Here is a 55,209-nt window from a genome sequence, read left to right as displayed (position 1 = left end):
CTTGCGCTGCGTTGCGGAAATTGGCCCCGGCTACCCCGGTTTGACCACCAGGGAAAACGCTACTAGAAGGCTGGCCATGCCGGGATCTGGCCCGCGCGAGGGCTGCTACCGATGTCGCATAATACCTTCGGCCATCTTTTCCGGGTAACCACCTGGGGCGAAAGCCATGGGACCGCGCTGGGCTGCGTCGTTGACGGCTGTCCGCCCGGCATCCGCTTCACCCGCGAGGACATCCAGGCCGAGCTGGACCGGCGCCGCCCGGGCCAGTCGCGCTTCGTCACCCAGCGCCGCGAGCCGGATGAGGTCAAGGTGCTGTCCGGCTTCGTCATCGACGAGGACGAGGTCACCATGATCACCACCGGCACACCGGTGTCGATGCTGATCGAGAATGTCGACCAGCGTTCGAAGGACTATGGCGAGATCGCCCGTCAGTATCGGCCGGGTCACGCCGATTATGCCTATGAGGTCAAATACGGCATTCGCGATCATCGTGGTGGCGGCCGTTCCTCGGCGCGGGAGACGGCAGCACGCGTCGCGGCCGGCGCACTCGCCCGCAAGGTCGTTCCCGGCCTCGTCGTGCGCGGAGCGCTGATCGCCATGGGCGAGAAGGCAATCGATCGCGCCAACTGGAACTGGAATTTCGTCGACGATGGCGAAAACCCGTTCTTCACGCCGGATCCGCAGTCGGTACCCGTCTTCACGACCTATCTCGACGGCATCCGCAAGGCGGGCTCGTCGGTGGGTGCGGTGATAGAGATCGTTGCCGACGGCGTACCGGCCGGGCTTGGCGCGCCGATCTATGCCAAGCTCGACCAGGATATTGCGTCGAACCTCATGTCGATCAATGCGGTCAAGGGTGTCGAGATCGGCAACGGTTTCGAAGCCGCCAGGATCACCGGCGAACAGAACGCCGACGAGATGCGCATGGGCAATGACGGCAAGCCGGTGTTCCTCTCCAACAATGCCGGCGGTATTCTCGGTGGCATTTCGACAGGCCAGCCGATCATCGCCCGTTTCGCCGTGAAGCCGACCTCGTCGATCCTCAATCCGCGCAAGTCCATCGACCGGGATGGCAAGGACGTCGATGTCGTCACCAAGGGGCGCCACGACCCTTGCGTGGGTATCCGTGCAGTGCCGATCGGCGAGGCAATGGTCGCCTGCGCCATTGCTGACCACTACCTGCGTCATCGGGGGCAGACGGGAAGATAGGGCAGTCGGCAATAGGCAGTCGGCAGTCCGTTTTGGTTCAATTTGCCGTAGACGCTATTTTGTTACTGCCTTATGTCCGACTGCCGACTGCCGACTGCCGACTGCCGACTGCCCAGCGAGCGAAGCGAGTACCATGCCCTACGATCAGAAGAAAATTGTCGAAGCCCTGCGTGCTTTCGAGCGCGGCGAGATCGTCGTCGTCATGGACGATGACGGGCGTGAGAACGAGGGCGATCTGATCGTCGCGGCCGTGCATTGCACGCCGGAGAAGATGGCTTTCATCGTGCGCCACACCTCCGGCATCGTCTGCACGCCGATGCCGCGCGAAGAGGCGAAGCGGCTGAATCTGGCGCCGATGGTGGCGGACAATGATTCCGCCCACACCACTGCCTTCACGGTCAGTGTCGACTTCAAGCACGGCACCACCACCGGCATCTCCGCCGAGGACCGTACGCTTACCGTGCGCAACCTTGCCAACGGCAACGTCGCTGGCAGCGATTTCGTGCGTCCCGGTCACATCTTTCCGTTGATCGCACGCGAAGGTGGCGTGCTGATGCGCTCCGGCCATACGGAGGCCGCCGTCGATCTCTGCAAGCTGGCCGGACTGCCGCCGGTCGGCGTCATTTCCGAGTTGGTCAACGACGACGGCACCGTCAAGCGCGGCCCCCAAGTGGCGGCCTTCGCCGAGGAGCACGGGCTGAAGCAGGTTTCGGTGGCGGACCTCATCGCCTACCGTCAGCGCAAGGAAACGCTGGTCGAGCGTGTCGCCTGTTCCGATATCGACACGCCCGGCGGCAAGGCGACGGCGATCGCCTATTCCTTGCCCTGGGAAGCGATGCACCACCTGGCGATCGTCTATGGTGACATCCGCGACGGCGAGGAAGTGCCGGTGCGGTTGCATCTGGAGGATGTCACGACGGACGTATTCGGTACCCGTACCGTGCTCGATGACATCATGAAGACGCTCGGAGAGCGCAAGCGTGGTGTCATCGTTTATCTGCGCGAAGGGTCCACCGGTGTCGGTAGCCATGGCGGCCGCAACCGGCAGGGCGGTAGTGACCGCGAGGATCACGAGGAAGCACGCCGCCGCGAGAACGAATGGCGCGAGATCGGCCTCGGTGCACAGATTCTCAAGGATCTCGGCATCTCCTCGATCAATCTGATCGCCTCGCGCGAGCGGCACTATGTCGGCCTTGAGGGTTTCGGCATCCGTATCGCCAAAACCGAAATCCTCTAGGCCAATTCCAGGAAAACTGCGTAGCGGTTTTCCGTCTGGAATTGCGTAAAACGGAAACGCTCTACGATGTCGCGCGCCCTCTGGACGCAAAGCTTGTCTGTGAAACGAAATGGGCGCCGCTTGGCGCCCATTTCGTTTCGTACCGGAGCCGTTCAAGCCATCGCCGGTGCTCTGGTGTCGCGCACGGATCGCTGCAGATTGCCTTGCCCGGCCAACGCGACAATCAAGGCGAGAACACCAGCCGCGATCGAAACCAGGAAGCCACTGGTCGGCCCATAAGTGTCTATCACCCAGCCGGCGGCCGCTGAACCTGCGGCCATGCCGATGCCAATGCCGGTAATCGCCCAGGTCATGCCTTCCGTGAGCTTGGAGGAAGGCACGAGTTTTTCCACGAGTGCCATCGAGGTGATGATGGTTGGCGAAACGGCAACGCCAGCGACGAAAAACACCAGAGAAAGCATGGTGATTGTGCCTACCATGAGGAGCGGCAGTGTGGTCAGCGCGGCCAGCACTATCGTGATCAGCAATTGGCGGGCAAGTGGCATCCTGAGTTTCAGCATGCCGAAGGCAAGGCCGGCGACGAGCGAGCCTGCCGCATAGGCCGACAGAGCGAGACTGGCAGCTGCCTTGTGGCCTTGCGCTTCCGCGAAAGCAACGGCGGCTACTTCGGCCGTGCCGAAGATCGCGCCGATGGATGCCAGGGTCACGACGATGATCTGCAGCGAACCGAGGCGGATGACGGAGCGACCGCCGCTGCGTTCCGGCTCATGGATTGGGGGTTCGGTAGATCTCTGGGCGGCAAACAGGAGGCTGCCGACGAGAAGGAATAAGGTGGCGGCCAACGGCCCGGCTTCCGGGAAGACCGTGACGCTGAGTCCGATCGCCAGGATCGGACCGATCATGAACAGGACTTCGTCGACGACGGATTCAAAGGCAAATGCCGTATGCAATTTCGAGGTGCCGCGATAGAGCTCGGTCCAGCGCGCCCTGACGAAGGAACTGAAGCTCGGTATCGCGCCGCTGAGGATCGCGAAAACGAACAGCGTCCAGTTTGGTGCCTTCAGATGGGTTGCCACCATCAGGCCGATCAGCGCCGAAACAGCGATCAGTGTCGCTGGTACAAGAACACGGCGCTGGCCGTGCCGGTCGACAAGTCGCGACACCTGCGGCGCGATCAGGCCGCTTGCCAGCGCGAAAGTGGCGGAGACCGCACCGGCAAGCCAGTATTCGCCGTGTGTCTCGGACAGCATCGTCACGATGCCCAGCGTGACCATGGAAAGCGGGAAGCGGGCAACGAAGCCGGCCGCGGAAAACGCCTTGGCGCCGGGCGCCTGGAAAATTTCACTGTATGGATTACGCATCAAAGTCCCCGGGGCTCGCAGATAGTTGAGATTTCAAAGACAGTCGAGCCGCCTGGGAAGGCGGCTCGTTGGTCCTGTCCGGGCTTTTCTGGAAGCGCGACCATCATTTCGCTGTTTGCGGGGCAACCTGCGACAATTCGCTGTCTGTCTCGCCGGCGAGTGTCTTCTGGCCAAGGAGGACGATCACGAAAGAGATCGTCCCGGCGGCCACGGAAACCCAGAAGCCGTTCTGCGCTCCGTAATTGTCGACCACCCAGCCTGCCACGAACGCCCCCAGTGCCATGCCGATGCCGATGCCGGTCATCACCCAGGTGATGCCCTCGGTCAGCATGGCCTCGGGCACGCGCCGTTCGATCAGGCCGAAGGCCATGATGAAGGTGGGCGAGATCGCCACGCCGCTGGCGAAGACTGCGAGTGCCAGCAGGGGGACGGTGTCGGCGACGAGCAGTGGCAAGGTGGTCAAGGCGACGATGGCAATCGAAAGAGCGAGCAGCCGCTGTTTCGGGGCCTGGAGGTTCAGCGCACCGATGATGAGGCCGACGACAAAGGAGCCGGCGGCATAGACACCGATGACCAGGCTGGCGGCGGTCGGCTGGCCGAGCTCCTTGGTGATGGCCACCGAGCTCACCTCTGCGGTGGCGAAGATCGCACCGACGAAGATGAGGGCCAGCGTGATGATCTGGACGGGACGCAGCATGATCGCGGAACCATTGCTGCCATGCTCCGGCTGCCGGACCTTGGGCTCACTGGATCGTTGCAGGATGAAGGCGGCCATGCCGAAAGCCAGCAGAAGCGTGCTCACCAGCATGCCGGCTTCCGGGAACAGCGCCACACTGAGGCCTACCGAAAGCGAGGCGCCGGCAATATAGACCAGTTCGTCGGCGACCGACTCGAAGGCAAAGGCCGTGTTGAGCTCGGGACGATCGCGGAATTTTTCCGTCCAGCGCGCACGCACCATGGCCGGCACGCTGGGCATCGCCGCGGCCAGGAACGCCGAAACGAACAGGGTCCAGCTCGGCCAGTCATAATGGGTGGCCGCGAGCAGTGTGAGGAAGGCGATGACGGAGATGACCGTGGTCGGGGCGGCCACGGCAGTCTGGCCGAGCCGGTCGATCCATCGCGAGATCTGTGGGGCGGCAAAAGCGTTGGTCAAGGCGAAGGTGGCCGATACAGCACCGGCCAGCCAATACTCGCCGCGCGCCTGGGACAGCATCGCGACAATACCGATGGGAGCCATGGCGATAGGCAGCCGCGCAAAAAAGGCGGCGGCTGCGAAGCCCTTGGCCCCGGGGACTCTGAAGATTTCACCATAAGGATTGCGCATGGGAGCACTCCTGGAATTTTGAGGGTGCGCCACTTACATACGTGGCGTATGCGAATGAGATAATTGCATACGTCACGTATGTCAATTAATATACGTCGTGTATGTAAAAAAATATACGCGACGTATGTGAAAAGCAGAAGCGGCAAAGGAAACACCAATGAGGACAGCTCATAAACCCCGCAGCGAAATGATCGCCGAGACGCGTGCGAAACTGATTGCCTCTGCGCGGCGGGCCTTTGCGACAGTCGGTTACGCGAACGCATCGATGGATGATTTCACCGCCGAAGCGGGGCTGACGCGTGGCGCGCTTTATCATCATTTCGGCGACAAGAAGGGGCTTTTCGAAGCCGTGATCGCCCAGATCGACTGCGAAATGGCGGCGCGTCTCAATGCTGTCTCCGCCAAGGCCGAGACGCGCTGGCAGGGTTTCATGGACGAAAACATCGGCTATGTCGAAATGGCGCTCGATCCGGAAGTCCAGCGCATCGTGCTGTGTGATGGCCCCGCTGTCCTTGGTGATCCGGCGCAATGGCCCAATGCCAACGCCTGTATCCTGTCGGTAACCAAGAACCTTGCAGCGCTGAAGGAAGATGGGGTTATTCGCCGCGACATCGATCCTGAAGCGATGGCACGGCTGATCAGCGGCGCCTCGCTCTATGCTGCGCAGTGGATTGCAAACTCCGATGATCCTGCCGCCATATCGACAAAGGCGGTTAATGCGTTTCGCGCGCTCATGGAAGGTTTGCTGGTGGACGGCAAGACTGCTGCCTGACTTCTCATCCTCTGCCCGCGATCGCGTTGGCCGCGGCTTTCAGCACATCCTCGCCGGCACCGGCATAGGTCTCGCTCATGACGAGGTCGCAGAGCGGCAGGCGCGAGCCCCAGCCATTGCGTTCAAGGTCGGGTCGGGTGGCAAATTCCGAGACGTGCCCGACGCAAAGATAGGCGACAGGCACGATATGATCCGGGATGTCGAGCAAATCTCTGAGCGCTTCGGCGTTCAGGATGCTCACCCAGCCGACGCCAATCCCTTCGGCCCGTGCCGCCAGCCAGAAATTCTGTACCGCGCATACCGTGCTGAAGAGATCCATTTGCGGATTGTGCCAGCGCCCGAGCGGCGAGTTCTCGCTGCGCGAGCGATCGCAGGTGATGCAGAGATTGAGCGCGCTTTCGCAGATGCCTTCCAGCTTGAGCTTGCGGTAAAGCGCCTGCCGATCCTCCGCGATATGCGGCAGTTCCTCGGCTCGAGCTGTCAGGAACAGATCGCGCACCGCCGCGCGCCGTTTCTGGTCGCGGATGACGATGAAGTTCCAGGGTTGCATGAAGCCTACGGACGGTGCGTGGTGCGCAGCCGTGAGCAGGCGGGCAAGCACAGCGTCGTCGATCGGGTCGGGCCGGAAATGGCTGCGCACGTCGCGACGCGTGAAGATGGCGCGATAGATGGCCTCACGCTCAAAATCCTCGAAGGCAGGATCTCCGGAGGTATGACATGTATGGTTGCGGACGGTGTTCATCGCGTTTCCCTTGCGATCGAAACAGCGTCATCCACCCGTCCATGCGGATGACCATTTCTGCCTGGCCGGTCTTCTGGCTCGGGTTCGTCCCGCTTGCCGGCGCCTTCCCGTCCTTGCGCGGACAGTGGCTCTTGCCGAGTGGTCCCCCTCACAGCGTTGGGCACGCCACGGATTTTCACCGTGTTCCCGATTCTCCCACCTTGCGGCAGGCACCTGACAGTGCGGCTAACCTAGCCGAGTTCGCGGGCAAGGAAAGCCCTGATGTCGACGTCGGATGATGCCTTTTCCCCAACAGGCTGAGCAATTCCAGCAAACGCGCAACGGTTTTGCGTCCGGAATCGCGTTAAAATAAAAGTTGGAGCGTTTCCGCGTTTCCGTTGAAAACGGAAACGCTCTCATGCTTGTCGCGTGGCCATCATCTCCATTGCTGATAAGGTGGCGCCATGACGACCCGTCTCTACACCCATCCGATTTTTCTGGAACACATCACGCCCGCCGGCCATCCGGAGCGACCGGACAGGCTGCGCGCTATCGAGCGGATTCTGGACGACGAGGCCTTTGCCGCCCTCGACAGGCACGAGGCGCCGATGGGCGACGAGACCACTGTTCTCTATTGCCATCCAAAGGATTTCGTCGAGCGCGTCCGCAGGGCGATTCCGCAGGAAGGTATTGCCGTCATCGATTCCGATACGGTGGCGAGTCCCAAAACCTGGCAGGCGGCGCTGACCGCCATCGGCGCCGCCAATGCCGCCGTGGACGACGTTTTCACCGGCAAGGCCGACAATGTCTTCGTGGCCGCGCGTCCGCCCGGCCATCATGCCGAGAAAACCACCGCCATGGGTTTCTGCCTGTTCAATACGGCTGCGATTGCCGCTCGCTACGCACAGGAAAAGCACGGCGTCGAGCGTGTCGCCATCGTCGACTGGGACGTTCATCACGGCAACGGCACGCAGGACATCTTCTGGGACGACCCATCGGTGCTCTATTGCTCGACGCACCAGATGCCTCTTTATCCTGGCACCGGCGCCAGAAACGAGACTGGCGCCGGCAACATCGTCAATGCGCCGCTGGCGCCGGCGACGGGTAGCGATATCTTTCGTGAGGCGTTCAACACGCGTGTCCTGCCGGCGATCGATTCTTTCGCGCCGGACCTTGTGATCATCTCGGCCGGTTTCGACGCGCACCATCGTGACCCGTTGGCCGAGATCAACCTTGTCGAGGATGATTTCGACTGGGCGACCGGGCAGTTGATGGATCGCGCCCGCCGTCATAGTTCAAACAGGCTGGTCAGTTTGCTGGAAGGCGGCTACGACCTGCACGGATTGGCATTTTCGGTCGCAGCGCATGTCGGCCGCCTGATGAAAGGATGAGCCATGGCTGAGGAAGCGAACCAGGACGTCAAGGCGATGAGCTTCGAGCAGGCGCTGGATGCGTTAGAGAAGATCGTCGACGATCTCGAACGCGGCGACGTGCCGCTCGACCAGTCGATTCGCATATATGAACGGGGCGAGGCGCTGAAGGCGCATTGCGATCGCCTGCTCAAGGCCGCCGAGGACAAGGTGGAGAAGATCAGGCTCGCCCGTGACGGCAAGCCGGTCGGTACCGAGCCGCTGGACGGGGACTAGGAGCCTGAGAGGCCACTAACGGGAACGAGGGGCAACGCCGGATATATCAAACGGGAGAGATATCCATGTGTCGCAACATCAAGCCGCTGTTTAACTTCGAACCGCCGGCGACCGATACCGAAATTCACGAGGCGGCGCTGCAGTTCGTGCGCAAGATCAGTGGCTCCAACAAGCCCTCCATGCGCAACAAGGAAGCCTTCGACAACGCCGTGCGCACCATCGCCAATGCCGCGCATGAGCTGCTTGTCGTCCTTGAGACGACCCAGCCGCCGCGCAACCGCGAGGAGGTGGCGGCAAAAGCCCGCGCCAAGTCGGCTGAGCGCTTTGGGCCCAAGCCGGTGCCCGCCTAGGGCAGTTTAAGGAAAAGTGCGTAGCGGTTTTCCGTCTGAAATTGAGAAAAAATTAGAGCGTTCCCGCATTCCGAAAACCGGAAACGCTCTGGTCGTGCCGTGATCGCTCCGGTCGCACAGGCCGCTATGTTGCCGATCAGGACGCCGAGGGGGCCACCGACGGCTTGTCGAAATCTACGGGTCGGGCGGCATAGAACCGTTCCGGCGGCGTCCAGCGCTCGGGCAACTCTTCTTCACCCCACCGTGCGAGCGCCTGCAGGGCGGGAATAAGCGCCGCGCCTTTGGCCGTCAGAGCGTACGCGCCGCGGGTTGCACCTTGCCGCGCCTGTGTCTGTCGGATCAGGCCGGCACCCTCCAGTCGATGCAGTCGCTCGGCCAGGATGTTCGTCGCGATCTTTTCGGCCATCGCCAGGAAGTCGGAATAGCTGGTCGCTCCCACAACCATCGAGCGGATGATCACGAGCGACCACTTGTCACCGATGATGTCGAGTGCCGAGGCAATTGGGCAGCCGGTGCGGAACTTCGTCATGGGTTCAATATGATTTTCTAACTTGCAATTTGCAAGTAAAAAATGGTTAGCTCGCGAAAACGTTCGTTGGAGGGGGAAATGCTTCCGGTTACGTCCATCGTCGCTGCGTTGGCAGCTCTTTCGCTGGTAGCCTTGAGTATTGCGGTCAGTCTGCGCCGCAAGAAGGTGGGTGTGCGTCTCGGCTTCAGCGAAGACCCGACGCTGATGCGCCGCATTCGGGCGCAGGGCAATTTCACCGAATATGTGCCTCTGGCTTTGATCGTGCTCGCCATCGCCGAATACCGGCAGGCGCCGCCGGTCGTTTTGTGGACGATCGGTGGACTGCTGATCGCCGGTCGGTTCTTGCACTTTGCTGGCATCATGACGGCCAGGACACCGTTGAGCGCACCGGGAATGGCTGGCACCTATGGCGCCCTGATCGTCGGCGCGATCACGCTCCTCTCCATCTGAGTGCACAAGCATCCGAGACTGACCGATCGGTGAACGCATCGTCGCCGCATCGCCGGTTTGCCCCGGGGAGACGGGGGTATAAGTTCCATCTGCAAGTCATCAGCAGATGGAGCCGGCCCGATGAGCTTCTTTCCCGGAAACGACCCCGAACCCGGTGATGCCTTTTCCTGCGACGCCATCGAGTTGATGGTGGTGCCCAACGCAAAGGACATAGGCGGTTTCGAGGTGCGCCGTGCCCTGCCTACCGCAAGGCGACGGTTGGTCGGTCCTTTTATCTTCTTCGACCGCATGGGACCGGCCATCCTGCGCGCCGGCAAGGCGCTGGACGTACGCCCGCATCCGCATATCGGTCTCTCGACAGTCACCTATCTGTTCGACGGCAAGATCAGGCACCGCGATTCGCTCGGCACCGAGATGGTCATCTCGCCCGGTGACGTGAATCTGATGACGGCAGGGCGTGGCATCGTCCATTCCGAGCGCACGCCGGAGGAAATGCGCGGCGCGCCGATGTCGATGTCCGGCCTGCAGACATGGATCGCGCTGCCTGACAGGCAGGAGGAAATGGCGCCTGTCTTCGAAAACACCGCCAGCGCCGAGTTGCCGGAGTTCGGTGCCGAGGGCGTGTCGGGCCGCCTCATCATCGGCGAGCTGGAGGGCCGCCGCGCACCGGTGACCACCTATCACGACACGCTGTATGCCGATATTCGGCTCGAACCTGGTGCAAGGTACCGCATTGCCGCCGACGCCGAGGAGCGTGCCATCTATGTGCTCGACGGGTTCGTCTCCATTTCCGGCGACAGTTTCCCCGAAAACCGTCTTCTGGTGTTTCGTCCTGGCGACGAGATCATCGTTTCGTCGGAATTGGGTGCGCATTTCATGCTGTTCGGTGGCGCTTCGCTGGGGTCTCCACGCTACATCTGGTGGAATTTCGTTTCCTCATCGAAAGAACGCATCGAACAGGCCAAGCAGGAATGGAAGACTGGCCGGTTCGATATCGTTCCGGGCGATGAAAAGGAGTTCATTCCGCTGCCTGACAAGTGAGCGTGTCATTGCGGCACATTTACTTTCGTTGGTCGGAGGCCTATTCGATTTTTTGAATATTCTTGAACGTGAGCTCGAGCGGGCCAGCCATTGATCGCCAGACCCCAAACGCCGCTTCTCGACAAGGTCCGCATTCCTGCGGATATGAAGAAGCTTTCCGAAAGTGACCTGCCGCAGCTCGCGGAAGAGCTGCGCACGGAACTGATCGATGCCGTTTCGCAGACCGGCGGACATCTCGGGGCAGGTCTCGGCGTCGTCGAACTCACCGTGGCACTGCACTACGTTTTCGACACGCCGGAAGACAGGATTATCTGGGACGTCGGCCACCAGGCCTATCCGCACAAGATCCTGACCGGCAGGCGCGACCGTATTCGTACGCTCCGCCAGGAGAACGGGCTTTCCGGTTTTACACGGCGTACCGAAAGCGAATACGATCCGTTCGGTGCCGCCCATTCCTCCACATCGATTTCGGCCGGTCTCGGCATGGCCGTGGCGCGCGATCTCTCTGGCGGCAAGAACAACGTCATCGCTGTCATTGGCGATGGGGCGATGTCGGCCGGAATGGCCTTCGAGGCGCTGAACAACGCCGGCGCTCTCGATGCCCGCCTCATCGTCATCCTGAATGACAACGACATGTCGATCGCCCCGCCGACTGGGGCCATGAGCGCCTATCTGGCGCGTCTCGGCTCGGGCAAGACCTATCTTGGCCTGCGCGATTTCGGCAAGAAACTGACATCCTATCTCGGCAAGCGCGCCGATCGCGCCATCACCCGCGCGGTCGAGCATGCGCGCGGCTACGTCACCGGCGGAACCTTGTTCGAGGAGCTTGGCTTCTTTCACATCGGCCCGATCGACGGTCACAATCTCGAGCATCTCATTCCGGTGCTGAAGAATGTACGCGACAACGGCAAGGGCCCCGTGCTGATCCATGTCGTGACGCAGAAGGGCAAGGGTTACGCCCCCGCCGAAGCGGCAGCCGACAAATATCACGGGGTCAACCGGTTCGACGTTATCACGGGTGCGCAGGCGAAGGCTCCGGCCAATGCGCCGACCTACACCAATGTCTTTGCCGAGAGCCTGATCCGGGAAGCCTGCGAGGATGACAGGATCGTTGCCGTCACCGCGGCCATGCCGACAGGCACCGGGCTCGATCTGTTCGGCGAAGTCTTCCCGAACCGCACTTTCGATGTCGGTATCGCCGAGCAGCACGCAGTGACCTTTGCTGCCGGCCTTGCCACCGAAGGCTACAAGCCGTTCGCCGCGATCTACTCGACCTTCCTGCAGCGCGCCTACGATCAGGTCGTGCACGACGTCGCGATCCAGAAGCTGCCCGTGCGTTTTCCGATCGACCGCGCCGGTTATGTCGGCGCCGATGGCGCAACCCATTGCGGTGCGTTCGACACCACCTTCCTTGCCTCGCTGCCCGATTTCGTTGTCATGGCGGCAAGCGACGAGGTGGAGCTGCGCCACATGGTGCGCACTGCAGCCGAGTATGACGAGGGCCCGATCTCCTTCCGTTATCCGCGCGGCAACGGCATCGGTATCGATATGCCCGAGCGTGGCTCGCCGCTCGAGATCGGCAAAGGCCGTGTCGTGCGCGAAGGCACAAAGGTGGCGTTGCTCTCCTTCGGTACCCGCCTGCAGGACTGTCTCGCGGCGGCTGACGAACTCAGCGCGGCCGGCTTGTCGACGACCGTGGCGGACGCGCGTTTCGCCAAGCCGCTCGACCATGACCTGATCCGTCGCCTTGCTCGTTCGCACGAAATCCTGGTGACGGTTGAAGAAGGCGCCATCGGCGGCTTTGCGGCACAGGTGCTGCATTTCCTGGCCCATGAGGGCCTGCTCGAGAGCGGTCTGAAGGTGCGTCCTCTGGTCTTGCCGGATGCTTTCACCGACCACGCCAAGCCCGAGAAGATGTACGCAGATGCCGGGCTCGATGCGACCGGCATCGTACGTACGGTGTTCGCGGCACTTGGCCATGTCACCAGCGCGCAGCGCGCCTGAACATCTACAAGTTGAATCTGTTTGTGAACGGCTTGAATCACCGTCTCAACGCGTGGAATCACTTTCTCGGCAATCCTGATTAACCTGTTGTTCAGGTTGCTTTTTGGTGCTTCGCTTACCTTCTCTCTTGCCCCTTTTTCAATGGCACCCTGCTAGGAAAACCCCAGGCTGGGAGATACGTGATGAGAGCGTTTACGGCTGGTGCGACCGGCATGCTTTTGCTGGTCGGGCCGGTATTGGCCGAGCCGCAATATGACCGCGTTCTCGAACAGGCGGCCATCGACATCGTGGCGGCCAACATCGGGACGTTGCGCGGCGGCTTTGCTTACAATCAGGTGCCGCAGATGATCGTCGTGCAGGAAGCGCCGCCGCCCCGGCGGGCACCTGCTGATGGCCTCGTGCCCGCCGTCGAGCGTCCTTCTGCCAGCCAGATTTTCTAGACCAGTCCCGGCTTGCCTTCGCGCGCGGCTTTCGTCAATGAAGGCAAATGTGTTCCCATCAGCCAGCCAGCCAGCGCCAGCGGCTCGACGACCTGCTCGTCGCCCGCGGCCTGTTCGCCAGCCGCTCGCGTGCCCGCGATGCGATCGAGCGCGGCACCGTTTCGGTCGACGGAGCGGTGGTCACGAAACCCGGCCAGAACGTATCTCCCGGCGTCGATCTGGCGGTGGATGATCCTGCACGCAATTACGTCTCCCGTGCAGCGCTGAAGCTGGTCGCCGGGCTTGATCGTTTCGGGTTCGACCCCTCGGGTGCGGAAGCGCTCGACATAGGCGCCTCGACAGGGGGCTTCACGCAGGTGCTGCTTCAGCGAGGCGCTGGCCATGTTACGGCCATCGATGTCGGCCACGGCCAGATGCATGCTACGGTCGCAACCGATCCTCGGGTGACGTCCATAGAGGGGCTCAATGCGCGCGCGCTTTCGATCGCGAACCTCAACGGCCGCGCACCGGATTTCATCGTCTCCGACGTTTCCTTCATCTCGCTGAAACTGGCACTGCCGCCAGCTCTCGAGCTGGCAAAAGCCGGCGCTCGTGCCTTGCTGCTGGTCAAGCCGCAATTCGAGGCCGGGCGCGAAGCGATCGGCAAGGGTGGCTTGCTCAAGAACCCAGCCGAAGCTGAAGCCGTCGCCGCTGATCTGCATCGCTGGCTGGATGGGCTCGCCGGCTGGCGCGCGCTTGGCCTCCACCCATCGCCGATCGAGGGCGGCGATGGCAATCGCGAATTCCTGCTTGCCGGAGTGAAGGATCGATGAGCACCCGTTTTCAGATCGCGCGGCTCGGCGCACAGGGCGATGGTGTCGTTGACGCCGACGGTGGCCATATCTTCATCCCGTTCGTGCTGCCAGGCGAAGTGGTGACGGCCGCGCGCGAAAAGGATCGTGCCCAGCTGCTTGCCGTGCTTGAGCCGTCGCCGGAGCGGATCAGGCCGGTCTGTCGGCATTTCACCGAGTGCGGCGGTTGTGCCATCCAGCATCTCGAAGACGGGGCTTATCGTGCATGGAAGCGCGGCCTTGTGGTCCATGCGCTGAAGGCGAGGGGCGTGGAAACCGAAGTGGCGGACCTCGTCGCCTGCACGCCGCATAGTCGCCGCCGCGCAGCATTCACCGCGCGCAGCACCGACACCGGATTGCATCTGGGCTACAATCAGGCTTTCTCCAACATCCTTGTCGATATCGAGGAATGCCCGGTGCTCTTGCCGACCATCGTCGGGTCGGCAAGCATCTTGCGCCACCTCGCCAGCATCGTCGCCAACACGTCCAAGCCTTTCCGCTTCCTGGTCACCGCAACGGCGTCGGGACTGGACGTCGCAGCTGCCGATTGCGGCAAGCCCACAGAGGCGATCCGCCGCGCTGCCACGGATTTCGTCATCAAGTCCGGGATCGCCAGGCTCTCCATCGATGGTGAGATCATCGTCGAGGCCGTCAAGCCGACGCTCGTCTTCGGCTCAGCAACAGTCACGCCCCCGCCGGGCGCTTTCGTGCAGGCTGTGGCTGAGGCCGAGAATGCGATGGCGGCTCTTGTGACCGCACATGTGCGCAAGGCGAAAAGGGTCGCCGATCTTTATTCGGGATGCGGAACCTTTGCGCTGAGGCTCGCCGCCAATTCCGAGGTTCTTGCGGTGGAAAGTGACGGGCCTGCGCTCGCCGCGCTCGACCGCGGCTCCCGTTTTGCCAGCGGCTTGAAACGCGTGACGGTCGAACGCCGCGATCTTGATCGCCGGCCGCTGACGTTCAAGGAGCTTGCCGCCTTCGACGCGGTCGTGTTCGACCCGCCGCGCGCCGGTGCCGAGGATCAGTCCAAACAGATCGCCCGCTCGGACGTGCCGTTCGTCGCCGCCGTCTCCTGCAATCCAGTCACGCTGGCGCGTGACCTGCGTATTCTCATCGACGGTGGCTATCAGTTGAAGAGCGTGACGCCGATCGACCAGTTCCTGTGGTCGCCGCATGTCGAGGCGGTGGCGCTGCTGGAGAAGCCGCGAAAACGGCGCTGAAAGCATCCGTCAACGAGCAGCGAGCATTCTATCGACAAAGGCGGGAACGATATCGGTAGCCTTGCCGAGAATGGCCTCATTGAAGCTGCTGTGCCCGTCCGATGGTTCGAGGTTCAACTCGATTGTGTGCGCGCCGTTGAGCCGTGCTTCCTCGACAAAGCCGGCCGCCGGATAGACATTGCCGCTGGTTCCGATCGAGACAAACAGGTCGCAGTCTGCCAGCGCGGCATAGATGCGGTCCATCTGGTAGGGCATCTCGCCGAACCAGACGACATCGGGGCGAAGGTAACCGACGGCACCGCAGGCGGGACACTGCGACAGCGCGGACATGTCCTTCGACCAGGGTGAGCGCTGCTCGCAGGCCTGGCACAGCGCCTTGCCGAGTTCGCCGTGCATGTGGATCAGATTGGTCGAACCTGCTCGTTCGTGCAGGTCGTCGATGTTCTGCGTGATCAGCAGGACGGAACCTGAAAACGCGCGTTCCAGCCGTGCCAGCGCGGCATGGGCGGCATTCGGTTCCACGTTGGCCATGCCGCGCCGGCGCTGATTGTAGAACTCATGCACCCTGGCGGCATCGCGAATGAAGCCTTCCGGAGTTGCCACGTCGCGATGGTCGACCTTCGACCAGATGCCGTCCTTGTCGCGAAAGGTATCGACACCCGATTCCGCCGAGACCCCGGCGCCGGTGAGGATGACGATGGATTTGTATGCGGGCATGATCGGCTGATTGGGAATTGGGATTTCTCAGATATCTGCACTCGAGAGGCTGTGCACAACTTCGTACTGACCGGGTGCGACGCTGCCGAGTTGCGTGTTGCGTTGGATATAGCCCCCAGCGAGCAGATGGCGTGTCACCTTCTGGGCTGCGTCGTGGCTTTCGAACTGTACATAGTTCACCACTTGCCGGCCATCGAAGCTGCGATGGATGCTCGCCGAGATCCAACCCGGCACGTCGCTGGCTGCAATCACCGTCTCAGTGAGTGAATCGACCAGCGCCTGTTGCTGTTCCGGCGTTGTCGTGAACACGTTGATGTGGGTGACGATGCCGTTGCCGGCTTCAATGATCGCCATGGCTCCCTCCCTTTGTCGATAGAGTGGAGAGGTTAGAGCCTGCCGAGACGCCCGGGCAAGCTGCCTGCCCGGATGTTGTGGCAGCTGTCTGCGACCCGCTCAGATCTGCGTGCCGCCGACCGTCATCTGGTTCATGCGCAGATGCGGCTGGCCGACTCCGACCGGCACGCCCTGGCCGGCCTTGCCGCACATGCCGATACCGGTGTCGAGCTTCATGTCGTTGCCGATCATGGTGACACGATGCATCGCATCCGGACCGTTGCCGATCAGCATCGCTCCCTTGATCGGCTGCGTGACCTTGCCGTTCTCGATCATGTAGGCCTCGGTGCAGCCGAACACGAACTTGCCTGAGGTGATGTCGACCTGGCCGCCGCCGAAGGAAACGGCATAGATGCCTTTCTTCACCGAAGCGATGATCTCTTCCGGCGTGTGGTCGCCGGCGGTCATGTAGGTGTTGGTCATGCGCGGCATCGGCTGGTGCGCATAGGATTCGCGTCTGCCGTTGCCGGTGGCGGCCATGCCCATCAGTCGTGCGTTCTGGCGATCCTGCATGTAGCCCACCAGCTTGCCGTCTTCGATCAGCACCGTGCGGTTGGTGGGAGTGCCTTCGTCGTCCACGGTCAGCGAGCCGCGTCGCTCGGCGATGGTGCCGTCATCGACGACCGTCACGCCTTTGGCCGCGACCTGCTGGCCGAGAAGACCTGCAAAAGCCGACGTCTTCTTGCGGTTGAAGTCGCCTTCCAGCCCATGCCCGACCGCTTCGTGCAGCATCACGCCCGGCCAGCCGCTGGACAGGACGATGTCGAACGTGCCTGCCGGTGCCGGAATTGCCTCAAGATTGACCAATGCCTGGCGCAGCGCTTCCTTGGCGGCATGTTTCCAGCTGTGCTCGACCAGGAACTCGCCGAAGCCGGTGCGGCCGCCCATGCCGTAGGACCCAGTCTCCTGCCGTTCGCCGTCGCCGACCATGACCGAGATGTTGAGGCGGACGAGCGGCCGGATGTCCCGCACCAGCTGCCCGTCGGCGCGCAGGATCTCGACCTGTTGCCAGGAAGCCGCGAGCGCCGCGGTTACCTGCCGCACACGCGGGTCTTCCGCGCGCGTCCAGGCATCGATCTCCTGCAGCAGCTTGGCCTTGGCTTCGAAGCCGGGCGAGGGGATCGGGTTCTCGTCGCCGTAGAGACGGCGGTTGGTGCGCGGTGGTGCATCGGCCAGTGTGCCTGAATAACCGGCCTTCACCGTGGCAACCGCGCCGGCGGCGCGTTGCAGCGCAGCTTCCGAAAGGTCGCCGGCGTGTGCATAGCCGCTGGCTTCGCCGGCCACGACACGCAGCCCGAAACCCTGGTCGGTGTTGAAATTGGCCGTCTTCAGCCGGCCATTGTCGAACATCAGCGCTTCGCTTTCGCTGTATTCGAGAAAGAGTTCGCCGTCATCGGCACCCTTGATGGTGTCCGCGACGATCTTCTTGATCCGCTCTTCGGAAATGTCGAATCGGCTGATGAGGCTGCTCATGGCGCGCATCCTTGAAAGAATTGTTGGTCCCGATGTAGGCGCCGGAGCGCCGTTCGGCAATGCGCGGCCGTGATGATGACGATCAGGGCAGGGCGTTGAAGCCGTCGGCGAAGCCCTTGAGGTCGACCGGGATGCCGATGCCTTCTTCCGGCGTCTGGAAGACGATGAAGGTGGCGGCCTTGCCGCTCTTCAGCGTCTCAAGCAACGGCTTCTCCAGGATCACCTCGGCATAGCAGCCGTCCTGGAAGCAACGCACGAAATAGGCGCGGCCGATATCCTTGCCGTCGACGTTGAGACCAAGGCCGTTGGGGAGCAGGACGCCGAGCGGAGCCAGCACGCGCAGGATCTCGGCCTTGTTGTCGGCCGTGCGCAGCACGACGACCGAAAGGCCCATCTCCGGACGGTCCTCGGCCACCACATTCTGCATCATCACGCATTGTTCGGACGTCGCGCCGGCAGGCGTGTCGCAGATGATCGACCAGGCGCCGTGCGTGGACTTCACATTGCCGCTCGGCTGCTGTGCGGCAGCCACCGCCTGTCCGGCTCCGGCAAGGGCGGCGAGAAAGATGACCTTCGCCAAGGTTCTCGAAACCCAAGAGTTCATGTCGGCTCCATTCCGAATCACGCCACTTTAAGCCCCGGCACCGTTAAGGAAAAGCGTGGGGGCGACGCGCAATCCCTTTCAACTGCGGCAACAATACGATTTTCCAGCGCAAATAGCTCAATTTGCCGCGATTGTCTCTGCCATGGTCATGCGACAGCAGCTTGATTGTCGTGGCGCGTATGCATGCAACCGCGATCAATCAAGGCGCGCGCAAAAATGCCGCATGGTTTTACCCGCTCCTTTCTTGCGGCGGGAAAGAGAGTATGGTTTGAACCAATCTGGACCGTCCGGGATTCCCTGTCCCGGCGTTATATCGTATTCCTGCCACCTGATCGCAGGACGGGGACTGGGAGATGAAGAGGGCGATGAAGAAGTTTCTTGCTGGCTTTGGTGCCGCATCAATTGTTTTCGCCGGGTCTGCCGCCCAGGCCGCGCAACCGCAGCCTTGGGAGATGACTTTCCAGCCGGCCGCGACCGCGATCATGAGCCAGATCACCTGGTTCGAGCGTTATACGCTCTGGTTCATCGTGCCGATCACGCTGTTCGTTCTCTTCCTGCTGGCGTGGTGCATCTTGAAGTTCCGCGCGAGCGTCAACCCGACGCCGTCGAAGACCAGCCACAACACGATGATCGAGGTGGCCTGGACGCTGGGGCCGGTTCTGGTGCTGCTGGCCATCGCCATTCCGTCCTTCCAGCTGCTGACCGCGCAGTACAGCCCGCCGGAAGAGCCGAAGCTCACCGTCAAGGCCACGGGCAACCAGTGGAACTGGGATTACGAATACCAGTTCGAGCAGCCGTTCTCCTTCAATTCGGCAATCCTTGCCGATGCCGACCGTGCGGGTCTCGGCAAGGAAGACAAGGGCAAATATCCGCGTCTTCTGGCGGTCGACAACGAACTGGTCGTTCCGGTCGGTGTCGTCGTGCGCGTGCTCGTGACCGGCGCCGACGTGATCCATGCCTATGCCGTGCCGGCCTTCGGCATCAAGGTCGATGCCGTTCCAGGGCGCATCAACGAGACCTGGTTCAAGGCCGAGAAGGAAGGCCTCTATTACGGTCAGTGTTCCGAGCTTTGCGGCAAGGACCATGCCTTCATGCCGATCGCCGTGCGCGTCGTTTCGGAAAAGCAATATGATACTTGGCTGGCTGCGGCCAAGACCGACCTCCCGGGTGCCAACAAGGCGCTGATGGCCGAGGTCGATGGTACCAACAAGGTTGCGTCCGCCGGCAACTGATGCCGCGGTCGAAACAAGGATAGGGAACGGAGCGGAACATGGCGCAGGCAGCGGCTCACGACGATCACGACCACAAGCCTAAAGGCTGGGTCCGCTGGGTCAATTCGACCAACCACAAGGACATCGGTACGCTGTACCTGATCTTCGCGATCATGGCCGGCATCATCGGCGGCTTTCTCTCGATCATGATGCGTTGGGAGCTCGCGGAGCCGGGCATCCAGATTTTCCCCGGTCTTGCGTCCATGGTCTACGGCGTCAACGGCGATGCCGCGCTCGACGCCGGCAAGTCCATGTTCAATGCCTTCACTACCGCACACGCGCTGATCATGATCTTCTTCATGGTCATGCCGGCCCTGATCGGTGGTTTCGCCAACTGGATGGTGCCGATCATGATCGGTGCGCCGGATATGGCGTTCCCGCGCATGAACAACATCTCCTTCTGGTTGCTGCCGCCGGCCTTCATCCTGCTGCTGACCTCGATGTTCGTTCCGAGCGCGCCCGGCGCCTACGGTGTCGGCGGTGGCTGGACGATCTATCCGCCGATGTCGACCTCCGGTCAGCCGGGGCCTGCCATGGACCTGGCGATCCTGTCGATCCACATCGCCGGTGCCTCGTCGATCCTCGGCGCCATCAACTTCATCACCACCATCTTCAACATGCGCGCTCCCGGCATGACGCTGCACAAGATGCCGCTGTTCGCCTGGTCGGTTCTGGTCACCGCCTTCCTGCTGCTGCTGTCGCTGCCGGTCCTGGCTGGCGCCATCACCATGCTGCTCACCGACCGTAACTTCGGCACTTCCTTCTTCGTGCCCGAAAACGGCGGCGACCCGATCCTGTTCCAGCACCTGTTCTGGTTCTTCGGTCATCCTGAAGTGTACATCCTGATCCTGCCGGGCTTCGGCATCGTCAGCCACATCATCGCGACGTTCTCGCGCAAGCCGGTGTTCGGTTATCTCGGCATGGCCTATGCCATGGTCGCGATCGGCGCCGTCGGCTTCGTGGTGTGGGCGCACCACATGTACACCACCGGTATCTCGCTCAACACGCAGCGCTATTTCGTGTTCGCCACGATGGTCATCGCGGTGCCGACCGGCATCAAGATCTTCTCGTGGATCGCCACCATGTGGGGCGGCTCGATCTCCTTCCGTACGCCGATGCTGTGGGCAGTAGGCTTCATCTTCCTGTTCACGGTCGGTGGCGTCACCGGCGTCCAGCTCGCCAACGCTGGCCTCGACCGCTCGCTGCAGGACACCTATTACGTCGTCGCGCACTTCCATTACGTGCTGTCGCTTGGCGCCGTCTTCGCGATCTTCGCCGGCTGGTACTACTGGTTCCCGAAGATGACCGGCTACATGTATTCGCCGTTCATCGCACGTTCGCATTTCTGGATCATGTTCATCGGCGTGAACCTCGTGTTCTTCCCGCAGCACTTCCTAGGTCTGTCGGGCATGCCGCGTCGCTACATCGACTATCCGGACGCGTTTGCCGGCTGGAACTACGTCTCGTCGGTTGGTTCCTATATCTCCGGCATCAGCGTCCTGATCTTCCTCTATGGTGTCTTCGAGGCATTCCGGAAGAAGCGCATCGCTGGTGCCAATCCGTGGGGCGAGGGTGCGACCACGCTGGAATGGCAGCTGCCTTCGCCGCCGCCTTACCACCAGTGGGAACAGCTGCCCAAGGTCAAGTAAGGCAGCTTTGAACGATCGAAACCGCCGGCCTGGCCGGCGGTTTTGGCCAAACGGAATGGACTTCAAGTACGCAATGGCCCTGGTTGACAATTCACACATGGAGCAAGTGGGCTCCCGCATGTCGGAGGCGACAGCGGGCGACTACTTTGCGCTGCTCAAGCCGCGTGTGATGTCGCTGGTGGTCTTCACGGCCTTTGTCGGCCTGGTTGCGGCTCCCGTCACAATGAACCCGTTGATCGCGGTCATCGCCATTCTGGCGATTGCCATCGGTGCCGGTGCGTCGGGTGCGCTCAACATGTGGTACGACGCCGACATCGATGCCGTCATGACCCGCACCGCCAGCCGCCCGATCCCATCCGGCCGCGTCTTGCCGGGCGAGGCGCTGAGCTTCGGCCTGGTGTTGTCGGCGCTGTCGGTGATGACGCTCGGCGTGCTCGTCAACTGGCTGTCGGCTGCCCTTCTCGCCTTCACCATCTTCTTCTACGCCGTCATCTACACGATGTGGCTGAAGCGCTGGACGCCGCAGAACATCGTCATCGGCGGTGCGGCCGGCGCTTTCCCGCCCGTCATCGGCTGGGCCGCCGCGACCGGCGCGGTCAGCCTGGAAAGCATTATCCTTTTCCTCATCATCTTCCTGTGGACGCCACCGCATTTCTGGGCGCTTGCGCTGTTCAAGTCGGGTGACTATGGACGCGCGGGCATCCCGATGATGCCGAACGTCGCTGGCGAGGCTTCGACCCGCCGCCAGATTTTCGCCTATGCCGTCATCCTGGCACCGATCGGCGTGCTGCCCTGGCTGCTCGGCTATACGTCTGCCATCTACGGCATACCGGCAGCACTCCTGGGCATTGGTTTTGTCTGGTATTCCTGGGGTGTGCTGCGCATGCCCGACAGCGATCGTGTCATGAAGCCGGCCAAGGCGCTGTTTGGCTATTCGCTGCTTTATCTGTTCGCCATCTTCGCCGCTTATCTTGCCGATAGTGTTGTTGCCCGCGTTCTGGTTCTGGGTGGGGCATGAGTGCAATGGATGAAAAGCTCGAACTGGTCACGCTGACGGAACGCCAGAAAAAAGCGCGCCGCAGCCGCTCGGTCGCGATTGCCGTGGCGCTCGGTGTGCTGGTCGTCATCTTCTACGTGGCGACGATCGTGAAGTTCGGCACGCCCATCATCAATCGGCCGATGTGAGGTTGATGATGGACCTGGAAAAGACAGCTGCCGAACAGAAGAAACGCAAGACCAACCTGGCAGTCGCCGGTGGTTGCGTCGCGTTCTTCGGTGCCATGGTCGGCATGGCTTATGCAGCAGTGCCGCTTTACGCGATGTTCTGTCAGGTCACCGGTTATGGCGGCACGACGCAGCGTGCCACGCAATATTCCAACCGTGTCATCGACCGCGAAATCACCGTTCGCTTCGACGCCAATACGGCCGGAGTTCCATGGGAATTCGAGCCGGTGCAGCGCGAGGTCACCATCAAGCTCGGCGAAACCAGGCAGGTCGCCTACAAGGCCACGAACAAGTTCGGCACGCCGACGACCGGCCGCGCGACCTTCAATGTGACGCCGGAGCTGGCGGGTGCCTATTTCAACAAGGTGGAATGTTTCTGTTTCACCAACCAGACGCTGAAGGCGGGCGAAACGGTCGACATGACGATCGTCTTCTATGTCGATCCGGACATCCTCAAGGTGCCGGAAATGAAGAACATCAAAACCATCACGCTTTCCTACACCATGTTCCTGGCTGACAAGAACAAGCCGGTTGCGGCTGCGGGGACCAAGGAAAGCGGCAAGGCAATTTCCAATACCGAAGCAAATCTCGGGGGATGACATGGCTGACGGACACGCCAAACCGAACCACGACTACCACATCATTGATCCGAGCCCATGGCCCTTCCTGGGTTCCGTCGGCGCCCTGGTCATGGCGTTCGGTGGCATCTTCTATATGCAGTATCTCAAGGGTACGTCGTTCCACCTTTTCGGTGTAGACGTCGCCAAGGCACACTTCTGGGTGCTTCTGATCGGCCTGATCATCGTGCTCTACACGATGTATGGCTGGTGGTCGGATACGATCAAGGAAGCGCATGAGGGGCACCATACCAAGGTGGTTTCGCTCCACCTCCGCTACGGCATGATCATGTTCATCGCCTCCGAGGTGATGTTCTTCGTCGCCTGGTTCTGGGCCTACTTCGACGCCAGCCTGTTCCCGAACGAGGCCATCCAGGCGGCGCGCACCACCTTCACCGGCGGTGTCTGGCCGCCCAAGGGTATGGAGGTGCTCGACCCCTTCCATCTGCCGCTCTACAACACCGTCATCCTGCTGCTGTCGGGCACGACGGTGACCTGGGCGCACCATTCGCTGATCCATGGCGACCGCAAGGGTCTCATCAACGGCCTGGTGCTGACGGTAGGCCTCGGCATGCTGTTCACGATGGTTCAGGCCTACGAGTACATCCACGCTCCGTTCGGCTTCAAGGATTCCATCTACGGCGCCACCTTCTTCATGGCGACCGGCTTCCACGGTTTCCACGTGATCATCGGCACCATCTTCCTGCTGGTCTGCCTGGTTCGCGCGATGAAGGGCGATTTCACGCCAAAGCAGCATTTCGGCTTCGAAGCTGCTGCCTGGTACTGGCACTTCGTTGACGTGGTGTGGCTGTTCCTGTTTGCCTCGATCTATGTCTGGGGTTCGATGGGCGCGGTCATCGAAGGCCACTGATCGATCCGGATACGGGTTTTAAGGGAGGCGGCTGCGGCAACGTGGCCGCCTCTTTCTTTTGGAGTGGACGTTCAACTCGGTTCCGAAAGGTTCTAAAAAGACCGGCATGAGTGAAGACAAGGCAATATGGCCGCCGATAGATCCGATCCAGGCCGGCCTGAAGGGGCGCTGCCCGCGCTGCGGAGAAGGGCGTCTGTTTTCGGGTTTCCTGACCGTCGGCAAGCGTTGCTACAATTGCGGCCTCGACTATTCCTACGCCGATGCCGGCGACGGACCGGCCGTTTTCGTCATTCTCATCATCGGCTTCATCGTTGTCGGTCTGGCGCTGTGGCTCGAGGTCACTTTCGCGCCGCCGCTCTGGCTGCATTTCCTGCTGTGGATCCCGTTGGCACTGGTACTGTGTCTGGCAGCACTGCGGCTCATCAAGGGCGTTCTGCTCACCTTGCAGTATCGCAACAAGGCCGCTGAAGGCAGGTTGGATCAGCAGCGATGACTGCCGCATCACATTCGACCCAAAGAAGCGCACCGCGCAAGGCGCTGGCGCTCGGTCTTGGCCTCCTTGCTTTCATCATGCTGATCGGGCTCGGTACCTGGCAGGTCGAGCGGCTTGCCTGGAAGGAAAAGCTGATCGAGACGATCGACCGGCGCATGAATGCCGATCCCGTAACATTGGCTGAAGTCGAGAAGCAGTACGCAGCCTCCGGCGATGTCGATTATGTCGCCGTCACGCTAAGCGGCACTTTCCTGCATCAGGGCGAGCGTTATTTCTTCACCACCTGGGATGGCCAGACAGGTTATAGCGTCTACACGCCCCTGAGATTGACCGACGGACGCTTTGTCTTCGTCAATCGCGGTTTCGTGCCCTACGAAATGAAGGACCCGGCCAAGCGTGCCGAGGGTGAAATCCCTGGCGAGGTCACCGTCGCCGGTCTTGCCCGCAATCCGCTGAGCGGCAAGCCATCGGTGATGGTGCCGGATAACGACCTCGCCAAGAACATCTTCTACTGGAAGGATCGCGATGCCATGGCTGCCACGGCAGGCCTGCCTGCCGGAGCTGTGGTGCTGCCCTTCTTCGTCGATGCCGGCAAGGCACTCAATCCCGGTGGTTTGCCGGTTGGCGGCACCACCATGGTCGACCTGCCCAACAACCATCTGCAATATGCGCTGACCTGGTATGGCCTCGCGGCGGCGCTCGTCGGTGTCGTGGCCGTGTGGCTGCGAAAGAACCGAAAGGCCAGCTGAGAGTCCGTTCGCGCCATTTCGCGCCCTTGACAGACAGGGGTGGCGGACATCATGTCCGCACTGGAGCGTGGCGCGTCCATTCGGATACGCAAAGGACGCTCCAGCACTTTGGTCTTGCGCATCGTGCTTTCCGAAATCGATTCCGATTTTCGGTCCGGCGCGCGTGTCCAGACAATGGGAAAGCATGTTGAACAAAGCCGTTAAACCGCCGCTCACGATCAGGCTCTGCCAGCCGCGTGGCTTCTGCGCCGGCGTCGACCGCGCCATCCAGATCGTCGTGCTGGCGCTGAAGAAATACGGCGCCCCGGTCTATGTCCGCCATGAGATCGTGCACAACCGCTATGTGGTCGAAGGATTGCAGAACCTCGGCGCCGTTTTCATCGAGGAACTGTCCGAGATCCCGGAGGAACACAAGCAGTCCCCGGTCGTGTTCTCTGCACATGGCGTGCCGAAAACGGTGCCGGCTGACGCCGTGGCGCGCAATCTTTTTTATCTCGATGCCACCTGCCCGCTGGTTTCGAAGGTGCACAAGCAGGCCATGCGCCACCAGCGCCTCGGCCGCCACGTACTCCTGATCGGCCATGCCGGCCACCCCGAAGTGATCGGCACGATGGGGCAATTGCCTGACGGCGCGGTGACGTTGATCGAAACCGAGGCCGATGCTGCTTCATTCCAGCCAACCGATCCCGAGGCGCTGGGTTTTGTCACCCAGACGACGCTTTCGGTGGAGGATACAGCCGGCATCATCCGTGCATTGCAGGAGCGGTTTCCTGCAATGCAGGCCGCTGCCGCCGAATCGATCTGCTATGCCACGACCAATCGGCAGGATGCGGTGAAGGAAACCGCTCCTGGCTGCGACCTCTACCTGGTCGTCGGTGCCCCCAATTCCTCGAATTCGCGCCGTCTGGTCGAAGTGGCTGAACGCGCGGGGGCAGCGATGTCGCTTCTCGTACAGCGCGCTTCCGAGATTCCGTGGAATGAGATCGGTTCCATACAGACGCTCGGTCTCTCCGCCGGGGCCTCGGCGCCGGAGATCATCGTCGATGAGATCATCGATGCTTTCCGCCAGCGTTTCGACGTTTCGGTCGACCTGGCGGTAACAGCGACGGAGACGGAGAATTTTCCCGTGATGCGGGTGTTGCGCGATGTCGAACTGACCCCGGCCGACATGGCCTTCGTAAACGGGACCGTATGATGGCGGTCTATACCGATGTGGGCGAGGGCGATCTTGCTGCTTTCCTGAAGGAATATTCGGTTGGTGACCTGCTCTCCTACAAGGGCATTGCCGAGGGTACTGAAAATTCCAACTTCCTGCTGCACACCACGGCAGGCTCCTTCATCCTGACGCTTTACGAAAAGCGCGTGGAAAAGGCCGACCTGCCTTTCTTCCTCGGACTGATGGATCATCTCGCCAAGAAAGGCATTTCGTGCCCGCTGCCGGTGCAGCGTCACGATGGCTCGATGATCGGCACGCTGGCCGGCCGGCCGGCAGTCATCATCACCTTTCTGGAAGGCATGTGGCTGCGCAAGCCAGGCGTTGCGCATTGCCGTGAGGTCGGCAAGGCTCTGGCTGCAATGCACCTGGCAAGTGCCGATTTTGCCATGCACCGCGACAATGCGCTGGCGATCGATGGCTGGCGCAAGCTCTGGGAGGCATCGCGGGCGCGGGCTGATGAGGTCGAACCGGGTCTTGCCGCCGAGGTCGACGCGGATTTCGCCGATTTCGAGCGCAACTGGCCGGAAGGCCTGCCGACGGGCATCATCCATGCCGACCTCTTCCCGGACAATGTTTTCTTCCTTGGCGAGAACCTTTCAGGGCTGATCGATTTCTATTTCGCCTGCGACGATTTCTACGCTTACGACCTTGCCACCTGTCTCAACGCCTGGTGCTTCGAGAAGGATTTTTCCTTCAATCTCACCAAGGGAACGGCACTGCTGGCCGGTTACCAGAGCGTGCGGCCGCTCGGTGCGGCGGAGCGAGAGGCGCTGCCGATGCTGGCGCGCGGTTCTGCGCTGCGCTTCATGCTGACGCGTCTTTATGACTGGCTGACCGTTCCCGACGGCGGCCTTGTCATCAAGCGTGATCCGACCGAATACATCCGCCGCATGCGCTTCCACCGCGCTATCGGCTCAGCTTCCGAGTATGGCCTGAAATGAAGCATGTCGAGGTTTTCACCGACGGCGCCTGTTCCGGCAACCCGGGGCCTGGCGGCTGGGGCGCCATCCTGCGCTTCAACGGCAAGACCAAGGAGCTGTCGGGCGGCGAAGCGGATACCACCAACAACCGCATGGAATTGCTCGCGGCGATCTCCGGGCTGAACGCTTTGAAGGAGGCCTGTAAGGTCGACCTCTACACGGACAGCAAATATGTCATGGACGGCATCTCCAAATGGATTCATGGCTGGAAGCGCAACGGCTGGAAAACCGCTGACAAGAAGCCAGTCAAGAATGGCGAACTCTGGCAGGCCCTGGACGAAGCCAACCGGCGTCACGATGTGACCTGGCACTGGGTCAAGGGTCACGCCGGTCATCCCGAAAACGAACGCGCTGACGAACTGGCGCGCGAAGGCATGGCGCCCTTCAAGAAGTCAGGTTCCGCAACTGCCGGCGTAGCGCGTCCTGCCAGGGTCGATGCGCCGGCGAAGACCAGCGCCCCGAAACCCCGTCGGTCGTCGCAGAGTTATTGAACGGCCGCTGCTCTTCCGCGATGGAAGGGGCATCGGCTTTTGCTCCTGTTTCGGGAGCACATCAGGCGTTCAGTGTGATCCAGTCTGCCCTGGCGAAACGATCCACCGCCGCTTCGTCCAGCGTCACGCCCCAGCCCGGGCCATCCGGTACCGCAACTGATCCGCCATCATAGTCGATGCTTTCCCGGATCAGGCTGTGCTCGAGCATCAGATGGCCCTGCAGTTCGGTGGCGTGGCGAATGTTCGCCGCGCGCGCGGCGTGCAGGTGCAGCAGCATCGCACTGCCGATGCCGCCGCACTGGTTGTGCAATACCACGTCCAGTCCACGGGCCGCGGCATAGTCGATCGCGCGCAACGCTCCCGTCATGCCGCCGGGGCGCTCGGCATTCAGCCCAAAGCAACGGACCCCGCCCATTTCTGCCAGCGTAACGATATCGCGCAGGCCGAAGGCGCTTTCATGCGCCATCAGCGGCACGCTGGTGCGCGACTGCACCCAGGCCATGCCGGCGAAATCGTCCGCGCGCACCGGCTGCTCGGCGAAATCGATGCCGTATGGTGCGATCGCCTCGATGGCCGCCAGCGCTTCATTGGGCGCATAGGCTTGGTTGTAGTCGACGCGCAGGCCGGCGTCCGGCCCGATCAGGTCGCGTACGGCCGATATGATCGCCACGTCGCGCGTGCGACCATCCCCCAGTTTGCACCGGAAGGAACGGATGCCTGCGCCAAGCGCCATGCGGGTGATTGCCTGGATCGTGGGCACGTCGGTGAGGGGCATCACCAGGCTGAGCGGAACGCGATCGATCTGGCGTCCCCCGCAAAGGTCGTGGACGGGCCGGCCGACGCTACGCGCCGCGACGTCATGCAGCGCCATGTCCAGCAAGCCTTTTGCCATTTCGTTGCGGGCGACATTGTTGTCCAACTTGCCGTGGATGGCGCCGATGTCGAAGGCGGAACGTCCGAGAACGAAGCGGGCGAGATGCTGTTCGATCATGTCAGCCATCAGTTGCGGTGATACACCGCTCTCGACCAGCCAGACATAACTTTCGCCCAGGCCGACGACGCCGTTCTCCGTCGTCATACGGCAGATCAGGAAATCGCCGCCGAGCCAGTGGTCCTCCACCTTCAGGCCCATCGCCACCTTGCCGCTACCGCCCTGCAGATGCGCACGCACCATTTCCGTGAACGGCACGAAGACCGGACGCAATTCGATCTTCACGATCGGATCATGGGGCATACGTATTTCCTTTTCGAATAGGGCGTTGTTCGGCGCACGGCGATTGGTTGCGTGTCAGCCCTGCATGCCGATCAGGTCATGGACGAAGCGGCCCCGGATCATCGTCGCCATGACTGACAACGCCCCGATATCCTGGGCTGAGACCGACAGGGGATTGTCATCGAGGATGACGAGATCGGCGAGCTTCCCGGCTTCCAGCGAGCCTTTGTCGTTTTCTTCGAACTGCAGGCGCGCGGCGTTGATTGTGTACATGTCCAGCGCCTCGCGCACCGACACGCCCTGTTCAGGGTGAAAACCACCGCGGTTCACCGCAAAATCGATCGCCGCGATCACGTCGGTATCTTCGATCGGCGCGTCCGACGATCCGGCCAGCGCGATGCCTGCGTCGAGGAAGTCGCGGAACGGATAGACGTGCGCCGTGCGCTCATCGCCCAGCCGCGTCGGCAGCCATGCCATTTCGGACCGGATGAACAGCGGCTGGGTGCAGATGTGCAGGCCGATACGCGCGATCCGGGCGATCAGCGCGGGATCGGCGATGGAGGCGTGCTCGATACGATGGCGATGGTCCGCGCGCGGATGATCCGCCAGCAGGCGTTCGAACAGCCGTACGCAATTGGTGATCCCTCGGTCGCCGATCGCGTGAATGCAGATCTGATAGCCGGCCAGATGCGCGGCCTCCATTCGCCGGTAGATCTCTTGCTCCGGCAAGGTCATATAGCCGTGGGTGCAGCCGCGATCGGCGTAAGGCTGGTTCATGCAGGCGGTGCATGAGCCGAAGGTTCCGTCGGCGAAGATCTTGATCGCACGCGCTTTGGTGCCGCGCCTGGGGTCATCCAGTGTTGAACCAACCAGTGCCTTGACCCCCGCCAGGGTTCGGCCAATGACGATGGCATAGATCGACTGTGGCACGAATTCCGGCAGGGCGAGTGCGATGAAGCTCTCCGGGCGCCCGGACTCGCCCGCCGGCCCTTCGTCGTCGCTCTGCAGCATTGCCCCGATCGAGGTGATGCCGGACCGTGCCAGCCGCGCGAACACCTCGCCCATGGCGGCCAGCATGCGGTCGGGGGCAGGTATCGGTGTTTTCGCCTGGACCAGGCCCATGGCTTTTTCGAAGAAACGACCGTCCGGGTGGCCGCAAGTGTCGCGGCCTATTGTGCCGCCCGCCGGATCCGCTGCCAGTTCGCCTGCGGACAACATTGCCAGCACGATCGAATTGACAACGATGCCGTGACCGTCGCGGCCATAGATAAGCACCGGCCGATCGGGGAACCACTGGTCCAGAAGCACGGCGTCCAGCATTTCGTTCGCAGGCAGGCGGTTGCTCTCGAACTGGACGCCGATCAACCATTCGTCCGCAGCGAGCCGCTCCTGCTGCGCATGCAGCCGGGCGCTGACGGCAGCGATGCCGTGTGCGCCGCTGAGATCGGCCGACATGGCGAAGAAAATCATCGGCATTGGGTGCAGGTGCCCGTCGATGAAACCTGGGACGATCGCACGGCCGGACAGATCGATCTCCTGTGGTATCAGGCCTGCGTCCTTCGCGTAGCGTCGCGCGTCGGCCAGCGATCCGACAAAATCGATCCGGTCGCCGGTGACGAGCAGGCTTTCCGGAGCGTGGTCGCCATGCGCAGGCAGGATCGCCCCGCCGTGAAACAAGAACTCTCCCATCCGTTCCTACCCCAATCGATTCCGCCAGTTGAAAACAGAATGGCGCAGGGGGCAGAATCTGTCTATAGTTATTATTATACATATCTCAGGGAGGGGAGCGTGGAGGCGGTGGCGAAACGACTAAGGCGCGGCGTTCCGGCCGCGGGCTGGTGGTGGGCCAGCTTGGACTGGGCCCGAGGGCCATTTTACTATCTTATTGTAATATATGTGTATTCTACATATTTCGCGCAGTCCGTGGTCGGCGATCCGGTGCGCGGCCAGACATTGTTCAGCACCACGCAGATGATCGCCGGCTTCGCAATGGCGATGATCGCGCCTTTCCTCGGCAGCTACATGGATCGCGGGGGCAGAAAGAAGCCGGTGCTGGCCGCGCTGATGCTGGCTATGGCGTTGTCATGCGTGGGGCTGAGCTTCATCCATCCTGACACGCCTTATGCAATTCCGCTCGTGATGACGTTGCTGGCGCTGGCCGGTTGCTGCTTTTCGGTATCCGAACTTTTCCAGAATGCGCTGCTCGGTGTCGCCGGGACAAAGAGCGAAGTGTCACTCATTTCAGGGCTCGGGCTGGCGTTGAGCAGCGCGGCGTCGGTTCTGTTGCTGCTGGGCGTGCTTTACTTCACGCGCTATCCGCCTGCCGGGCTGGCGGAAGTCGATGTCGCACGCCTGTCGGGCATCGTTTGCGCGCTATGGATCGCGATCTTCGTCTGGCCGTTTCTTTGCTTCATGCCGGACCGACCAGGAGTGGCTGGGCGCTGGCGTGGAGTCAGTCCCTTTCCGCGTGATGTCCGCCTCATCGCCACCGTTCGCGCATTATTTGCGGAATGGCCGCAGATCATGCGCTTCCTGATCGCGCGCATGGTTTTCATGGATGGACTGATCGCGCTGTTCGCGATCACGGCTGTCTATACGTCCGGGACATTGGGATGGACACGCGCGGAAAATGCCGCGATGGGCATCATCGTGACGATCGCGGCAGTGGGCGGGGGATTGGCAGCCGGCTGGCTCGATCGACGGTTGGGACCGCGCAATGCGATCATGACCGAATTGCTGGCGATTACAGCGCTGTTTCTGTTCCAGATTTCGATCGGCCGCGATGCGATCCTGTTCGGGCTGGTGCCAATCGCAGCACAGGCGTCGGCGAGATCGATGTTCGCGGAGGTCACCGACCTGATCTTCCTCGTCAGCGCCATTCCGATGGGTGGGCTGATCGTGGCTGCTTTTGCCTCATGCCGGTCGCTGCTGGTGACGCTTAGCCCGCCGGATCGGCTTGGCCAGTTCTTCGGCATTTATGCAATGACCAGCACCATCACGGTCTGGCTGGGGCCGGCGCTGGTGGCGTTGACGACCATGCTGAGCGGCAGCCAGCGGATCGGTTTCGGCAGCCTTATCCTGTTGTTCGTGATTGGATGCGGCCTGATGCTGCGCGTCGGTGTGGCGACATCCACAGCCGATCAAAACAGCTCGTAAAGCCGGACATGTGTCTCCACCGTCAGGCGCAGCACCTCTTCCTGGTTTGCGAAGTCGGTCTCGAACAGCATCTCGATCGCGGCGTAGAGATATTCCAGCGCCACGCGGGCCGGTACGATGAGATCGTCCGGTCCCTTGCTCAATCCCTGCTCGTGAAGATAGGTGGAAATCAGTCGGGCTATGTCCGCATGCGCGCGCAACCGGACGTCGCGCAGATCGGGTAACGCGCGCAGCGACACCAGCAAGGCATAACCGCCACGGAAAGCCCGTGTGCTCGCGAAGGCTTCATGCACGGTCCGTTCACAAGCCTTGCGGAAATCCTCTGGCCCGCGGATCACCAGCCCGGTGTCGCGCCGGATGACGTCATGCTGTGCCAGCATCATCCGTTCACCCAGTTCGCGAAGCAGCGCCTGCTTGTTCACGAAATAATGGTAGAATGTCGGTGGCGTCACGCCTGCGCGCTCGACCACGGCATTCGAGGTGAACGCCGCCAGCCCTTCTTCAGCCAGAATATCCTGTGCTGCGCCGATCAGGCGTTCCCTGGCATTTGTTTTTCTGGCCATCTGCCTCCTCTGCCCCAAAGTTTCGCTTCGTGAAAGAGGGACCTGGAGCAATTCAAGGGACTGCGCGAAGCCGTGCCATGGGATCTGGCTACGGCTCCACGCATGTGCGAAGGCCAGCTATCGGCGAGAGCGACTAGAGCTGCTCGAGCAGTTTCGCGGCGCTGGAATCGACAGCCTGGCCGGGATTGCCCTCGATGTTGAGCGCCGTCACCGTGCCGTTGTCGACGATCATCGAAAAGCGCTTGGAACGCAGGCCGAGCCCGTTGGCGCTGAGATCGATGTCGAGACCGGCAGCCTTGGCGAAATCGCCGCTGCCGTCCGCCAGGAACAGGATCTTGCCTTCGCCGCCGGTGAAGCGGGCCCAGGCGCCCATCACGAACGGGTCGTTGACCGCAACCACCGCGATCTGGTCGACGCCGCGCGACAGGATGGCATCGCGGTTTTCGAGGTAACCCGGCAGGTGGTTGTTGTTGCAGGTCGGTGTGAAGGCGCCCGGAACGCCGAACAGCACCACCTTCTTGCCGGAGAACACATCGGCGGCGGAGAGCGCCTTGGCGCCATCGTCGGTCATGGTCTTGAAGGTGGCTTCGGGCAGCTTTTCGCCAACGGCAATGGTCATGGCAGTCCTCTTGTCTGGGAGAGAAGGAAGAGTGCAAAGCGATAGCGCCTTCCGTGTCGCCTCGCAATGCGACCACGGCATGTCATTGTCACGGATAGGGCAATAGACCTTCAACCGCCCCGGACGGAGTGGTCAGCGTGTAGGGGAGACCATCGCCTTGCGCTGCCTTGCCGGGTCGCGCCAGGATCGGGAAAGCAAAGACGAGCCTGCCGCCATCTTCAGCGCGCGTCGGTGCGCCGAACAGATAACCCTGCTCGCCGGCGATGAAAAGGTCGACGCTCTTGGCTTCACCCGGCACGGTCGCCTCCACGAGAAGCTTGTCCTTCTCCCCTGAGAGTGTCTTTGCGCCGAAGCCGTCACTGGGTTTCCGCGGCAAGCCGGCCAATGCCGCTTTCACCAGTTCGGCATCTTCGGGATTGCCTGCATCTTGAGCCGGATCGACTCTCAACTGCGCCTGTAGCGGAATGCAGATCGTCTGGCAGATGCCGAGAAAGACGCCGGCATCGATGACCGCGTTTTCCTGGGGCTTTGCCAATGTGAATTTCACCGGCAGCGCGACCGTGCGGTCATAGCCCGCCCATCCGCCATAACCATCGTCATGGCGGCCGGGAGCCGGGTAGGACAGCTCCGCCTTGGCGACGTTGGTCGCCTTGGCGACGTCGATCTGCGGCGGCACGCCGCTTGCGCCGGGGTCACGCCAGTAGGTTTTCCAACCTGGTTTCAATTCAATATGAAGCGCCCCGATGAGCTGGCCGGAAGCGTCGGGCGTGCCGGTGGTCACCAGCCGGACGCGCCCACCTTCGCTGTCCGCCCAGGTGGATGAGGAAGCCGCAGCCGGCAGGCTGGTGGCCATCAAAGCGGCAAGGCCGAGAGCGTTTCCGATCTTCTCGGAAACGCGGAAACGCTCTGGTTCTTTGTTTTTACGCAATTCCGGACGGAAAACCGCTATGCACTTTTCCTGGAATTGCTCTAGCGAAAATCTCAAGCGATCCATGGCGCTGATTTGAAACGGCAAATGTGGCGACGCAACCGCTTTCGTCTGATGCCGACCATCATTTTTGCGTGAGCCCTGTACATTAAGGCTGCTCGCGAATTGCACCAATGGCATCTTTCAAGCGTGCCGGAAACGCGTTACCCTTCCCCTATGGACCTTTTACGCCACAAGAATGCGGCCGGTAAAAGCGGCTTTCTCGACGACCAGTTCCTTGTTGCCATGCCCGGCATGAAGGACGAGCGGTTCGCGCGTTCGGTCATCTACATCTGCGCGCATTCGGACGAAGGCGCGATGGGATTGATCATCAACCAGACCCAGCAGATGCTGTTTCCCGATCTTCTGGTGCAACTCGGTATCATGAACGAGCAGGAGGCGATCCGCCTGCCAAGGCAGACCCGCGACTTCATTGTGCGCAATGGCGGCCCGGTGGACCGCAGCCGCGGTTTTGTTCTGCACACCGGCGACTATCGCGTCGAATCCTCGTTACCGGTCTCCGACGACATCTGCCTGACCGCAACCGTCGACATCCTGCGTGCTATTTCGGCAGGGCGCGGACCACGCCAGGCATTGATGACGCTCGGCTATTCAGGCTGGGGTGCCGGCCAGCTCGAAGCCGAAATCGCCGAGAATGGCTGGTTGACCTGTCCGGCAACGCCGGACCTGCTGTTCGATCCTGACATCGAAGGTAAATACGACCGGGCAATCGCTTCGATCGGCATCGACCTTGCGCGCTTCAGCCAGGCTGCCGGCCACGCCTGAGCTTTCATCGCAGGAATTCATATCCCTGATCCGCCCTTTAGAGCGTTTCCGTTTTTCACGGAAACGCGGAAACGCTCTAAGCTTTTGTCTTCGCTGCATTTTTGTAACGCCAAGCGATTCCACTTGGCTACAAAATGCTCTAGGCAGCTTCTCCCCGTCACGGGGAGAAGAAAGCGAGATCATGCCTGCGTCAGTGGATACTGTTCGCGCAGCAGCTTGATCACGGCATCGCCGTTCATCGGCGCGCCGAACATGAAGCTCTGCACATATTCGCAGCCCATCTGGCGCAACTCCAGCGCATCGCTCTGGTCGGAGATGCCTTCCGCGACCACGGCGAGACCCAGTTCATGCGCCATGTTGACCATGGAACGCAGCAACACGGCGCGTTTGGGCGACGTGTCGTCGATGAAGCTCTTGTCGATCTTGATCGTGTCGAAGGGAAAACGGGTCAGATAGGACAGGGACGAATAACCGGTGCCGAAATCGTCGAGCGACAGTCCAATGCCCAGTTGCTTCAGCTTGGTCAGCACATGGGCGGCCTGTTCGGGGTTGTCCATGACCAGCGATTCGGTGAGTTCAAGCCTCAGGCACCGCGGCTTCAGGCCTGCGCGCGCGATCACCGAGCGGACGTCAGTGACGAGATCGCGGCGGATGAGCTGGCGACTGGAGAGGTTGACCGAGACCGATAGCGGCGTGTCGCCGATGTGTTTCTGCCAGCCTGCGAGGTCTTCCGCCGCCTTCTGCATCGCGAAGAGACCGAGCTGCACGATGAGCCCGCAGCTCTCGGCCACGGGAATGAAATCGGCCGGCGGGATCATGCCGCGGCGCGGGTGATCCCAGCGCAGCAGGGCTTCAAAGCCGGCGACACTGTAGTCTTCCAGCCGGACGATCGGCTGATAGGCGAGGGTGAATTCGCGTCGCTCGATGGCGCGGCGCAGGTCGGATTCGAACTGCAGCCGATCGGTGCCGACGGTGCGGAAGGCTGGCCGGAACGGCTCGATGCGATCGCCGCCGAAGCGCTTGGCCTGGTGCATGGCGAGCTCGGCATCCTTGACCAGGTCCTCCGCGGAGGTCTGGTCGGATGTCCAGGTGATCAGGCCGACGGAGGCGGTCAGCACGATCTCGCGCTTGGCAAAGGTGATCGGCGAGCTGATCGCGTGTTTGATGGCATCCGCCATGGCCGCGATGCGTGCGGGATCCTGCTCGGAAAGCAGCATCAATGCGAACTGGTCGCCTGCGAAACGCGAGAGCGAGTCCTTCGGCTTGAGCAGCCGGTGCAGGCGCCGTGCCACGGTGAGCAGGATGGTGTCGCCGGCAGAGATGCCCAGGCCGTCATTGACCTGCTTGAAGCGGTCGATGTCGATGACAAAGACCGTCGGGCGCACCTTGTCCTCGGTGCGGGCGATCGAGATGATCGCTTCCAGCCGGTTCATGAACAGTTCGCGGTTCGGCAGGCCGGTCAGATTGTCATGCACGGCATCGTGCAGAAGGCGTTCTTCCGATTTCTTCTGCTCGGTGACGTCGACCATGGTGCCGACGCAGCGGATGACTTCGCCATCGGAACCGATCACCGGCCGTGCTCGCAGTGCGAACCAGTGATAATGGCCGTCGGCGCCGCGCAGGCGGAAGTTCTGTGCCACGCGGCCACGTCGATGTTCCAGCACGACGTCGAGCGTGGTGCGGAACGTGTCGCGGTCATCCGAATGCAGAACGGGCAGCCAGTTGCGTGCCGCGCCGCCGAGACTGCCCGGCGCGAGGCCGAGCTGCAGGCTGACATCGGGACGGGTGACGATGCGGTCGCGCAGGACGTCCCAGTCCCATACCGTGTCGCCTGAACCGGCAACCGCGAGTGCCTGCCGCTCGAGATCCGAGAACAGGCCCTGATGCAGCGCACCGCCTGCGAAGGCGTGCTGCATGACGGTAAAGCCGATCAGCAGGATCACCAGGATCAGCCCGCCACCGAGGGCCGGCTGCACGATGTCGTTGTCGAGCAGGCCGGTGATCGCCATCCACGAGCCCGTGGCCCACAACAGCACCATCACCCAGCTTGGAATGAGCATGATGGCGCGGTCGTAGCCGCGTATGCCAAGGAAGATGATAAGGCCAAGCCCGGTCACCGCAGTGGCGGCAAACGAGATGCGGGCAATGCCGGCGGCGATCGCCGGATCGATGATGGCAATGCCGGCAATCGCCGCAAGACCCAGGATCCAAACCAACGCGCCATAGCTGAAATGGCCGTGCCATCGGTTGAGGTTCAGATAGGTGAACAGGAAGACCACGAAGGTCGTGGCGAGAGCCACTTCCGCGCCGGCGCGCCAGACCTGCTCGGAGCCGGGCGCCACCTGGATGATCTTGGCCAGGAAGCCGAAATCGATGCAGATGTAGGCAAGTACTGCCCAGGCCAGTGCCGCGGTCGCGGGAAACAGCGAAGTCCCCTTCACGACGAACAGGATCGTCAGGAACAGCGCCAGGAGGCCGGCGATGCCGATGACGATGCCGCGATAGAGGGTGTAGGAATTGACTGTGTCCTTGTAGGCCTCCGGCTCCCAGAGATAGACCTGCGGTAGCTTTGGCGAGGCAAGCTCGGCGATGAAGGTAACGACCGAGCCGGGGTTCAGCGTCACGCGAAAGACGTCGGCATCCGGGCTTGCCTGCTTGTCGAGCGCGAAACCCTCCGAAGGTGTAATCGCGGTAAAGCGCGTCGAGCCGAGATCGGGCCAGAAGATGCCCGATTTCACCAGCCGGAAGTGCGGCGCGACGATCAGGCGGTCGATGACGTCGTCGGTGGTGTTGGCGAGCGCGAAGACGGCCCAGTCGCCGGTCGAGCGGGCATCGTTGGCCTCGACCTCGATGCGGCGGACGATGCCGTCGGAGCCGGGCGCCGTCGACACCTGGAAGTTCTCACCCTGGTTGCGATAGATTTCGACCGCGCCTGAAAGGTCCAGCGCGACATCATCGCGGGAAATCTTGATCGGTTCCACGGCATGGGCGGAAGCGGCGGCGAAAAGGGTCACCATCGTCGCAAGGACGAAAGCTAGAGCAATTCCAGGAAAAGGGTTTAGCGGTTTTTCGTCCGGAATTGCGTAAGAACAAAGAGTTAGAGCGTTTCCGCGTTTCCGTGAAAAACGGAAACGCTCTAACACCGATCCGTTTCGCAGGAATTTCGTCAACAATCAGCCCTTCGTAGCGGATGCCGGCAGATCGTCTGCGATCCGGGCATAGAGATAGTGGTCTTGCCACGCCCCATTGATGCGAAGATAGGAGCGCGCCAGTCCTTCACGCTGGAATCCGGCTTTTTCAAGCACACGGATCGAACGAACGTTGTCGGGAATACAGGCTGCTTCGATCCGGTGCAACTTGAGTGTGTCGAAGGCGAAGCGCGCCACCAGCTTGACCGCGTCGGTCATCATGCCGCGGCCGGCATAGCGTTCGCCGATCCAGTAACCGATGTGGCCACTTTGCGCGACGCCATGGCGGATATTGCCCAGCGTGATGCCACCAGCGAGCTTGCCAGAACTCCGGTCGAAGATGAAGAAGGCGATCGCCGTACCTTGTGCATAGTCCTCGCGGTACCGCCCGATGCGATGGCGCCATGCCGAGCGGTCGAGTTCGTCGGGCGCCCAGCGTGGTTCCCAACGCTCCAGGAATGCGCGGCTTTCTCCGCGCAATGCCGACCATTCACGATGATCGCTTGCCATCGGCACGCGCAGCAGGACCTTCTCGCCCTTCAGCGCCGGCAGATCTCGGCGAAAGAAAGGGAGTGCGAACACGGCTGTCGGCCTGGATCAGACGGCGAGCTTCCGGGCAGCGACCTCTAGGCCCGGCAACTGGTCGAGAACCGCTTCGTAGGGGGCCAGCGTGCCGACGGGGCCGACGGCGGCCAATGTCGGCCGCGTCGAGAACAGCCGCGAGGACAGGTCTGTCAGGCGCTCCGTGGTCAGGGCCCCGAGCCGTTCCATCAGCTCCTCCTTCGGGATGGGCCTGCCGAACAGCAGCAACTGGCGCGCGATCTGCGATGCCCGGCTGGCCGGGCTCTCCGCCGACATGATCAATCCTGCGCGATATTGCGCGCGGGCCCGGTCAAGTTCTTCCTGGGAAATGTTCTCGCCTGCGCGCTGCAGTTCGCGCACGATGACCGGGACCAATTCGGCGATATCGTTCTGGCCGGTTGCGGCATGGACACCGAACACGCCAGTGTCCGAGAAGCCCCAATGGAAAGCATAGACCGAATAGCACAGGCCGCGCTTTTCGCGCACCTCCTGGAACAGGCGCGATGACATGCCGCCTCCGAGGATCATCGACAGCACCTGCGAGGCGTAGAAGTCACGCACATGATAGGCGCGACCTTCGAAGCCGAGCACGATCTGCGCGTCCATCAGGTCGCGATCCTCGCGAAAGTCACCACCGACATACTGGGCATATTGCGGCGCGGTGCTCTCGGCCTTCGAGCGGAAGGAGCCGAGCTTGTTTTCCACTTCGCGAACGAAATCATCATGTTTCACGTCGCCCGCTGCGACCATGACCATGCGCTCGGCGCCGTACTGGCGCTCCATGAAATCGTGCAACTGCTTGGATGTGAAGGATTTCACCGTTTCGGGCGTGCCCAGGATCGAGCGGCCGATGGTCTGGTGACGAAAGGCGGTTTCGGTGAACCGGTCGAAAACGACGTCGTCGGGCGTGTCGTGCGCGGCGCCGATTTCCTGGAGGATGACGTTCTGCTCGCGCTCCAGTTCCTCAGGGTCGAATTCCGATTCCTGCAGGATGTCGGCCAGTATGTCGACGGCAAGCGGCACGTCGCCGGACAACACGCGAGCGTAGAAGGATGTCGTCTCGACACTGGTCGCGGCATTGATCTCACCGCCGACATTCTCGATTTCCGAGGCGATTTCGAAGGCGGAACGCCTCTTCGTGCCCTTGAATGCCATGTGTTCGAGCAGGTGAGCCATTCCATGCTCATCGTCGCGCTCGTTCCGGGCCCCGGATTTGACCCAGGCGCCGAGAGCAACGGATTCGATGCTTGGAAGGGTTTCGGTGGCGACTGTCAGGCCGTTCGACAGACGGCTTACCTCAACACCCATATAGCTAAAACTCCCTAACGCGCCGCCCGGGAGCGGCGACGAACATAATCTTCCACCATTTTCAGGTCCGATGGAAGTACCGCATATTTTTCCTCCGAATTCATTAAGTCGGCAAGCCATGAAGGCAGGGCAGGGTAGATTCCGCTTGCCTCTTCGACGGCAGCCGGGAATTTCGCGGGATGTGCGGTACCCAGGACGATCATCGGAGTGTTGCTGGCCGATTGCAAGGCCGCGACATGAATGCCTGACGCCGTATGGGGATCGAGCAGATAGTTGGAGCAGGCGAGGGTGGAGCGGATCGTATCGGCGACTTCGGCCTGAGTCGCGCGCCCGGCATCGAATTCGGCACGGATGCGGGCGAGCCCTGCCGCCTCGATGGTGAAGGCACCGGATTGCTTCAGCGAATTCATGTAGCGGCGCACCGTCTGGGGATCGCGCTCCGAAACCTCGAACAGCAGGCGCTCGAAATTCGAGGACACCTGGATGTCCATCGAAGGCGAGGTCGTCGCGACGACGCCCTTCATGCGGTATTCGCCACTGGAAAGCGTACGCGCCAGGATGTCGTTGTCGTTGGTGGCGATCACCAGGCGCTCGATCGGAAGCCCCATGCGTTTGGCGGCATATCCGGCGAAGATGTCGCCGAAATTGCCGGTCGGGACGGTGAAGGATACCGGCCGGTCGGGCGCGCCGAGCGACAGGGCGGACGAGAAGTAGTAGACGATCTGGGCCATGATGCGCGCCCAGTTGATCGAGTTGACGCCAGACAGCGAGACCGCGTCGCGGAAGGCGTGATCATTGAACATGTCCTTGAGCAGGCCCTGGCAATCGTCGAAATTGCCCTCGATCGCCAGCGCATGCACGTTGCTCGCGGCCGAGGTCGTCATCTGCCGCTGCTGCACCGGTGAGACACGCCCGTTCGGAAACAGGATGACGATGTCGGTACGCTCGCGCCCGGCAAAGGCCTCGATGGCCGCGCCGCCGGTATCGCCGGATGTCGCGCCAACGATGGTTGCGCGCTCGCCGCGCTCGGCAAGCACATGGTCCATCAGCCTGCCAAGCAGTTGCATGGCGACGTCCTTGAAGGCGAGCGTCGGGCCGTGGAAGAGCTCAAGCACGAAGGTGTTGGGGCCGGTCTGGACCAGCGGGCAGACCGCGTCGTGGCGGAAGGTTGCATAGGCCTCGCGAACCAGCTTCGCGAATACGGCAGGGGCAATTTCGCCCCCGAGGAAGGGCGTCAGCACGCGAATGGCGAGATCGGCATAGGAAAGTCCACGCATGGCCTTGATCTCGGCGGGCGAGAAATGCGGCCAGGTTTCAGGCACGTAGAGTCCGCCGTCGCGCGCCAGGCCGGCCAGAACCGTGTCTGAAAATCCGAGTGCGGGGGCCTCTCCGCGGGTGCTCACATAGCGCATTGTCGACTTTCCATTTCAACTGCCATTCCGGCCGATTGCCCTTGCTTTGGGCCAAGGCGTGGATTTTGTGCGCGCCCTCAGTCGCATTTTTGCCGTCTCGTTGCTATAGGTCGCCTGCTTCGCGTGAGGGAACTGCTTTTTATGGTATTTCGTTCGTCCAACAGCCGCCTTGTCGCGGGTTTCGTGTCCATGGGCTTTATGCTGATCGTCGCAGGTTGCCAATCAAGCGACGGCGGTGGCTCGGGCGGTGGTTTCCTGGGGGTGGGCAAGAAGGACGAGGCAGCGATCAATGCCGACGTCGCCAAGGCCAAGGCTTCCGACCTCAGGGCCTATTGCCCGAAGGTTACGCTGCGCGAAGGCACCGCCGTCTTCAACACCTACGGCAGGGCTGCTGCGAAACCGAAGGCACCGAAGGGCCAGGAGCCCGCCCCGGCAACCGATACGGCGCAGGATGATTCAGCGCGGCTTTCCTACCAGGCTTCGATCGGCGAGGTGACCCGCGACTGTACGCGCGACAACGGCATGCTCAACATGAAAATTGCTGTTGCCGGCCGCATCGTCCCAGGCCCGACGGCCGTGCCGGGCACTGTCACCATGCCGATCCGCATTGCCGTGGTCGAAGGCGACAAGGTGCTTTATTCGCAGATCTACCAGCACAAGGTGCAGGTATCCGACACCTCTACCGCGACCCAGTTCGTGCTGAACGATTCCAGCATCTCCATCCCGCAGCCGTCTGCCGCGACCTATCAGGCTTTCGCGGGTTTCGACGAGGGGCCGAAGAAGGTGCAGAAATCTGACGAAGATCAGCCGGTGAAACGTCGTGTGCGCCGGCCGAAGCCGAAGGCGGCTCCGGTGGCGAATGCGCCGGCCGCACCAGCACAGCAGGGCAATCAGACCACCATTTCGGATATCCCGCGCTAGCCGCGACACCGCAGAGAAAGAAAAAGGGGCGTCAGCCCCTTTTTCTTTTGTTAGCTCATCTCAGGCGTCCGACCACTCCGACAGCGCCGAAAGCACGCCTTTAAGGTCGGACCAGCGGTTGATCACCGTTTCTGCGCCTGCCTCGGTCAGGATGTCGGCATGGCCGGGATAGCTGTGTGAGGCGCCCGTGAAGCCGATCACCCGCATGCCCGCGGCGCGGGCGCCGTGGATGCCGTGCGCCGAATCCTCGATCACGAAGGTCTTTGCCGGATCTGCATGCAGGACCTGTGCTGCATGCAGGAAGACGTCCGGCGCCGGCTTGGTCTTTTTCGTGGGCGTTTCGAGTGCCGAAAAGATGCGGCCTTCGAACAGCGGCAGAAGGCGGACCTTTTCCAGCATGAAGGCGATGCGCTCCGAACTCGAATTGGAGCAGATGCAGCGCGGCGCCGTCACGGATGCGACGGCCTGGTGCACGCCATCGATGGCGCGGACATCCGACCGCAGCTTGCGGTCGACCAGTTCCTCGGCGCGTGTGATCAGCGACGCCTGGAAAGGGATGTTCGCCTTGTGCTCGATCGCCATCATGATGTCTTTGAAGGTGAGGCCGGCATAGGTTTCGGCGATCTCCTCGGCGCTGATCTCGAAGCCTGCTTCGGTGATCAGCTCGGCCTCGACACGTGCGGCGATGATTTCGGAATCGACGAGCACGCCGTCACAATCGAAAATGACAAGGTCTGGCTGGGGCATTTCGGTCCATCAGTCGAAGGGTAAGGCCGGCGCGGCATACACCAAGCACCAGCGAGCGGCAAATCACGCCTGCACTTCATCAAATATTTACTGAGAACGGTAACCATAACGGCTGGTAAATGTAACGCGTGTCCTGGGTAATCAGCATGTCTGCCGTGCGTCTTCTCGACGAACTTTCCCACACTCCTCAGCAGTCCGAATGGTTGGATACGATCCTGAAAGGGGATTGCGTCGCGGCCCTCGACCGACTGCCGGAAAAATCGGTCGACGTGATCTTTGCCGATCCGCCGTACAATCTGCAGCTCGAGGGCACATTGCATCGGCCTGACCAGTCCAAGGTCGACGCGGTCGACGACCATTGGGACCAGTTCGAGAGTTTCGAGGCCTACGATGCCTTCACCCGTGCCTGGCTGCTCGCGGCGCGCCGCGTTCTGAAGCCGAACGGCACCATCTGGGTGATCGGCTCCTATCACAACATCTTCCGCGTCGGCGCGAAGATGCAGGATCTCGGCTTCTGGATTCTCAACGATGTCGTCTGGCGCAAGACCAATCCGATGCCGAATTTCCGCGGCCGCCGTTTCCAGAATGCCCATGAGACAATGATCTGGGCCTCGCGCGACCAGAAGTCCAAGGGTTACACCTTCAACTACGAAGCGTTGAAGGCCGCCAACGACGATGTGCAGATGCGCTCCGACTGGCTGTTCCCGATCTGCACCGGTGGCGAACGGTTGAAGGATGACAACGGCGACAAGCTGCACCCGACGCAGAAGCCGGAAGCATTGCTGGCCCGCATCATGCTGGCCTCGACCAAGCCGGGCGATGTCGTGCTTGACCCGTTCTTCGGCTCCGGTACTACCGGTGCGGTTGCCAAACGCCTTGGCCGCCATTTCGTCGGCATCGAACGCGAACAGTCCTACATCGACGCAGCCTACGAGCGCATCGCCGCGGTAAAACCGCTTGAGGACGCTGACCTGACGGTTCTTTCAGGCAAGCGCGCCGAGCCGCGGGTCGCCTTCATCAGCCTGATCGACAATGGCCTGGTCAAGGCTGGTGCCACGCTGTACGACGCCAAACGCCGCTGGTCGGCCAAGGTGCGCGCCGATGGCACGCTGGCCATAGGCGAGAGCGCTGGTTCTATCCACAAGATCGGCGCCGAAGTGCAGGGGCTCGACGCCTGCAATGGCTGGACCTTCTGGCACTACGAACGCGCCGGTGGCCTTACGCCGATTGATGAGCTGCGCAAGATCGCGCGGCTTGGCATGGAGCGGGCCGGAGCATGATCCCGAACCGAAGGTCAGCGAAAGCTGCAGACCTTCGGGCAAGGATCAGGCGACGAAACAAGAAGAGAGCCTAACCCTCGACGTCCACACGGACGATCAGGCCGTCACCGTCAAGCGTGATGGTCTCGGCGCCATGCCGCTCCCGCCATACGCCGGTCTTCGTGCTGGTTCCGGTCAGCGACCATTCTGAGCGCGCGCTGTTTGGAGACAGTGCTTCCAGCTTCTTGTCTTCCGCTGCCTGGTCCGGATATTCCTCGAAATAGGTACGGAAGGCCGTCATTACGGCATCCCGGCCTTCGATGTGGCCGCCGACACCCTGCGAAACATAGACGACTTCGGGTGAGAACATCGCCTCGATGGCTGCAAAATCCTGCGCGTTGGTGACTTCGTGGAACCGGGCGAGTGTCTGGGCCGGATCGTGCTTGACGCTCATGCTGTTATTCCTCGCTCGGCCAGATCGCGCTTCAGCGTTGCGGCATCGGTGAACAGCACTGCCTGCCAGCCAGCCGCCTTGGCGCCCTCCACATTTTTTGGACTGTCATCGATGAAAAGCGTCGCCGCCGGCTCAAGGTCGAAGGATCTGATGTGGTGGTCGTAGATGGCGCGGTCGGGTTTGATGAGTTTGATGTCGCCCGAAACAGTCACGCCGCGCGGCAGCTTCAGAAAGGGAAAACGCTCCTGCGCTTCCCGGAACGTATCGGAAGCGAAGTTGGTCAGCATGGTGACGTCACGGCCTTCATCGATCAGGCCTTCCATCAGGGCGACGCTGTCGTCATAGGCATGCGGCACCATTTCGTGCCAATAGAGGCGAAAGTTGCGGATGTTCTCCGCGTGGTCCGGGTGTTGATCGACCAGCAGGCCTTCCGCTTCTTCCCAGGTGCGGCCGCGGTCCTGTTCGATGTTCCAGTCGCTCGTGCAGACATTGTCGAAGAACCATTGCCGTTCCGCTGCATCCGGGATCAGCCGGTTGAATGGCAGGCTGGGGTCGTAGTGCAGCAACACCTTGCCGATGTCGAAGACGATGTGGCGAATTTCGGTCATGCTTTCCTCTTGTGCGGACCCTTCTGGGTCGAGCCGGGCATAGCCGCTTCGATTGCCTTTTTCATGACAGTGGGCAAGGCTTCGTCGTTGATCCAGCCGGGGCGTGACCAGAAGAAATCCTGTGGCGCCTCCATGAACTCGACGTTCGCCATATAGACGCTGAGCTCCAGCGAAAAATGCGTGAAGACATGACTGATGGCACCGCAAGGGCGCCAGTCCGCTGGAAACGGCGCGGCGTCTTTTCCGGTCGCGCCGTCGATCCGAGCCGTCCAGCCCGTGGTCGGCACTTCGCTCATGCCGCCGAGCAAGCCTTTTTCGGGGCGCTTGCGCAGCAGGATGGCGCCATCGCCACGGATCGCGACGAAGGCCGCTCCGCGCCGGGACGGTTTTTCCGGCTTGGCGAGTTTTACCGGATAGAATTCCGGATCGCCGGAAAGGATGACGCTGCAATCCTGCCGTAGCGGACACAGCATGCAGCGTGGCTTGCGCGGGGTGCAGAGGGTGGCACCAAGATCCATCATCGCTTGGGCAAAGTCGCCGGGCCTGTCGTGTGACAGCATCTCTTCGACACGCGCACGGATTTCCGGCTTGGCCAGCGGCAGCGGAGTATCGATCGAAAACAGTCGCGAAACGACGCGTTCGACGTTGCCGTCGACCACCGCGGCAGGGCGGTTGAAGGCGATGGCGGCAATCGCCGCTGCGGTGTAGGCGCCGATACCGGGAAGCGCACGCAGGCCGCCTTCGGTGTCTGGAAAACGGCCGCCCTGTGCCGCAATCTGGTCCGCGCAGGCTTTCAGGTTGCGCGCCCGCGAATAATAGCCAAGCCCGGCCCAGGCCTTCATGACGTCGTCGGAACTCGCCGCGCCGAGCGCCTGTATGGTGGGCCAGCGTTCCAGGAAAGCCTGGAAATAGGCTTTTACCGCTTCCACGGTCGTCTGTTGCAGCATCACTTCGGAGAGCCAGACCCGATACGGGTCCGGCCTCACGCCTCTGGCCAGATCGCGCGGCGCAACGCGCCAGGGCAGATCGCGATGATGCGCGTCATACCAGCCAAGCAGGCGGGCGGCGATATCGGTCCCGCTGTCATATGCGGGCTTGCGGGTCTGGTCGGGCAGTGTCATTGATCGTTCGGGATGCGGTTCAGCCGGTCCTGCTGTCTGACGGAGAACGCATGACAGGGAAACCCCCTTACGGCAATCCTGTACCGGTTAGCGATCTGGCAACCGGCATCCTGGAACCGGTGTTGCGCAAGCGCGCTGGCATCTCGATCGGTCTGGTGCAGTCCTGGGAAGAGATTGTCGGGCCGCGCCTTGCCGGCACGTCACGGCCGGAGCGGATCCAGTGGCCACGCCGGATGCGTGAAGAGGATCCATTCGAGCCTGCTGCCCTTGTGGTTGCGTGCCAGGGTGTCGCTGCACTGCATCTCCAGCATCAGGCCGATGAGATCATTGGCCGCGTCAACGCGTTTTTGGGCTTCCAGGCCATCGGTCGTATCCGCATCGTGCAGAAACCGCTGACGGAGGCCAAACGCCGCACCGTCCAGCCGGCAAGGCCCCTGACACCGCTGGAGAAGAGCCGCCTTGAACGTGTTGTCGGCGGCGTGGAAGACGAGGGCCTGCGGGCTTCGCTGGAAAGGTTGGGCGCCAGCATCATCGGTCGGCGCAAGTAGACTTCACCGCGCTCTCGCGCTTTCGTGATCGTTTCAACAGGTTTTCGCGATTGGACTCGGCAACCGCTATGCCTTAATTCCCGCGAACTCTCGCTTTTCCTTGGCTATCCATTGCAAAATCCCAATCCTGATCAGGTGATTCGATGAACCGTCTTCTGTCCCGCAGACACATTCTGACCACGCTGGCCGTTGCACCGGCCGCGCTGGCGCTCGCGGCCTGCAACAAAGCAGGCGAGGCGGAAGCCGAAACCGCCAAGCCGGCCGAGCCTGCCAAACCGGCGGACGCGATGAAGCCGGCAGCAAAGCCGGCAGCGGCCGCTCCGCAGTCGTCGGGCTCCGTCGACATGGCTGAACTCCTGAAGCCAGGCGTGCTGCCGGAAAGGCAGCTTGGCAAGGACGATGCCAAGGTCACCATCGTCGAATACGCTTCCATGACCTGCCCGCATTGCGCGCATTTCCACGAGACCACGCTGCCGGAGTTGAAGACCAAGTATATCGACACGGGCAAGGCACGGCTGATCTTCCGCGAATTCCCGTTCGATCCGCGCGCCGAGGCCGGCTTCATGCTGGCGCGCTGCGCCGGCGATAATTATTTCCCGATGGTGGACGTGCTCTTCAAACAGCAGCAGAACTGGGCAGTGGCCGAAAATGTCAAGGATGCCATGTTCCAATTGTCCAAGCTGGCCGGTTTTACACAGGAGAGCTTCAATGCCTGCTTGACGGACCAGAAACTTCTGGACCAAGTCAGATCAGTGCAGAAGCGCGGCGCGGACGAATTCAAGGTCGACTCAACGCCGACCTTCTTCATCAACGGTCAAACCTACAAGGGTGCGTTGTCGATTGAGGAAATGTCGGCCATCATCGACCCTCTGCTCTGACGTTCCGGCGGCGCCGGGGCGGCAGCGGCTCGGCGCGAGCGCCCGTACGGGGCTGCGCGAATGAAGTTTTCGCGGCTGCGCCTGCTCGGTTTCAAATCCTTCGTCGAACCCGGTGAGTTCGTTATCGAACGCGGTCTCACCGGCATCGTCGGGCCGAACGGCTGCGGCAAGTCGAACCTCGTGGAAGCGCTCCGCTGGGTGATGGGCGAAAGCTCCTACAAGAACATGCGCGCGTCCGGCATGGACGATGTTATCTTTTCGGGCTCCAATACGCGGCCGGCTCGCAACACGGCCGAAGTCACGCTTTTCCTCGATAATGTCGATCGCACCGCGCCGTCCGCCTTCAACGACGCCGATGAGCTGCAGGTTTCCCGCCGCATCGAGCGTGAGGCGGGTTCGGTCTATCGCATCAATGGCAAGGAAGCGCGCGCCAAGGACGTGCAGCTTCTCTTCGCCGACCAGTCGACCGGCGCCCGTTCCCCTTCGATGGTCGGACAGGGGCGTATCGGCGAGCTGATCCAGGCCAAACCCCAGGCGCGCCGCGCGCTGCTGGAAGAAGCAGCCGGCATCTCAGGCCTGCACACCCGCCGCCACGAAGCGGAATTGCGGTTGAGGGGCGCCGAGCAGAATCTCGAGCGGCTGGACGACGTCGTCGGCGAACTGGAAAGCCAGATCGAAAGCCTGAAGCGTCAGGCACGCCAGGCGTCGCGGTTCAAGAACCTCTCGGCCGATATCCGCAAGGCGGAAGCCACGTTGCTGCATCTGCGCTGGACCCTTGCCAAGGCGCAGGAAGGCGAAGCGCGTTCCGCACTGGCGACCGCGACCGCGCTGGTCGGCGACCGCGCCGCTTCGCAGATGAATGCTGCCAAGGAACAGGCAATCAGCGCGCATCGCCTGCCGGATCTGCGTGATGCGGAAGCCAAGGCCGCGGCCGCCTTCCAGCGCCTGTCGATCGCCAAGTCGCAGATCGAGGAGGAGGCCGGCCGCATCAGTGCCCGCCAGAGCGAGCTCGACCGGCGCCTGCAGCAGCTGGACGCCGACATCGAGCGCGAAGAGCGTATGGTGCGGGACAACGCTGCCGTGCTGGAGCGGCTGGCGACGGAAGAAAACACGCTGAATGCCGAAAATGCCGGCGCAGCAGAGCGGGAAGCCAACACCCGTGCCGCTTTCGAGCAGGCGACGGCCACGCTGGCGGCCAGTGAGGAAAAACTGGCAAAGCTGACCGCTGAACGCGCGGAGGCTGCGGCCGGCCGTAACCAGATCGAGCGCACATTGCGGGAAGCTGCTGAACGGCGTGACCGCTTCGCGCGCCAGCTCGCCGATGCTGATCGTGAGCTTGCCGAGATCGGCCAGCGCATTGCTGCTCTTGCCGACCCGGCGGAGAAAAAGGTGCTCGTTGAGGAGGCGACTGAAACACTTGCTGCCACCGAGGCCGCGGCCATGGAAAGCGAACAGCAGGTGGTCGAGGCCCGTGGTACCGAGGCTGCTGCGCGCGGTCCGCTGCAGGAGGCCAAGGCGGAGCTCGCTCGTGTCGAGACGGAAGCACGCACACTGGCCAAGATCCTGAATTCGGTTGGCGGTGGCGACCTCTTTCCTGCCGTGCTGGAGCAGATCAGCGTCGAACGCGGCTTCGAGACCGCCCTTGGGGCAGCGCTTGGCGAAGATCTCGATGTGCCGCTGGACCGCAGTGCTCCCGTGCATTGGGGCGATGGTGAGGTGCAGGCCGGCGATCCGGTCTTGCCCGAGGGCGTTCGCAACCTCGCCAGCGTCGTCAAGGCACCCGGACAGCTTGCCCGCCGCCTTGCGCAGATCGGCATCGTTGAAGCAACTGACGGCAAGCGCCTGCAAGCGTTGCTGGCGCCAGGCCAGCGGCTGGTGAGCCGCGAAGGGGCGCTGTGGCGCTGGGACGGTTTCACGGCAAGTGCCGATGCACCGACGCCTGCCGCGCAGCGTCTGGCGCAGAAGAACCGGTTGGCCGAACTCGACGCTGAGGCGATTGCCGCCACGCGTGTCGTGCGCGCGGCCGAGGAGGCCCTTGCCAAGGCGGAAGCGGGGCTGCGTACCGCCGTCGAGGCCGAAAAGGGGGCGCGCCAAACCTGGCGTGAAGCACAGCACGCACTCGACGCCGCGCACAATGCGCTGGTTCAAGCCGAAAGAGCTGCCGGTGAGTTCACGACGCGGCGGGCTGCCCTGACCGAATCCCGTGCCCGGGTGGTCGAGGCCCATGAAGAAGCCTCCGCCATCCACGTCGAGGCGGAAGAGCAGTTGAAAGATGCTCCCGATCTTGCCGATCTGCAGTCACGGCTCGAACAGGCGGCCGCCCATGTCTCGCGCGATCGCGCGACGCTCGCAGATGCGCGTGCCGTCCATGAGGGGCTGAAGCGCGAAGCGGAGGCGCGTACACGTCGCCTGGAAGCCATTCAGGGAGAGCGCAACAACTGGCTGTCGCGGGCAGAGAATGCCTCCGCCCAGATCGCCTCGCTTGGTGAGCGCAAAGCGGAAGCCGCGGCCGAACGCGAGCAACTGGCCGATGCGCCCGATGAGCTCGACCAGCGCCGCCGTGCCTTGCTGTCGCAGCTGTCCGCAGCCGAAGCGTTGCGCAAGAACGCCGCCGATCGCTTGCAGGAGGCCGAAAATCGCCAGGCCGAGCTCGACAAGGCAGCGACTGCGGCCATCACCACACTCGCCGAAGCCCGTGAAGCACGCGTGCGTGCCGAGGAACGGCTGACCGCCGCCGACGAGCGTCGGCAGGAGGTGGAGGCGCGTATCCAGGAGGCGCTGAACACGCCGCCGCATCTGGTCATTCGCCACACCGGGCTGGAGGCCGATAGCCCGATGCCCGACATGGGCGAGATCGAGCGTCAGCTGGAGCGGCTGAAGATCGAGCGTGAGCGGCTGGGTGCCGTCAATCTGCGCGCCGAGGAAGAGCAGCGCGAGCTGTCGGAGCGGCTGGAGACCATCGTTTCCGAACGTGAGGACGTCATCGAGGCAATCCGCAAGCTGCGCCAGGCCATCCAGAGCCTCAATCGTGAAGGTCGCGAGCGGCTGGTTGCCGCCTTCGAACTCGTCAATGGCCATTTCCAGCGGCTGTTCACGCATCTGTTCGGTGGCGGCACCGCCGAACTGCAGCTGATCGAGTCGGAAGATCCGCTCGAGGCCGGCCTCGAGATCCTTGCCCGTCCGCCAGGCAAGAAGCCGCAGACCATGACACTGTTGTCCGGTGGTGAGCAGGCGCTGACGGCAATGTCGCTGATCTTCGCAGTCTTCCTCACCAATCCGGCGCCGATCTGCGTGCTGGACGAGGTCGATGCGCCGCTCGACGATCACAACGTCGAACGTTTCTGCAACCTGATGGACGAAATGTCGGCGTTGACGGAGACACGTTTCGTCGTCATCACGCATAATCCCATCACCATGGCACGCATGGATCGGCTGTTTGGCGTCACCATGGCCGAACAAGGCGTCAGCCAGCTGGTTTCGGTCGACCTGCAGGCTGCCGAAGCGATGCGCGAAGCAAGCTGACGCATCGGTCCGAAAATCGGAACCGATTTTCGGAAAGCACGATGCGCACATTCAAGGAGTTGGAGCGTCCTTTGTGCGTCGGAATGGATGCGCGACGCTCTAACGATGCTTCCTCGCCATCTGTGCTGTTGAACTTTCGACAATCTCGGTGATAGCACTCAACCGTCGACCGGCTCGCCCGGTCGCAGCCAGCGGTCGCGGAGAACGCCTTTGCCCATACTCGTCACCGGCGCGGCCGGCTTCATCGGCAGTCATATCTGCCATCGCCTGCTCGACAGGGGGGAAGCGGTCATTGGCGTCGACAATCTGAATGATTATTACGATCCGGCGCTGAAGCAGGCGCGCCTGCAACGGCTTTCCCCGCGCAACGATTTCTCGTTCCACAAGCTCGATATTGCGGATGAGGATGCCCTGGCTTCGCTCTCAGGTCGTGGCATCAAACGCGTCGTGCATCTCGCCGCCCAGGCCGGCGTGCGCCATTCGCTCGACAATCCGCGCGCCTACATTCGCTCCAACATTGCGGGTCACCTGGAAGTGCTGGAGTTTTGCCGGGCACAACCCGGTTTCGAGCACTTGGTCTATGCCTCGTCGAGTTCGGTGTATGGCGGCAACCGCAAGATACCGTTTTCAGAAACCGACAAGGTCGACACACCTGTCTCGCTCTACGCGGCCACCAAAAAGGCCGATGAATTGATGAGCCACACCTATGCTCACCTTTATTCCATCCCGTTGACGGGCCTGCGCTTCTTTACGGTCTACGGACCGTGGGGGCGGCCGGACATGGCATATTGGCTTTTCACAAAGGCTATTCTTTCCGGCAAACCGATCCGCGTTTTCAACCAGGGCGAGATGTGGCGCGACTTCACCTATATCGACGACATCGTCGAAGCGGTGGTGAAAATCCTGGACAATCCGCCCAGCGGCGAGTCGCCGCCGGCGCGGCTCTACAACATCGGCAACAACAACCCGGTGCGACTGGGTGAGTTCATCGACACGCTGGAGCGTTTGATAGGCATCGAGGCCAAGCGCCAATACGAGCCGATGCAGCCCGGCGACGTCGAGCGCACCTTTGCCGATGTCACGGCGCTAGATCGTGCCATCGGCTTCAAGCCGAACACCTCCACCGAAGATGGATTGCGCAAGTTTGTCGAATGGTATCGCGCCGAATGGCAGCAGTGCGGGTAGGCCTCAACCTCAGGGCAAGATAATCAGCTGCGATCGCCCTGACACTGCTCCAAAAAGAGCTTTGGATCGCCGGCCACGATTGCTTGGCAACACGAGCTTTGTGTGGCTTCTTCGCAGGACTAAGCCAGCCCCGTCTTCTCAAGCGAGCGTTACGATGACTTCGCAGAAATCGATTTTTCTCTCTGGAGAAGGTGACGCTTGGTTTGAGCGTAACCTTGCGGCCCTTGGGCACAAGGGAACAGATCTCGTCGTAGGTGAAATGCTGAGCTTGCAGGTTCAACCAAAACTGATTGCCGAGATCGGATGTGGAGAAGGTGAACGTTTATCGCTTCTTCGCGACAAATTCGGATCAAGATGCTGGGGCTTTGATCCATCAACAAAGGCTGTTGCCCACGGTCGTGCGACATATCCTGGAATTGCATTTGAGATCGGAACTGCCGACAGGATCGACCTGCCCGATTCCAGCGTCGATACACTTATCTTCGGGTTTTGTTTGTATCTGACTGATCCAAGGGACTATTTTAAGATAGCCGCGGAGGCTGATCGTGTTCTGGTCGATGGTGGGTTGGTCGCTATTTTGGACTTTAGCCCCAGGCACGTTTTCAAGAATGCGTACTCTCACAGAACCGGTGTATTTGCTCACAAAATGGATTTCTCGAGGATTTTTACCTGGAATCCGGCTTATCGGCTGATCAGTCGGCGATACACAGAGCATGGCTCCAGCTTCACATATGATGAAAACGAGTCGATCTGCCTCGATTTCATCAAGAAAGACTGGGCAAAAGCGTTTCCAAAATCCCCGCAATACTGAGATCGGACGAGTGTAGGAGTGCCTTGGTCCTACACGGCAGGTCCATGCGCTTGCGGCACTACGCTGATATAAACTGTTGGTAAGCCTGTGGCTGGGCTTCCTGGAAGCTTTTCGAACTTTCTGGGTTACGTCTCAGCCCGAATTTCGTGGCTTATTGGACAAATTGGGACGTTAGATACGGTTTTCGGAAAGATTTGAGAAGACATCGATCTCTGATTGCCGGTGACTCCCGATCGTGAACTTCAGCCGGAGGCCCCCTTATAGTTCTAAGCGCTGAAAGGTTATGCGCCGCATCTCGGCGCTGGTAGCGACGATGCGTGCCTGCTGGGTTGGCAGCATCGCATTCGTCGCTGACGCCGGAAAGACATTGCAGGGCCGTTCGCGTTAGATGGATCAGAAGCTCACAGGCAGGATAACTAGACCAGTCCTTCATAGGTGCGGGTTTCGCAAACGATCTAGATATTGCACCGAAATCACGGGCGGCATTTTTTGCTCTGCTGTTTGGGAAGCGGCAGAGCCGCCGATGTAGTGCCGGAACTATGAACGCTGGAGTCGCCCGAGAAGATGGGCAATGTGTCGTCCAGCAATTCTATGCAGCCATGACTTGGTAGCCAGCGCCATGCACACGAACAATACAATGCCCAAGTTGAGGCCTATCAAAAGGAGCCCGGCAATGCCTGCCATGACAGTTACATCGCCTCGCAGATTGCGAAACAAGTCCTTCAACCCGGTCGCAAACCCAGCGTGCGCAAAAAATACAGCAAAGATGGCGAGAAGAGCAGCCACGAGGACAGCGGCAAATCCAGCCTCAATGAGGTCGAGCGCTAACACCGTCTTTCCTGAATTGGTCATTCTCGGCTCCACTCGATATTCCGATGCGGAAGAAGCCTGAAAGGGTGGCATGGGCAACGGCTGACCATACATGATCATGCGGTCGCCGGGCTCGCCTAAGGTTCTCCGTGATGTGAATTCTGCAGATCATTGCTTCTTGAGAATGCCGGTAAGGATGCAGCCTTCTACCCAAAGAGTGCTAACTCCGCCTTCGACGGTGATCTGGTAGTTGCACTTCTCCAGGCTGCTGTCGGGCATGCCATCGAGCGTCAGCTCGACCTCACTCGAGTATCGGTTCTTCCAATTGTCTTTCCACTTACCGGAATAGGTACGGCCGTTCGTGTCGGTCAGTGTCAGCCTGCCGTCGCTCCAAAAGCTTAGGACGCCCCCTCGCTCATGTCGCCAATTGCCCTCGAGCGAAGAGCCACCGCTGCACCCCATCAACATGGCCGCAAATGCGATTGGCACAATGCACTTTTTCATGCCGGTAGGGTCCTCGACCGAGACAGCGAACGCTTATCTGGTCAGCATCGAGCGACGCCGGCCTTACGAAGCGCGCAGCCCTGATCGCGAGGCAGCTCTGATGCTGGCTCGAAAAGCCCCGCCAGCCTTCAACGCATGCATTTGTTGGCCTACCGTGAATATCAA

55 protein-coding genes and 1 riboswitch are annotated in these 55,209 nt (G+C 61.7%); of the genes, 32 read left to right on the top strand and 23 right to left on the bottom strand.

Annotated elements, in window-relative coordinates; genetic code table 11:
* Positions 1 to 111: 111 nt before the first annotated feature.
* Together aroC and ribB are read left to right on the top strand one after the other, a co-directional pair.
* Entirely contained in the window at positions 112 to 1,209 is a 1,098-nt protein-coding gene (gene aroC / locus ACFWYE_RS16345; protein WP_379061552.1) for a chorismate synthase, read from the top strand.
* Between the two features lie 133 nt (positions 1,210 to 1,342).
* A complete protein-coding gene (gene ribB / locus ACFWYE_RS16340) occupies positions 1,343 to 2,446 on the top strand; it encodes a 3,4-dihydroxy-2-butanone-4-phosphate synthase (protein WP_379061550.1) in 1,104 nt (367 codons plus the stop codon).
* A gap of 152 nt (positions 2,447 to 2,598) precedes the next feature.
* On the opposite strand, the gene ACFWYE_RS16335 is transcribed toward ribB, so the two are convergent.
* Both ACFWYE_RS16335 and ACFWYE_RS16330 read right to left on the bottom strand, forming a co-directional pair.
* Complete coding sequence (locus tag ACFWYE_RS16335; RefSeq protein WP_379112748.1) at positions 2,599 to 3,807, bottom strand: MFS transporter; 1,209 nt, start codon at positions 3,805 to 3,807, stop codon at positions 2,599 to 2,601.
* A 103-nt stretch (positions 3,808 to 3,910) separates the two neighbouring features.
* Positions 3,911 to 5,131: an MFS transporter gene (locus ACFWYE_RS16330; protein WP_379061545.1), complete on the bottom strand. Its 1,221-nt coding sequence runs from the start codon at positions 5,129 to 5,131 to the stop codon at positions 3,911 to 3,913.
* 157 nt (positions 5,132 to 5,288) lie between these two features.
* On the opposite strand from ACFWYE_RS16330, the gene ACFWYE_RS16325 reads away from it, so the two are divergent.
* Positions 5,289 to 5,903 carry a TetR/AcrR family transcriptional regulator gene (locus ACFWYE_RS16325; RefSeq protein ID WP_379061543.1) on the top strand — a complete coding sequence of 205 codons (615 nt, stop codon included), beginning with the start codon at positions 5,289 to 5,291 and terminating at the stop codon, positions 5,901 to 5,903.
* A gap of 4 nt (positions 5,904 to 5,907) precedes the next feature.
* Here ACFWYE_RS16325 and bluB read toward each other — a convergent pair whose 3' ends face one another.
* Entirely contained in the window at positions 5,908 to 6,645 is a 738-nt protein-coding gene (gene bluB, locus ACFWYE_RS16320) for a 5,6-dimethylbenzimidazole synthase (RefSeq protein ID WP_379112745.1), read from the bottom strand.
* A 45-nt stretch (positions 6,646 to 6,690) separates the two neighbouring features.
* Positions 6,691 to 6,877, bottom strand: a riboswitch (cobalamin riboswitch).
* A gap of 211 nt (positions 6,878 to 7,088) precedes the next feature.
* On the opposite strand from bluB, the gene ACFWYE_RS16315 reads away from it, so the two are divergent.
* The 3 genes from ACFWYE_RS16315 to ACFWYE_RS16305 all read left to right on the top strand — a co-directional run bounded on the left by ACFWYE_RS16315 (position 7,089) and on the right by ACFWYE_RS16305 (position 8,620).
* Positions 7,089 to 8,015, top strand: coding sequence for a histone deacetylase family protein (locus ACFWYE_RS16315; RefSeq protein WP_379112743.1), 927 nt, complete (start codon positions 7,089 to 7,091; stop codon positions 8,013 to 8,015).
* Positions 8,016 to 8,018: 3 nt separating this feature from the next.
* A complete protein-coding gene (locus tag ACFWYE_RS16310) occupies positions 8,019 to 8,270 on the top strand; it encodes an exodeoxyribonuclease VII small subunit (protein ID WP_379061539.1) in 252 nt (83 codons plus the stop codon).
* Positions 8,271 to 8,335: 65 nt separating this feature from the next.
* Positions 8,336 to 8,620: a DUF2277 domain-containing protein gene (locus ACFWYE_RS16305; protein WP_379061536.1), complete on the top strand. Its 285-nt coding sequence runs from the start codon at positions 8,336 to 8,338 to the stop codon at positions 8,618 to 8,620.
* A 136-nt stretch (positions 8,621 to 8,756) separates the two neighbouring features.
* On the opposite strand, the gene ACFWYE_RS16300 is transcribed toward ACFWYE_RS16305, so the two are convergent.
* Positions 8,757 to 9,149: a winged helix-turn-helix transcriptional regulator gene (locus ACFWYE_RS16300; RefSeq protein WP_379061534.1), complete on the bottom strand. Its 393-nt coding sequence runs from the start codon at positions 9,147 to 9,149 to the stop codon at positions 8,757 to 8,759.
* 78 nt (positions 9,150 to 9,227) lie between these two features.
* Between ACFWYE_RS16300 and ACFWYE_RS16295 the strand changes: the two genes are divergently transcribed.
* From ACFWYE_RS16295 to ACFWYE_RS16270, 6 genes are all read left to right on the top strand, one after another.
* Positions 9,228 to 9,599: an MAPEG family protein gene (locus tag ACFWYE_RS16295; RefSeq protein ID WP_379112741.1), complete on the top strand. Its 372-nt coding sequence runs from the start codon at positions 9,228 to 9,230 to the stop codon at positions 9,597 to 9,599.
* Positions 9,600 to 9,719: 120 nt separating this feature from the next.
* On the top strand, positions 9,720 to 10,640 hold the full coding sequence (locus ACFWYE_RS16290; protein ID WP_379112739.1) for a pirin family protein: 921 nt from the start codon (positions 9,720 to 9,722) through the stop codon (positions 10,638 to 10,640).
* Between the two features lie 90 nt (positions 10,641 to 10,730).
* Positions 10,731 to 12,644: a 1-deoxy-D-xylulose-5-phosphate synthase gene (dxs, locus tag ACFWYE_RS16285; RefSeq protein WP_379112736.1), complete on the top strand. Its 1,914-nt coding sequence runs from the start codon at positions 10,731 to 10,733 to the stop codon at positions 12,642 to 12,644.
* A gap of 182 nt (positions 12,645 to 12,826) precedes the next feature.
* Entirely contained in the window at positions 12,827 to 13,084 is a 258-nt protein-coding gene (locus ACFWYE_RS16280; protein WP_379112733.1) for a hypothetical protein, read from the top strand.
* Positions 13,085 to 13,131: 47 nt separating this feature from the next.
* Complete coding sequence (locus tag ACFWYE_RS16275; RefSeq protein WP_379112731.1) at positions 13,132 to 13,896, top strand: TlyA family RNA methyltransferase; 765 nt, start codon at positions 13,132 to 13,134, stop codon at positions 13,894 to 13,896.
* The gene (locus tag ACFWYE_RS16270) at positions 13,893 to 15,134 is read left to right on the top strand and encodes a class I SAM-dependent RNA methyltransferase (RefSeq protein ID WP_379112729.1); all 1,242 of its coding nucleotides are present in this window, start codon (positions 13,893 to 13,895) and stop codon (positions 15,132 to 15,134) included. The genes ACFWYE_RS16275 and ACFWYE_RS16270 overlap by 4 nt, the downstream gene beginning before the upstream one ends.
* 9 nt (positions 15,135 to 15,143) lie before the next feature.
* Here ACFWYE_RS16270 and ACFWYE_RS16265 read toward each other — a convergent pair whose 3' ends face one another.
* The 4 genes from ACFWYE_RS16265 to ACFWYE_RS16250 all read right to left on the bottom strand — a co-directional run bounded on the left by ACFWYE_RS16265 (position 15,144) and on the right by ACFWYE_RS16250 (position 18,321).
* Positions 15,144 to 15,851 carry an NAD-dependent deacylase gene (locus tag ACFWYE_RS16265; protein WP_379112727.1) on the bottom strand — a complete coding sequence of 236 codons (708 nt, stop codon included), beginning with the start codon at positions 15,849 to 15,851 and terminating at the stop codon, positions 15,144 to 15,146.
* A gap of 27 nt (positions 15,852 to 15,878) precedes the next feature.
* Complete coding sequence (locus ACFWYE_RS16260; protein ID WP_379112725.1) at positions 15,879 to 16,205, bottom strand: antibiotic biosynthesis monooxygenase family protein; 327 nt, start codon at positions 16,203 to 16,205, stop codon at positions 15,879 to 15,881.
* A gap of 99 nt (positions 16,206 to 16,304) precedes the next feature.
* Positions 16,305 to 17,717, bottom strand: a complete 1,413-nt coding sequence (tldD, locus tag ACFWYE_RS16255; RefSeq protein WP_379112723.1) for a metalloprotease TldD — start codon at positions 17,715 to 17,717, stop codon at positions 16,305 to 16,307.
* Between the two features lie 82 nt (positions 17,718 to 17,799).
* Complete coding sequence (locus tag ACFWYE_RS16250) at positions 17,800 to 18,321, bottom strand: invasion associated locus B family protein (protein WP_379061516.1); 522 nt, start codon at positions 18,319 to 18,321, stop codon at positions 17,800 to 17,802.
* 365 nt (positions 18,322 to 18,686) lie between these two features.
* On the opposite strand from ACFWYE_RS16250, the gene coxB reads away from it, so the two are divergent.
* The 11 genes from coxB (at position 18,687) to rnhA (ending at position 27,882) form a co-directional block, all read left to right on the top strand.
* Positions 18,687 to 19,553, top strand: a complete 867-nt coding sequence (gene coxB / locus ACFWYE_RS16245) for a cytochrome c oxidase subunit II (RefSeq protein WP_379061514.1) — start codon at positions 18,687 to 18,689, stop codon at positions 19,551 to 19,553.
* 38 nt (positions 19,554 to 19,591) lie between these two features.
* Positions 19,592 to 21,241: a cytochrome c oxidase subunit I gene (gene ctaD, locus ACFWYE_RS16240; RefSeq protein WP_379112720.1), complete on the top strand. Its 1,650-nt coding sequence runs from the start codon at positions 19,592 to 19,594 to the stop codon at positions 21,239 to 21,241.
* Positions 21,242 to 21,314: 73 nt separating this feature from the next.
* Positions 21,315 to 22,259, top strand: a complete 945-nt coding sequence (locus ACFWYE_RS16235; protein ID WP_379061512.1) for a heme o synthase — start codon at positions 21,315 to 21,317, stop codon at positions 22,257 to 22,259.
* The gene (locus ACFWYE_RS16230; protein ID WP_129410611.1) at positions 22,256 to 22,426 is read left to right on the top strand and encodes a hypothetical protein; all 171 of its coding nucleotides are present in this window, start codon (positions 22,256 to 22,258) and stop codon (positions 22,424 to 22,426) included. The genes ACFWYE_RS16235 and ACFWYE_RS16230 overlap by 4 nt, the downstream gene beginning before the upstream one ends.
* A gap of 8 nt (positions 22,427 to 22,434) precedes the next feature.
* Positions 22,435 to 23,064, top strand: coding sequence for a cytochrome c oxidase assembly protein (locus ACFWYE_RS16225; RefSeq protein ID WP_379113131.1), 630 nt, complete (start codon positions 22,435 to 22,437; stop codon positions 23,062 to 23,064).
* Between the two features lies 1 nt (position 23,065).
* Entirely contained in the window at positions 23,066 to 23,953 is an 888-nt protein-coding gene (locus ACFWYE_RS16220; RefSeq protein WP_129410610.1) for a cytochrome c oxidase subunit 3, read from the top strand.
* Positions 23,954 to 24,059: 106 nt separating this feature from the next.
* The gene (locus ACFWYE_RS16215) at positions 24,060 to 24,446 is read left to right on the top strand and encodes a DUF983 domain-containing protein (protein ID WP_379112717.1); all 387 of its coding nucleotides are present in this window, start codon (positions 24,060 to 24,062) and stop codon (positions 24,444 to 24,446) included.
* Positions 24,443 to 25,195 (top strand): SURF1 family protein, encoded by a 753-nt coding sequence (locus ACFWYE_RS16210; protein WP_379112714.1) that lies wholly within the window; start codon positions 24,443 to 24,445, stop codon positions 25,193 to 25,195. The genes ACFWYE_RS16215 and ACFWYE_RS16210 overlap by 4 nt, the downstream gene beginning before the upstream one ends.
* 184 nt (positions 25,196 to 25,379) lie before the next feature.
* Positions 25,380 to 26,390 (top strand): 4-hydroxy-3-methylbut-2-enyl diphosphate reductase, encoded by a 1,011-nt coding sequence (gene ispH, locus ACFWYE_RS16205; RefSeq protein WP_379061506.1) that lies wholly within the window; start codon positions 25,380 to 25,382, stop codon positions 26,388 to 26,390.
* A complete protein-coding gene (locus tag ACFWYE_RS16200) occupies positions 26,390 to 27,352 on the top strand; it encodes a homoserine kinase (RefSeq protein WP_379112711.1) in 963 nt (320 codons plus the stop codon). The genes ispH and ACFWYE_RS16200 overlap by 1 nt, the downstream gene beginning before the upstream one ends.
* On the top strand, positions 27,349 to 27,882 hold the full coding sequence (rnhA, locus tag ACFWYE_RS16195) for a ribonuclease HI (RefSeq protein WP_379061504.1): 534 nt from the start codon (positions 27,349 to 27,351) through the stop codon (positions 27,880 to 27,882). The genes ACFWYE_RS16200 and rnhA overlap by 4 nt, the downstream gene beginning before the upstream one ends.
* 61 nt (positions 27,883 to 27,943) lie before the next feature.
* Here the strand turns inward: rnhA and ACFWYE_RS16190 are convergent, their stop codons facing one another.
* Positions 27,944 to 29,116, bottom strand: coding sequence for a mandelate racemase/muconate lactonizing enzyme family protein (locus ACFWYE_RS16190; protein WP_379112708.1), 1,173 nt, complete (start codon positions 29,114 to 29,116; stop codon positions 27,944 to 27,946).
* A 54-nt stretch (positions 29,117 to 29,170) separates the two neighbouring features.
* Entirely contained in the window at positions 29,171 to 30,772 is a 1,602-nt protein-coding gene (locus ACFWYE_RS16185; protein ID WP_379112705.1) for an amidohydrolase, read from the bottom strand.
* Here ACFWYE_RS16185 and ACFWYE_RS16180 point away from each other — a divergent pair.
* A complete protein-coding gene (locus ACFWYE_RS16180) occupies positions 30,740 to 32,251 on the top strand; it encodes an MFS transporter (protein ID WP_379112702.1) in 1,512 nt (503 codons plus the stop codon). The two genes, ACFWYE_RS16185 and ACFWYE_RS16180, sit on opposite strands and share 33 nt — an antisense overlap.
* On the opposite strand, the gene ACFWYE_RS16175 is transcribed toward ACFWYE_RS16180, so the two are convergent.
* The 3 genes from ACFWYE_RS16175 to ACFWYE_RS16165 form a co-directional block, all read right to left on the bottom strand.
* Positions 32,236 to 32,814, bottom strand: a complete 579-nt coding sequence (locus ACFWYE_RS16175; RefSeq protein ID WP_129410601.1) for a TetR/AcrR family transcriptional regulator — start codon at positions 32,812 to 32,814, stop codon at positions 32,236 to 32,238. The genes ACFWYE_RS16180 and ACFWYE_RS16175 overlap by 16 nt on opposite strands.
* A gap of 133 nt (positions 32,815 to 32,947) precedes the next feature.
* Positions 32,948 to 33,433 carry a peroxiredoxin gene (locus ACFWYE_RS16170; RefSeq protein ID WP_379061494.1) on the bottom strand — a complete coding sequence of 162 codons (486 nt, stop codon included), beginning with the start codon at positions 33,431 to 33,433 and terminating at the stop codon, positions 32,948 to 32,950.
* 88 nt (positions 33,434 to 33,521) lie between these two features.
* Positions 33,522 to 34,286: a protein-disulfide reductase DsbD domain-containing protein gene (locus tag ACFWYE_RS16165; protein ID WP_379112699.1), complete on the bottom strand. Its 765-nt coding sequence runs from the start codon at positions 34,284 to 34,286 to the stop codon at positions 33,522 to 33,524.
* A gap of 291 nt (positions 34,287 to 34,577) precedes the next feature.
* On the opposite strand from ACFWYE_RS16165, the gene ACFWYE_RS16160 reads away from it, so the two are divergent.
* Entirely contained in the window at positions 34,578 to 35,186 is a 609-nt protein-coding gene (locus tag ACFWYE_RS16160; protein WP_379061492.1) for a YqgE/AlgH family protein, read from the top strand.
* 179 nt (positions 35,187 to 35,365) lie between these two features.
* Here ACFWYE_RS16160 and ACFWYE_RS16155 read toward each other — a convergent pair whose 3' ends face one another.
* From ACFWYE_RS16155 to thrC, 4 genes are all read right to left on the bottom strand, one after another.
* The gene (locus tag ACFWYE_RS16155; protein WP_129410597.1) at positions 35,366 to 38,203 is read right to left on the bottom strand and encodes an EAL domain-containing protein; all 2,838 of its coding nucleotides are present in this window, start codon (positions 38,201 to 38,203) and stop codon (positions 35,366 to 35,368) included.
* A gap of 156 nt (positions 38,204 to 38,359) precedes the next feature.
* Positions 38,360 to 38,956, bottom strand: a complete 597-nt coding sequence (locus ACFWYE_RS16150) for a GNAT family N-acetyltransferase (protein ID WP_379061487.1) — start codon at positions 38,954 to 38,956, stop codon at positions 38,360 to 38,362.
* A gap of 15 nt (positions 38,957 to 38,971) precedes the next feature.
* A complete protein-coding gene (locus tag ACFWYE_RS16145) occupies positions 38,972 to 40,264 on the bottom strand; it encodes a M16 family metallopeptidase (RefSeq protein ID WP_379061484.1) in 1,293 nt (430 codons plus the stop codon).
* 14 nt (positions 40,265 to 40,278) lie between these two features.
* Entirely contained in the window at positions 40,279 to 41,676 is a 1,398-nt protein-coding gene (gene thrC / locus ACFWYE_RS16140; RefSeq protein ID WP_379112695.1) for a threonine synthase, read from the bottom strand.
* A 141-nt stretch (positions 41,677 to 41,817) separates the two neighbouring features.
* Here thrC and ACFWYE_RS16135 point away from each other — a divergent pair, with 141 nt between their 5' ends.
* Positions 41,818 to 42,597, top strand: a complete 780-nt coding sequence (locus ACFWYE_RS16135) for a hypothetical protein (protein WP_379112693.1) — start codon at positions 41,818 to 41,820, stop codon at positions 42,595 to 42,597.
* A gap of 60 nt (positions 42,598 to 42,657) precedes the next feature.
* On the opposite strand, the gene ACFWYE_RS16130 is transcribed toward ACFWYE_RS16135, so the two are convergent.
* Entirely contained in the window at positions 42,658 to 43,344 is a 687-nt protein-coding gene (locus ACFWYE_RS16130; protein WP_379112691.1) for an HAD family hydrolase, read from the bottom strand.
* Between the two features lie 146 nt (positions 43,345 to 43,490).
* Between ACFWYE_RS16130 and ACFWYE_RS16125 the strand changes: the two genes are divergently transcribed.
* Positions 43,491 to 44,624: a site-specific DNA-methyltransferase gene (locus ACFWYE_RS16125; RefSeq protein WP_379061476.1), complete on the top strand. Its 1,134-nt coding sequence runs from the start codon at positions 43,491 to 43,493 to the stop codon at positions 44,622 to 44,624.
* A 70-nt stretch (positions 44,625 to 44,694) separates the two neighbouring features.
* On the opposite strand, the gene ACFWYE_RS16120 is transcribed toward ACFWYE_RS16125, so the two are convergent.
* Genes ACFWYE_RS16120 through mutY form a run of 3 tightly spaced genes read right to left on the bottom strand, consistent with a single transcriptional unit; the run spans position 44,695 to position 46,786 of the window.
* The gene (locus ACFWYE_RS16120; protein ID WP_379112688.1) at positions 44,695 to 45,057 is read right to left on the bottom strand and encodes a nuclear transport factor 2 family protein; all 363 of its coding nucleotides are present in this window, start codon (positions 45,055 to 45,057) and stop codon (positions 44,695 to 44,697) included.
* Positions 45,054 to 45,665: an HAD family hydrolase gene (locus ACFWYE_RS16115; RefSeq protein WP_379112686.1), complete on the bottom strand. Its 612-nt coding sequence runs from the start codon at positions 45,663 to 45,665 to the stop codon at positions 45,054 to 45,056. The genes ACFWYE_RS16120 and ACFWYE_RS16115 overlap by 4 nt, the downstream gene beginning before the upstream one ends.
* A complete protein-coding gene (mutY, locus tag ACFWYE_RS16110; RefSeq protein ID WP_379112684.1) occupies positions 45,662 to 46,786 on the bottom strand; it encodes an A/G-specific adenine glycosylase in 1,125 nt (374 codons plus the stop codon). Before mutY ends, ACFWYE_RS16115 begins: the two co-directional genes overlap by 4 nt.
* Before the next feature lie 50 nt (positions 46,787 to 46,836).
* On the opposite strand from mutY, the gene ACFWYE_RS16105 reads away from it, so the two are divergent.
* The 5 genes from ACFWYE_RS16105 to ACFWYE_RS16085 all read left to right on the top strand — a co-directional run bounded on the left by ACFWYE_RS16105 (position 46,837) and on the right by ACFWYE_RS16085 (position 53,730).
* Positions 46,837 to 47,334 carry a DUF721 domain-containing protein gene (locus tag ACFWYE_RS16105; protein ID WP_379061470.1) on the top strand — a complete coding sequence of 166 codons (498 nt, stop codon included), beginning with the start codon at positions 46,837 to 46,839 and terminating at the stop codon, positions 47,332 to 47,334.
* A 143-nt stretch (positions 47,335 to 47,477) separates the two neighbouring features.
* Positions 47,478 to 48,212, top strand: a complete 735-nt coding sequence (locus ACFWYE_RS16100; protein ID WP_379061468.1) for a DsbA family protein — start codon at positions 47,478 to 47,480, stop codon at positions 48,210 to 48,212.
* 60 nt (positions 48,213 to 48,272) lie between these two features.
* Positions 48,273 to 51,734 carry a chromosome segregation protein SMC gene (gene smc, locus ACFWYE_RS16095; RefSeq protein ID WP_379112682.1) on the top strand — a complete coding sequence of 1,154 codons (3,462 nt, stop codon included), beginning with the start codon at positions 48,273 to 48,275 and terminating at the stop codon, positions 51,732 to 51,734.
* Between the two features lie 210 nt (positions 51,735 to 51,944).
* Positions 51,945 to 52,919 carry an NAD-dependent epimerase/dehydratase family protein gene (locus ACFWYE_RS16090; RefSeq protein ID WP_379112680.1) on the top strand — a complete coding sequence of 325 codons (975 nt, stop codon included), beginning with the start codon at positions 51,945 to 51,947 and terminating at the stop codon, positions 52,917 to 52,919.
* A gap of 154 nt (positions 52,920 to 53,073) precedes the next feature.
* Positions 53,074 to 53,730, top strand: a complete 657-nt coding sequence (locus ACFWYE_RS16085; RefSeq protein WP_379061462.1) for a class I SAM-dependent methyltransferase — start codon at positions 53,074 to 53,076, stop codon at positions 53,728 to 53,730.
* A 537-nt stretch (positions 53,731 to 54,267) separates the two neighbouring features.
* Here the strand turns inward: ACFWYE_RS16085 and ACFWYE_RS16080 are convergent.
* Together ACFWYE_RS16080 and ACFWYE_RS16075 are read right to left on the bottom strand one after the other, a co-directional pair.
* Positions 54,268 to 54,582: a hypothetical protein gene (locus tag ACFWYE_RS16080; protein WP_379112677.1), complete on the bottom strand. Its 315-nt coding sequence runs from the start codon at positions 54,580 to 54,582 to the stop codon at positions 54,268 to 54,270.
* A gap of 126 nt (positions 54,583 to 54,708) precedes the next feature.
* Complete coding sequence (locus ACFWYE_RS16075; protein ID WP_379112674.1) at positions 54,709 to 55,044, bottom strand: hypothetical protein; 336 nt, start codon at positions 55,042 to 55,044, stop codon at positions 54,709 to 54,711.
* Between the last annotated feature and the right edge of the window lie 165 nt (positions 55,045 to 55,209).

The organism is Mesorhizobium sp. NPDC059025 (genome assembly GCF_042739655.1).
Classification (GTDB): Bacteria; Pseudomonadota; Alphaproteobacteria; order Rhizobiales; family Rhizobiaceae; genus Mesorhizobium.
Note: the sequence above shows the minus strand (reverse complement) of the source record. Positions and strands in the feature narration are given on the sequence as shown.

Bases quoted from the DNA above. Each gene is read 5' to 3' on its own strand.
- aroC (WP_379061552.1), top strand. From the start codon at position 112: ATGTCGCATAATACCTTCGGCCATCTTTTCCGGGTAACCACCTGGGGC.
- ribB (WP_379061550.1), top strand. From the start codon at position 1,343: ATGCCCTACGATCAGAAGAAAATTGTCGAAGCCCTGCGTGCTTTCGAG.
- ACFWYE_RS16335 (WP_379112748.1), bottom strand. From the start codon at position 3,807: ATGCGTAATCCATACAGTGAAATTTTCCAGGCGCCCGGCGCCAAGGCG.
- ACFWYE_RS16330 (WP_379061545.1), bottom strand. From the start codon at position 5,131: ATGCGCAATCCTTATGGTGAAATCTTCAGAGTCCCCGGGGCCAAGGGC.
- ACFWYE_RS16325 (WP_379061543.1), top strand. From the start codon at position 5,289: ATGAGGACAGCTCATAAACCCCGCAGCGAAATGATCGCCGAGACGCGT.
- bluB (WP_379112745.1), bottom strand. From the start codon at position 6,645: ATGAACACCGTCCGCAACCATACATGTCATACCTCCGGAGATCCTGCC.
- ACFWYE_RS16315 (WP_379112743.1), top strand. From the start codon at position 7,089: ATGACGACCCGTCTCTACACCCATCCGATTTTTCTGGAACACATCACG.
- ACFWYE_RS16310 (WP_379061539.1), top strand. From the start codon at position 8,019: ATGGCTGAGGAAGCGAACCAGGACGTCAAGGCGATGAGCTTCGAGCAG.
- ACFWYE_RS16305 (WP_379061536.1), top strand. From the start codon at position 8,336: ATGTGTCGCAACATCAAGCCGCTGTTTAACTTCGAACCGCCGGCGACC.
- ACFWYE_RS16300 (WP_379061534.1), bottom strand. From the start codon at position 9,149: ATGACGAAGTTCCGCACCGGCTGCCCAATTGCCTCGGCACTCGACATC.
- ACFWYE_RS16295 (WP_379112741.1), top strand. From the start codon at position 9,228: ATGCTTCCGGTTACGTCCATCGTCGCTGCGTTGGCAGCTCTTTCGCTG.
- ACFWYE_RS16290 (WP_379112739.1), top strand. From the start codon at position 9,720: ATGAGCTTCTTTCCCGGAAACGACCCCGAACCCGGTGATGCCTTTTCC.
- ACFWYE_RS16280 (WP_379112733.1), top strand. From the start codon at position 12,827: ATGAGAGCGTTTACGGCTGGTGCGACCGGCATGCTTTTGCTGGTCGGG.
- ACFWYE_RS16275 (WP_379112731.1), top strand. From the start codon at position 13,132: ATGTGTTCCCATCAGCCAGCCAGCCAGCGCCAGCGGCTCGACGACCTG.
- ACFWYE_RS16270 (WP_379112729.1), top strand. From the start codon at position 13,893: ATGAGCACCCGTTTTCAGATCGCGCGGCTCGGCGCACAGGGCGATGGT.
- ACFWYE_RS16265 (WP_379112727.1), bottom strand. From the start codon at position 15,851: ATGCCCGCATACAAATCCATCGTCATCCTCACCGGCGCCGGGGTCTCG.
- ACFWYE_RS16260 (WP_379112725.1), bottom strand. From the start codon at position 16,205: ATGGCGATCATTGAAGCCGGCAACGGCATCGTCACCCACATCAACGTG.
- tldD (WP_379112723.1), bottom strand. From the start codon at position 17,717: ATGAGCAGCCTCATCAGCCGATTCGACATTTCCGAAGAGCGGATCAAG.
- ACFWYE_RS16250 (WP_379061516.1), bottom strand. From the start codon at position 18,321: ATGAACTCTTGGGTTTCGAGAACCTTGGCGAAGGTCATCTTTCTCGCC.
- coxB (WP_379061514.1), top strand. From the start codon at position 18,687: ATGAAGAAGTTTCTTGCTGGCTTTGGTGCCGCATCAATTGTTTTCGCC.
- ctaD (WP_379112720.1), top strand. From the start codon at position 19,592: ATGGCGCAGGCAGCGGCTCACGACGATCACGACCACAAGCCTAAAGGC.
- ACFWYE_RS16235 (WP_379061512.1), top strand. From the start codon at position 21,315: ATGGCCCTGGTTGACAATTCACACATGGAGCAAGTGGGCTCCCGCATG.
- ACFWYE_RS16230 (WP_129410611.1), top strand. From the start codon at position 22,256: ATGAGTGCAATGGATGAAAAGCTCGAACTGGTCACGCTGACGGAACGC.
- ACFWYE_RS16225 (WP_379113131.1), top strand. From the start codon at position 22,435: ATGGACCTGGAAAAGACAGCTGCCGAACAGAAGAAACGCAAGACCAAC.
- ACFWYE_RS16220 (WP_129410610.1), top strand. From the start codon at position 23,066: ATGGCTGACGGACACGCCAAACCGAACCACGACTACCACATCATTGAT.
- ACFWYE_RS16215 (WP_379112717.1), top strand. From the start codon at position 24,060: ATGAGTGAAGACAAGGCAATATGGCCGCCGATAGATCCGATCCAGGCC.
- ACFWYE_RS16210 (WP_379112714.1), top strand. From the start codon at position 24,443: ATGACTGCCGCATCACATTCGACCCAAAGAAGCGCACCGCGCAAGGCG.
- ispH (WP_379061506.1), top strand. From the start codon at position 25,380: ATGTTGAACAAAGCCGTTAAACCGCCGCTCACGATCAGGCTCTGCCAG.
- ACFWYE_RS16200 (WP_379112711.1), top strand. From the start codon at position 26,390: ATGGCGGTCTATACCGATGTGGGCGAGGGCGATCTTGCTGCTTTCCTG.
- rnhA (WP_379061504.1), top strand. From the start codon at position 27,349: ATGAAGCATGTCGAGGTTTTCACCGACGGCGCCTGTTCCGGCAACCCG.
- ACFWYE_RS16190 (WP_379112708.1), bottom strand. From the start codon at position 29,116: ATGCCCCATGATCCGATCGTGAAGATCGAATTGCGTCCGGTCTTCGTG.
- ACFWYE_RS16180 (WP_379112702.1), top strand. From the start codon at position 30,740: ATGCGCAGGCAGGATCGCCCCGCCGTGAAACAAGAACTCTCCCATCCG.
- ACFWYE_RS16175 (WP_129410601.1), bottom strand. From the start codon at position 32,814: ATGGCCAGAAAAACAAATGCCAGGGAACGCCTGATCGGCGCAGCACAG.
- ACFWYE_RS16170 (WP_379061494.1), bottom strand. From the start codon at position 33,433: ATGACCATTGCCGTTGGCGAAAAGCTGCCCGAAGCCACCTTCAAGACC.
- ACFWYE_RS16165 (WP_379112699.1), bottom strand. From the start codon at position 34,286: ATGGCCACCAGCCTGCCGGCTGCGGCTTCCTCATCCACCTGGGCGGAC.
- ACFWYE_RS16160 (WP_379061492.1), top strand. From the start codon at position 34,578: ATGGACCTTTTACGCCACAAGAATGCGGCCGGTAAAAGCGGCTTTCTC.
- ACFWYE_RS16155 (WP_129410597.1), bottom strand. From the start codon at position 38,203: ATGGTGACCCTTTTCGCCGCCGCTTCCGCCCATGCCGTGGAACCGATC.
- ACFWYE_RS16145 (WP_379061484.1), bottom strand. From the start codon at position 40,264: ATGGGTGTTGAGGTAAGCCGTCTGTCGAACGGCCTGACAGTCGCCACC.
- thrC (WP_379112695.1), bottom strand. From the start codon at position 41,676: ATGCGCTATGTGAGCACCCGCGGAGAGGCCCCCGCACTCGGATTTTCA.
- ACFWYE_RS16135 (WP_379112693.1), top strand. From the start codon at position 41,818: ATGGTATTTCGTTCGTCCAACAGCCGCCTTGTCGCGGGTTTCGTGTCC.
- ACFWYE_RS16130 (WP_379112691.1), bottom strand. From the start codon at position 43,344: ATGCCCCAGCCAGACCTTGTCATTTTCGATTGTGACGGCGTGCTCGTC.
- ACFWYE_RS16125 (WP_379061476.1), top strand. From the start codon at position 43,491: ATGTCTGCCGTGCGTCTTCTCGACGAACTTTCCCACACTCCTCAGCAG.
- ACFWYE_RS16120 (WP_379112688.1), bottom strand. From the start codon at position 45,057: ATGAGCGTCAAGCACGATCCGGCCCAGACACTCGCCCGGTTCCACGAA.
- ACFWYE_RS16115 (WP_379112686.1), bottom strand. From the start codon at position 45,665: ATGACCGAAATTCGCCACATCGTCTTCGACATCGGCAAGGTGTTGCTG.
- mutY (WP_379112684.1), bottom strand. From the start codon at position 46,786: ATGACACTGCCCGACCAGACCCGCAAGCCCGCATATGACAGCGGGACC.
- ACFWYE_RS16105 (WP_379061470.1), top strand. From the start codon at position 46,837: ATGACAGGGAAACCCCCTTACGGCAATCCTGTACCGGTTAGCGATCTG.
- ACFWYE_RS16100 (WP_379061468.1), top strand. From the start codon at position 47,478: ATGAACCGTCTTCTGTCCCGCAGACACATTCTGACCACGCTGGCCGTT.
- smc (WP_379112682.1), top strand. From the start codon at position 48,273: ATGAAGTTTTCGCGGCTGCGCCTGCTCGGTTTCAAATCCTTCGTCGAA.
- ACFWYE_RS16085 (WP_379061462.1), top strand. From the start codon at position 53,074: ATGACTTCGCAGAAATCGATTTTTCTCTCTGGAGAAGGTGACGCTTGG.
- ACFWYE_RS16080 (WP_379112677.1), bottom strand. From the start codon at position 54,582: ATGACCAATTCAGGAAAGACGGTGTTAGCGCTCGACCTCATTGAGGCT.
- ACFWYE_RS16075 (WP_379112674.1), bottom strand. From the start codon at position 55,044: ATGAAAAAGTGCATTGTGCCAATCGCATTTGCGGCCATGTTGATGGGG.